Raw genomic sequence first — 57671 nt, 5'->3', positions numbered from 1 at the left:
CGGGTCGACGTCGGCGAGCACGGTGGGCGCGATGTACTTGGCGGCGCGGTCGGTGTCGCCGCCGACCACCACCCGGCCCGAGCCGAGCAGTGAACCGAGCCGGTCGAAGTGGCGCTCGTTGACGATCCGGCCGTACTCGCCGGACTCCTTCGGCTCGGCGCCGTACAGCGCCTGGACGGCCTTGGCCAGGGCGGGTTCGAGGGCGGCGGCCGTCCCGGGGTCGGTGAGGACGTAGTCGGGGGCCACGCAGGTCTGCCCCGCGTTCAGGAACTTGCCGCGCGCCAGCCGGTCGGCGACCACCGCGAGGTCGGTGTCGCGGTCGACGAACGCCGGGGACTTGCCGCCGAGTTCGAGGGCGACCGGGGTGAGGTGCTCGGCGGCGGCGCGCATCACGATACGGCCGACCACGCCGTTGCCGGTGTAGAAGATGTGGTCGAAGCGCTCGGCGAGCAGGGCCGTGGTCTCCGGGACCCCGCCCTCGACGACGGCGACCGCGTCCGGGTCGAGGTGGGCCGGGAGCAGCCGGGCCAGGGCGGCGGAGGTGGCCGGGGCCAGCTCGCTGGGCTTGGCGACGACCGCGTTGCCGGCCGCCAGGGCGCCGGCCAGCGGCGCGAGCAGCAGCTGGGCCGGGTAGTTCCAGGGGGCGATGACGAGGACGACGCCGAGCGGGTCGTACTGCGTCCAGGCGCTCGCGTCGCCGCCCAGGTGAGCCGGGACGGGGGCGGGCTCGGGGCGCAGCCACTCGGCCAGGTGGTCGAGGGTGTGGTCGATCTCCCGGATCGTGAAGTCGATCTCCGTGCGGTAGGCCTCGGCGGTGCTCTTGCCCAGGTCGGCGTGGAGGGCCGCGGCCAGGTCCGCACCGCCCTCGGTGAGCATGGCGCGCAGCCGGCGCAGCTGGTCGGTGCGCCACTCGACCGGCTTGGTGCGGCCGGTGCGGAAGGTGGCGCGCAGCCTGGCGACGACGTCGGCGGGCTGCTCGGGGAGGGACTGGTTCACGGATGCCTCGCTGGTGGTGCACGCGGGCCCGACGGCCCGGCTGGGGTCTCAACAGTCAGATGTATATTGCAACCATTCAGGGGCCGAAGTAAATTCCGGTGGCCCGAAACTCCCACGGTTGACGAAGGTCACACCTGCTCAGCCGGTGAGTTCGTCCCGCCGCCGCGCGAGGTGCACCCGTTCGGGCAGGCTGCCGGTGAGCGCGATCGCCGCGTCGTACGCCGCCACCGCCTCACCGGTCCTGCCGAGCCGGCGCAGCAGGTCGGCGCGGACCGCGTGCAGCACGTGATACCCGTCCAGGTCCAACGCGTCGACCAGCGCCAGCGCCTCGCCCGGGCTCTCCACCTCGGCCACCGCGACCGCCCGGTTGAGGGCGACGACCGGACTCGGGGCGACGGCCATGAGCCGGTCGTACAGCCGCAGGATCTGCCCCCAGTCGGTGGCCTCGGCCGTGGGCGCGTCGCTGTGCACGGCGTTGATCGCGGCCTGGATCTGGTACGGCCCCGGCCGGTTGCGCCGCAGGCACCGCCGGACCAGGTCCTGGCCCTCCCCGATCAGCTCCCGGTCCCACCGCCCGCGGTCCTGCTCGGGCAGCGGCACCAGCTCGCCGTCCGCCGGCTCCCGGGCGGGCCGCCGGGCCTCCACGAGCAGCATCAGCGCGAGCAGCCCGGCGGCCTCCGGCTCGTCCGGCATCAGCTCGTACAGCAGCCGCCCCAGGCGTACGGCTTCGGCGCACAGCGCGGGATCACCGCCGTACCCCTCGTTGAAGACGAGGTAGACGACGGCGAGCACCCCGTTCAGCCGGTCGGGCAGGTCGGCGTCCCTCGGCACCCGGTAGGGGATGCCCGCGTCGCGGATCTTGGCCTTGGCGCGCACCAGGCGCTGGGCCAGGGTGGGCTCAGGGACCAGGAAGGCGCGGGCGATCCGGGCGGTGCTCAGTCCGCCCAGCAGGCGCAGGGTCAGGGCGACCCGGGACCGGAGGGCGAGGGCGGGGTGGCAGCAGGTGAAGATCAGCCGGAGCCGTTCGTCGCGCACGGGGCCCTCCTCGGCCGGTGCGTCGGGGGCGAGCAGCCGGGCGGCCTCGGTGTGCCGGGCGTCCCGGGAGGACTCGCGGCGCAGCCGGTCGAGCGCGCGATTGCGGGCGGTGGTGATGATCCAGCCGGCCGGGCTCGGCGGCACCCCTTTCTCCGGCCAGCTGTCGAGCGCCGTGGTGAAGGCGTCCTGGACCGCTTCCTCGGCGAGATCGATGTCGCCGAGGAAGCGGACGAGGACCGAGACCGCGCGCCCGTACTCGGCACGGAAGGCGGCCTCGACATCGGCGGCGTCCGCCATCAGTGCCGGCCCATGAAGGGCCGCACCTCGATGGGGAGGGTGGTGGCGAGGGCGCACTTGCGGCCCCACTCCAGGGCGGAGTCCAGGTCCTCCGCGCGGATCAGGCAGATCCCGCCCAGGTACTCCTTGCCCTCGGCGTAGGGGCCGTCGGTGATCAGCACGTCGCCGTCCTCGGGCCGCAGCACGGTGGCGGTCTCCGGGCCGTGCAGGCCGTCCGCGAAGACCCAGGCGCCGGCGGCGCGCAGCTCGTCGTTGAACGCCTCGACGTCACGCATGATCGCGGCGAGCGCGTCGGGCGAGGGCGGGGTGCCGTCGGCCGGCTGGACCACGCTGAGCAGGTAGTGCTTCATGGGGTTCTCCCAGGTCGTTTCGGGATGTTCTCGCCTTCTACACGAACGGCAGTCCCCCGGATCGACACCTCACGCCGGGAAACCGAAAGAATCTTGTCCATGACCGTCGCCGCACATCCGCTCGTCGTCCGCGCCCGGGAACTCGCCGACGGCCTGCTGGCCCCCGCGGCGGAGCGGGTCGACCAGGAGGGCGTCCCCGCGAGCCACATCGAGGCGATCAGGCGCTCGGGCCTGCTCGGGGTGAGCGCGCCGGTGGCCTACGGCGGTTCGGCGGCGCCGGCGGCCGTGGTCCGCGAGACGGCGGAGATCCTGGCCGGGGCGTGCTGCTCGACCTGGTTCGTGCAGACGCAGCACCACACGCCGGTGCTGACCCTGGCGAAGACCGCACTGCCGGTGCGGGACCGCCTGTTGGGCCCGCTGGCCCGCGGTGAGCTGCTGTCGGGGGTGGCGTACGCGCATCTGCGGTCGTACCCGCGGGTTCCCGTGCGGGTCCGGCGCGAGGCCGACGGCCGGCGCTTCTCCGGCACCGTGCCCTGGTACACCGGCTGGGGTCTGAACGACGTGATGCTGCTGGCCGGGGTGACCGAGGACGACGAGGCCCTGTTCGCCTTCGTCGAGGCCAGGGAGCAGCCGGGGCTGCGCCCCTCGGAGCCGATGCGGCTGGCGGCGCTCACCGCGTCCAGGACGGTGTCCCTGGGCCTGGACGGCCTGTGGGTGCCCGAGGCGGACGTGGCGCTCCGGCTGCCGTACGCGGACTGGGCGGCTCCGGACCGCCTCAAGACCCTCAACGCCAATCCGGCGGTCTTCGGGATCACGACGGCCGCACTGGCCCTGGTGGCGGAGGAGTACGCGGCCGGCCTGCGGACCCGGCTGGAGGAGATCCGGCGCCGCGCCTACGCCCTGGCCGACCACCCGGTGCCGCACGAGCACGCGGAGGAGCGGCTGGCGCTGCGGGCGGAGGCCTTCACGCTGATGCGTACGGCGACCACGGCGGCCGTGGTGTCGGGAGGCGGCCGGGCGATGTCCCTGGACCACCGCGCCCAACGCCTGGCCAGGGAGGGCCTGTTCCTGCTGGTCCAGGGACAGACGGCCGAATCCCGCACGGCACACCTGAGCCGACTCGCCGACCCCCGCCACCCGGGCCGCTGACAAGGCCGCCTTCCCGGAGGGCCACCCCCCTTGTTGCGTATCGCACAAAACGATGCGTCAAGAAGAACACTCCCTCTTGACCCGCGAGCCGACTTGGCTGGACCATGTTGCGCATCACTCATATCGTTGCGCGATGCGCATCCTGGAGGGTGTCATGTCTCCTCGACCGCAGCCCGGCCGCGAGTTCGTCCTCACCCTTTCGTGTCCCGACCGGGCCGGTCTGGTCCACGCCGTCACCGGCTTCCTGGTCGAGCACTCCGGCAACATCCTGGAGAGCCAGCAGTTCGACGACCGGCCGCAGGACCGCTTCTTCATGCGGGTGCACTTCGACGTCCCCGACGGCGCGGTCTCGCTGGAGGACCTGCGCACCGGCTTCCTGCCGGTCGCCGAGGCGCACGGGATCACCTGGCGACTCAACGACGCGTCGACCCCGACCCGCACCCTGATCATGGTGTCGAAGTTCGGCCACTGCCTCAACGACCTGCTCTTCCGCAGGTCCACGGGCGCGCTCAACATCGAGATCCCGGCGATCGTCTCCAACCACCGCGACTTCGAGTCACTGGCCCGGACCTACGGCATCCCCTTCCACCACATCCCGGTGACCCCCGACACCAAGGCGGACGCGGAGGCCCGGCTGCTGCGGCTGGTCGACGAACTCGACGTCGACCTGGTGGTGCTCGCCCGGTACATGCAGATCCTCTCCGACGACCTGTGCAAACAGCTCGACGGCCGGGCCATCAACATCCACCACTCCTTCCTGCCGAGCTTCAAGGGCGCCCGGCCCTACGTCCAGGCACACCGGCGTGGCGTCAAACTGGTCGGCGCCACCGCGCACTACGTGACGCCCGACCTCGACGAGGGCCCGATCATCGAACAGGACGTCGTCCGCGTGACCCACTCGCACGCGCCCGACGAACTGGTCGCCCTGGGACGTGACGTGGAGGCCCAGGTGCTCGCCCGCGCCGTGCGCTGGCACAGCGAGAGCCGGGTGCTGGTCAACGGCCGCTGCACGGTCGTCTTCCGCTGACCGCACGAACAGCGGGCCGGCACCCTGGTGGGTGCCGGCCCGCTGTGTCCTACGCGCTCAGACGGGGCCCGCGTTCCGCTCCGCGGCCTCGACGACGTTGGCGAGCAGCATCGCCCGCGTCATGGGCCCCACTCCCCCGGGCATCGGCGCGAGCCACCCGGCGACCTGGGCGGCCTCCGGGTGGACGTCACCCGCGAGGCCGTGCTCGGTACGGGTGATACCGACGTCCAGGACGGCCGCCCCGGGCCGCAGCATGTCCTTGGTGATCAGCCCGGGCGAACCGGCCGCCGCGACCACGATGTCCGCCTCCCGCACGTGCCAGGCCAGCCCCTTGGTCCCGGTGTGGCACAGGGTGACGGTCGCGTTCTCGGAGCGCCGGGTGAGCAGCAGCCCGATCGGCCGCCCCACGGTGATACCGCGCCCGATCACACAGACCCGCGCCCCGGCGATCGGCACCTCGTGCCGACGGAGCAGTTCGACGATGCCGCGCGGGGTGCAGGGCAGGGGCGCCTCGACGCCCAGGACCAGCCGGCCGAGGTTGACGGGGTGCAGTCCGTCGGCGTCCTTGGCCGGGTCCATCCGCTCCAGCACGGCGTTGGCGTCCAGGTGGCGCGGGAGCGGCAGTTGGACGATGTAGCCGGTGCAGGCCGGGTCCGCGTTGAGCTCGTCGACGACTTCCTCGACCTGCTGTTGCGAGGCATCGGCGGGCAGTTCCCGACGCAAGGAGGCGATACCGACCTGCGCGCAGTCCCGATGCTTGCCCGCGACGTAGGCATGGCTGCCCGGGTCGTCCCCTACAAGCACGGTACCGAGCCCCGGCGCACGACCGCCGGAAGCAGTCAACTTGGCCACCCGCTCAGCAAGTTCACGCCGAATGGCGGCAGCAGTGACCTTCCCGTCCAGCACTTGTGCACTCACCGACGGCCCTCCTTCCAAGAGACCGAGCCACAGCGCCCCGTCGGGGGCGCGGGGAACTGCGCGACCAGCCACACCCCACCCGCACCCGACAACTCACCCCCGCAGCCGGGACATCGACGGATCGAACAAAGGCTCCTCAGCGACAACCGCCTCCACCCGCTGATCGAAGTAACCGATCTGCACCACCGTCCCCGGCACCGCCGACTCCACCGGCAACCACGCGTACGCGATGCCCTTCCCAACCGTGTAGCCGTACGCGGCGCTCGTGACGTACCCGACCGCCCGCTCCCCGTCGTACACCGGTTCCTTGCCCATCACGACGGCCGCCGGGTCCTCGATCGTCAGGCAGCTCAACCGCCGCCGCACCTCCCCCTTGCGCCGCTCCAGTGCCGTCTTCCCGACGAAGTCGCCCTTGTCGAGCTTGACGGCGAAGCCGACGCCGGCCTCGTAGGGATCGTGCTCGTAGGTCATGTCGGTGCCGAAGGAGCGGTAACCCTTCTCCAGGCGGAGGCTGTTGAAGGCGCCGCGTCCGGCGACGATGCCGCCGAGCGGCTCCACCGCCTGCCACAGCGTGTCCCAGAGTTTCGCGCCCTGGTCGGCGGTCGTGTACAGCTCCCAGCCGAGTTCACCGACGTACGACAGCCGCATCGCGGTGACCGGCACCGAGCCGATGTAGGCGCGCTTGGCGCGGAAGTACTTGAGTCCCTCGTTGGAGAAGTCCTCGTCGGTGAGCGGCTGGAGGACCTCGCGGGCGAGGGGCCCCCACAGGCCGATGCAGCAGGTGCCCGGGGTGATGTCGCGGACCTGGACCGTGCCGTCGGCGGGCAGGCGCCGCGCGAACCAGTCGAGGTCGAGGTTGCCGTTGGCGCCGACCTGGAAGAGGTCGCGGGCGAGGCGGGCGACGGTGATGTCGCTGCGAATGCCGCCGTCGTGGTCGAGGAGCAGCGTGTAGGTCACCGAGCCGACGGACTTGGCGACCTTGCCGGTGACCAGGCCCTCCAGGAAGTCGGCGGCGCCGGGGCCGCTCACCTCCAGGCGCTTGAGGGCGGTCATGTCGTACATCGCGACGGTCTCGCGGGTGACCTGGGCCTCGGCGCCGACGATCGGGGACCAGTAGCGGGCGGCCCAGTCGTTGGGGGTGGGGATCGAACGGCCTTCGAGCAGGCCCGCGTTGGCCTCGTACCACTGGGGCCGCTCCCAGCCGTTCGCCTCCAGGAAGAACGCACCGTGTTCCTGCTGGCGGGCGTGGAAGGGGCTGGTGCGGATCGGGCGCGGCTTCCCGGACGGCTGGAGGGGGTGGAGGATGTCGTAGACCTCGACGAAGTTCTGGCAGTCGCGGGCGAGGACGTACTCCGGGGCCAGCTGGTGCGGTTCGAAGCGGTTGACGTCGCACTCGTGCAGGTCGAAGGACGAGCAGTGGCCGTCGACCAGCCATTCGGCGACCGCGCGGCCGACGCCCGCGGAGTGCGTGACCCAGACGGCCTCGGCGACCCAGAAGCCCTGGACGTCCGGGGACTCGCCGAGCAGCGGGTAGCCGTCGGTGGTGAAGGAGAAGAGGCCGTTGATGCCCTCCTCGACCTTGGCCTCGCGGGTGGCGGGTAGGAGGGACCGGGTCTCGGTCCAGGCGTCCTCGAAGTCCTCCTCGGTGAACTTGAGGACGGAGGGCATCTGGTCGGCCTCGTCGACGGAGAGGATGTCGTCGGCGGAGATCGGCATGGGACGGTGGCCGTAGTAGCCGATGCCGAGGCCGTCGAAGCGGTCGCGGTAGTAGAGGTCGGCGTCCTGGTGGCGCAGGATCGGGCGGACGGCCTCCTCGGTCTGCCCGGCGAGCGCGGGGACCGGGCCGGTCCAGGCGAGCTGGTGGCCGAGCGGGGTGAGCGGGAGGTTCATGCCGACCATGCGGGCGATCCTCGGGCCCCAGATGCCGGCGCAGCACACGACGATGTCGGCTGCCAGGTCGCCCTGGTCGGTGCGGACGCCCGTCACCCTGCCGTCGGCCTGGAGCACGTCCAGTACCTCGTGGCGGGGCAGGAAGGCGACTCCGCGCTCGGTGGCCCGGCGGATCTGGGCCTCGACGGCGAGGACGGCCTTGGCGAGGCCGTCGGTGGGGACCAGGAGGCCGCCGAGGACCCGGTCGCGGTTGACCAGCGGGTGCTGCTCGACGCACTCGTCGGGGGTCAGCAGGCGTGCCTCGATGCCCCAGGCGGTGATCCAGCCGTGCCGGCGGTGGAGTTCGGCGAGGCGTTCGGGGGTGGTGGCCACTTCGAGGCCGCCGACCTGGAGGAAGCAGGGCTTGCCGTCGACGTCGAGGGAGCAGAACTTCTCGACGGTGTAGCGGGCCAGCTCCGTCATGGTCTTCGAGGGGTTCGTCTGGAACACCAGGCCCGGCGCGTGCGAGGAGGAGCCCCCGGTCGCCGGGAGGGGGCCCTGGTCCACCACGGTCACCTCGGTCCAGCCGCGTGCGGAGATCTCGTCCGCGAGGGCCGCCCCCACGACGCCCGCTCCGATGATGACCACTCGGGGTCCCGCCATCGCCCAACCTCCGAACTTGAGACCGGTGCAGTTGCTTTGTGCGCAACGTGATTCAGGTTGCGCAACTCAATGTGCCCGTCGCCGAGGAGGGGTGTCAAGGGGTCCGGTGACGTCGGGGAACGGGCCGCCGAGCAGCCCGGAAAACGGCAACGCCCGGCGGGCGGCGCGCACAGCTGCGCACCGCCCGCCGGGCGTCCCGGACCGGCCTTCCCGCGACCTGCGACCCCGCTACTTCAGCCAGGCCTTGACCTTGTCGGGGTTGGCGTCGACCCACTTCTTGGCCGCCGCGTCGTCCGACATCTTGTCCACCGCGATGTACTTGGCCACGGTGTTCTGGTCGTCGTTGGTCCAGTTGAACTTCTTCACCAGGTCGTAGGCCGGGCTGCCCGACTTGGCGAAGCTCGCGCTGACGATCTTGTCGAGGTCGTATACGGGGTAGTCGCAGGCGACCTTGGCCGCGTCGGCGTCGCAGCCCGTCGTGTACGCCGGCAGGGAGACCTTCTTCAGGGGCACCTCGGACAGGAACCACTGCGGTTCGTAGAAGTAGCCGATGAGCCACTGCTTGTTCTTCTCGGCCGTTCTGAAGGCCTGGATGAGCGCGGTCTCACTGCCCGCGTACACCACCTTGAAGTCCAGCTTCAGGTTCTTCACCAGGGCCGCGTCATTGGTGACGTACGACGGGTCGCCGTCGAGGAGCTGGCCCTTGCCGCCCGACTCGGACGTCTTGAACTCGGACGCGTACTTGTTGAGGTTCTTCCAGTCGAGGATGTCGGGGTGCGCCTTGGCCAGCCACGGCGGCACGTACCAGCCGATGATGCCCTTGTTGCCGGTCGAACCGGCCTCGACGGCCGTCTTCTGCCCGGTGATGTACTTCTTCTTCAGGTCGTCGTGGCCCCAGTTCTCCAGGACGGCGTCGACCTCGCCGGTCCCGAAGCCCTGCCAGGCGATCTCCTCCTTGAGGTCCTTCTTGGTGACCGTACAGCCGAGTTCGTGCTGCGCCACGTACGCGACGACCGCCGCGTCCGCCTCGTAGCCCACCCAGGGGTTGACGGCCAGGTTGAAGGTGCCGCACTTGCCGTCCGAGGACTTCGAGCCGGCGGAACTGCTGTCGCCGACCTTCGCCCCGCCGCAGGCGGTGAGGGTGAGGCCGAGGACGGCCAGGCCGGCCGCGCCGGCTCGCCAGTGTTGTGCCATGGTGTCGAGCTCCTTATGCCCTGGTGCGTCGTGCCGCAGCCTGAGTGATCCGGTCGAACATGACTCCGAGCAGTACGATGGCGAGCCCTGCCGCCAGCCCCTTGCCGTACAGCTCGCTCTGCGAGAAACCGGCCACGACGTCGTAGCCGAGGGCGCCCGCCCCTACCAGGCCGCCCAGCACAACCATCGACAGCACGTAGATCAGGCCCTGGTTGGTCGCGAGGGTCAGGGCGCCGCGTGCCATCGGCAGTTGGACCTTGGTGATGATCTGCCAGGTGTTGCACCCGGCCGAGGTGGCCGCCTCCACGGTGGACTCGGACACGTTCCGCACCCCGTCCGCGATGATCTTGATCGCCACGGGTGCCGCGTAGACGACGCCCGCGATGATCGCCGTGAAGCGGGTGGCACCGAAGAGCGCCAGGAACGGTACGAGGTAGACGAACGGCGGCATGACCTGCGCGGCGTCCAGGGTGGGCCGGATCAGCCGGTCCGCCAGCGTGCTGCGGCCCATCCACACGCCGAAGACGACACCGGCCAGCATCGTCAGGAGGGTGGCCACGACGGTCGAGGCGAGGGTGGTCATGCTGTCCGACCAGAGTCCGGTGCCGACCAGCAGCCCGACGCAGGCGCCCGCCGTCACCCCGGCCCGCCAGCCGCCGAGGACCGCGCCGAGCGCGACCAGGACGGCGCCGACCAGCCACCACGGGGAGTCGGTGAGCAGGGTCTGGAAGGGGTTGAGCAGGCCGTTGGTGACGGCGTCCCGCAGGGCGTTGGTGAGGCCGTAGAGATGGTCCTGCAGCCAGGTGGACGTGGTGTCGGCGGCGCTCGCGATGTGGCTGCCGACGGTGCCGTCGCCGGGGAACTCGGCCGCCCAGACGTAGGTGTGGGAGAGGTAGACCAGGACGGCGGCGGCGACTCCGCCCGCTCCCAGCAGCGGGCGGCGCCACTTGAGGAACCGTCCGTCCGTGCGGCGGGTCTCGGTCCGGACGGCCGCCGCGGTGGTCACCCGGTCGAGCACGATGGCCATGACGACGATGGCGAGGCCGGCGTTGAAGGCGGTGCCGACGTCGAGCGACTGGAGCGCCTGCACGACGGTCTTGCCGAGGCCCGGCGCGTCGATCAGGGCCGCGATGGTGACCATGGCCAGGGCGGCCATGATGGTCTGGTTGACGCCCACCACGACCGTGCGCCTCGACATCGGCAGCAGCACCTTCACCAGTTGCTGCGCGCGGGTGGCGCCGAGTGAGTCGGCCGCCTCGACGGTGGTCTCGGGGACCGACCGGATGGCGTACGCGGTGATGCGGATGGCGGGCGGGGCCGCGTAGATGACCGTGGTGATCACGGCGGAGGCGCCGCCGATCAGGAAGATCAGGGTCAGCGGGGCGAGGTAGACGAAGGTCGGCATCGTCTGCATGAAGTCCAGGAAGGGCGTCATGATCCGGTTGACCCGGTCGGAGAGCCCCGCCCACACGCCGAGCGGGATGCCGATGAGCAGGGCCACCAGGACCGCCGACAGGGTCAGCGCCAGGGTGTCCATGCTCTCCTGCCACAGGCCCTGGAGCCCGAAGAAGGTGAAACCGGCGACGGCCAGCAGGGCGACCCGCCAGTTGCCCACGGCCCAGGAGACGTAGCCGGTGATGCCGACGACGCCGAGCCAGCCGATCTGCGGGACCGGGCGGCCGTCGGTGGGCTGGGAGATCAGCGACTGGACGAAGGTGACCAGGTTGTCGATGACCAGCCGGATCTCGTTGAAGAAGTACAGGAAGACCGGGTTGGAGTTGCGGTTGGCGCCGATGCTGTCGTTGACGTCGTTCAGCCAGCGGTGCAGACCGGTGAGGTCGGCGGCGGCCAGTGTCAGGGTCTGCCGGCCGCGCAGCGCGGCGAAGAGCACCAGCCAGACGAGCACGATCGCCGCCACCGCCATCGGGCGGCTGACCTTCTTGCGCAGCGTCGCGACCGGCGCGGTCGCGTCGGCGACGGCGGCCATCAGGCGCCGCCCTCCTGCCCGGCGACCACGGCGAGGATCTCCTCGTCGCCGACGATGCCGAGCAGCTTGCCGTTCTCGACGACCTTGACCGGTTTCTCGGCCGCGAGCACCGCCCGGGTGGCCTCGCGGACCACGACGTCCGGGCCCAGCTCGGGGCCGTCCAGCTCGTCGCCGTCGGCGGGCGGGCGCATGATCCAGCGCAGGGTGAGGACGTCCCCGCGCGGCACGTCCTTCACGAAGTCCCGTACGTAGTCGTCGGCCGGGGCGCCGACCAGTTCGTCACCGGTGCCGCACTGGACCATCTTGCCGTCCCGCATGATCAGGATGCGGTCGCCCAGCTTGAGGGCCTCGGAGAGGTCGTGGGTGATGAAGACCATGGTCTTGCCGACCTCGTGGTGCAGGCGGATGACCTCGCTCTGCATGTCCCGGCGGATCAGCGGGTCGAGCGCGGAGAACGGCTCGTCGAAGAAGAGGACGTCGGGGTCGCCGGCGAGGGCGCGGGCGAGGCCGACGCGCTGCTGCATACCGCCGGAGAGCTGGTCGGGGTAGGAGTTCTCGTAGCCCGCGAGGCCCACGAGTTCGACGGTCTCCATCGCGCGTTTCATCCGGTCGGCCCGGCTCATGCCGCGGATCTCCAGGCCGAACGCCACGTTGTCGACGACCTTGCGGTGCGGCAGCAGCCCGAAGTGCTGGAAGACCATGGAGAACTTGCTGCGCCGCAGCTCCCGCAGCCGCCGGGCGTCGGCGCCGCGGATGTCCTCGCCCTCGAAGACGATCTCGCCGGCGGTGGGTTCGATCAGCCGGGTCAGACATCGCACCAGGGTGGACTTGCCGGAGCCGGACAGGCCCATGACGACGAAGACCTCGCCGTTGGACACCTCGAAGTTCACATCGCGGACGGCGGCGGTGCAGCCGGTGCGGTCCATCAGCTCGCGGCGGGTGAGCCCGCACAACTCCTCGGAGCCCGGCACCTCGTCGGCCTTCGGCCCGAACACCTTCCACAGCCGGCGCACGGAGATGACCGGGGTCCGATCCTCGGGGTCCTGGGACGTGCCGCGCCGCTGCGACACCTCGGTCTGGGCTGGGGTCATGATCGGCCTCTCTTCGGCGTCAGCCGCGGAACCAGTGCTGCGGCCCGGGTTGGATGTTCTGCCAGACATGCTTGGGCTCTCGGTACTCGTCCAGGCCGGTCGGTCCCAGCTCACGGCCCACACCCGAGTGCCCGAAACCACCCCATTCCGCTTGCGGCACATAGGGGTGGTAGTCGTTGATCCACACGGTGCCGTGGCGCAGCCCGCGCGCGACCCGCTGGGCCCTGCCGGCGTCCTGGGTCCAGACGGCTCCGGCGAGGCCGTACTCCGTGTCGTTGGCGATGCGGACGGCGGCGTCCTCGTCCCGGAAGCGCTCGACGGTGAGCACGGGCCCGAAGGACTCCTCGTGCACCACGCGCATGTCCTGCCGGCACTCGTCGAGGACGGTGGGCGGGTAGTAGAAGCCGTTCGCCAGCGCGGGGTCCTCGGGGCGCGCACCGCCGCAGCGCAGCACGGCCCCCTCGGCGATCCCGGCGGCCACGTAGGCCTCGATCTTCTCGCGGTGCTGTGCGGAGATCAGCGCGCCGGTCTCGGCCTCGGGGTCGAAGGGACCGCCGAGGCGGATGAGGCGCGCCCGGCGGACCACCTCGTCGACGAAGGCGTCGTGGATGGAGTCCTCGACGATCAGCCGGGCGCCGGCCGAGCAGACCTGCCCGGAGTGCAGGAAGACGGCGGTGAGCGCGAAGTCGACGGCGGTCTCGAAGTCGGCGTCGGCGAAGACCACGTTGGGGTTCTTGCCGCCGAGTTCGAGGGCGACCTTCTTCACGGTGGCGGCGGCGGTGGCCATGATCCGCTTGCCGGTCTCCAGGCCACCGGTGAAGGACACCAGGTCGACGGCGGGATCCTCGGAGAGCGCGGCACCGGCCTCGGGTCCGGCGCCGAGCACGAGGTTGCCGACCCCGGGCGGCAGTCCCGCCTCCTCCAGCGCCTTCAGCAACAGGATCGAAGTGGAGGGGGTGAGCTCGCTGGGCTTCAGGACGAACGTGTTGCCCGCGACCAGGGCGGGCGCGACCTTCCAACTCGCCTGCAGCAGCGGGTAGTTCCACGGCGTGATCAGTCCGCACACGCCGACCGGCTCGTACACGACACGGCTGACGGCGTCCGCACGGCCGGTGTCGATCACCCGGCCGGCGTCGGTGCCGGCGATACCGCCGTAGTAGCGGAAGCAGGAGACGACGTCGGCGATGTCGTACTCGCTCTCCACCAGGCGCTTGCCGGTGTCGAGGGACTCGGCGCGGGCGAACTCCTTGGCGTCGCGCTCGATGATGTCGGCGGTGCGCAGGAGCAGGGCGCCGCGCTCGCGTTCGGGGGTGTGCGGCCAGGGGCCCTCGTCGAAGGCGCGCCGGGCCGCGGTGATCGCCGCCTCGGTGTCCGCGCGGGTCGCCTCGCTGACCGTCGCGACGAGGGTGCCGTCCGCCGGACAGCGGATCTCGCGGTGGCCGCCGGCCACCGCCGCGCGCCATTTTCCATCCACATACAGATCTGCCACGGCCGCGCCCTTCGAGCCCGAAATCGTTGCGCATTGTGCATTGGATTGCTTTTGGTGGAACACCCTGACCGAATGTACGGACAGCCGTCAAGGGCTCCGCGTATCCCGATTCGGCCGCGAAAAGCGGCGCCCCCGGGGCGGGTCAGCCGGCCTGCTGCCGCGCGTCGCCGTGCCGGTAGTAGACGGCCTTGGAGGGCTCCAGCGGCTCCTTGCCGAGGATCAGGTCGGCGGCCTTCTCGGCGATCATCATCACCGGTGCGTAGATGTTGCCGTTGGTGACGTACGGCATCACCGAGGCGTCCACCACCCGCAGGCCCTCCACCCCGTGCACCCGCATGGTCGCCGGGTCGACGACGGACATCTCGTCGGTGCCCATCCTGCAGGTGCAGGAGGGGTGCAGGGCGGTCTCGCCGTCCTTGGCGACCCAGTCGAGGATCTCCTCGTCCGTCGCCACGGACGGCCCGGGCGAGATCTCGCCGTCGTTGTAGGGGGCGAGCGCGGGCTGGTTGAGCAGCTCGCGGGCGACCCTGATCGCCTCGACCCACTCGCGGCGGTCCTGCTCGGTGGAGAGGTAGTTGAAGCGCAGGGCCGGGTGTTCGCTCGGGTCCTTGCTCTTGATCTTGACCGAGCCGAGGGCGTCCGAGTACATGGGGCCCACATGGACCTGGTAGCCGTGGCCGCCGGCGGGCACCGAGCCGTCGTAGCGGACCGCGATGGGCAGGAAGTGGAACATCAGGTTGGGGTAGGCCACGTCCTCGTTGCTGCGGCAGAAGCCGCCGGCCTCGAAGTGGTTCGTCGCGGCCGGTCCCTTGCGGAAGAGCCACTGCAGGCCGATGAAGGGGGCCCGCCACTTCGCCAGGTACGGCTGCATGGAGACGGGCTGCTTGCAGCCGTACTGGATGTACACCTCCAGGTGGTCCTGGAGGTTCTCGCCGACGCCCGGCAGGTCGTGGACGACGTCGATGCCGAGGGCCCGCAGTTCCCCGGCGTTGCCGACGCCGGAGAGCTGGAGCAGCTGCGGGGAGTTGATCGCGCCGCCGCAGAGGACAACCTCCTTGGCACGGACCTGCTGGAGGGCGCCCTTGCCGCGCCGGTACTCGACGCCGACGGCCTTCTTGCCCTCGAAGAGGACGCGGGTGACCAGGGCGCGGGTCTTCACGGTGAGGTTGGGGCGCTTGCGGGCGGGCTTGAGGTACGCCTTGGACGCCGACAGGCGCCGGCCGCGGTGGACGTTGCGGTCGAACTTGGCGAAGCCCTCCTGCCGGTAGCCGTTGACGTCGTCGGTGGGCGCGTGGCCCGCCTCCTCGGTGGCCTTCAGGAAGGCGGAGAAGAGCGGGTTGGTGGCCGGGCCGCGCTCCAGCACCAGGGGGCCGTCATGGCCGCGGAACTCGTCGTCCGGGTCGGCCGCGAGGCAGTTCTCCATCCGGCGGAAGTACGGCAGGCAGTGGGCGTAGTCCCAGGTCTCCATGCCGGGGTCGGCGGCCCAGCGCTCGTAGTCCATGGGGTTGCCGCGCTGGAAGATCATGCCGTTGATGCTGCTGGAGCCGCCGAGCACCTTGCCGCGGGCGTGGTAGACACGGCGGCCGCCCATGTGCGGCTCGGGTTCGGACTCGTACTTCCAGTCGTAGAAGCGGCTGCCGATGGGGTAGGTCAGCGCCGCGGGCATGTGGATGAAGACGTCCCAGGGATAGTCGGGGCGGCCCGCCTCCAGGACGAGCACCCGGTTGCCGGGGTCGGCCGAGAGCCGGTTCGCCAGTGCGCTGCCGGCCGAGCCGCCGCCGACGATGACGAAGTCGTACTGCAAGGGAGCCATGGTGCCTCGTCTCGCTCGCGCCGTCGATTGCGCGGAATGCTAGTACGGGTATCGCTATACGCACCAGGTTGCGAACAACGCAACTTGTAAGATCTTTGTTCACACCGCGTTACTTGGAGGGTGTTGTTTACTGCGCGTATAGTTTCGCTATGAGCAACTACAGTCCGGATTCCGAAACGAACGGCTCATCTTCTGGCGGCGTGCAGTCCGTCGACCGCGCCATCAGCGTCCTGGAGATCCTGGCCCAGCGCGGCGAGGCGGGGGTCAGCGAGGTGGCCGCCGAGATCGATGTTCACAAGTCGACCGCGTTCCGGCTGCTCGGCGCCCTGGAGGCGCGCGGCCTTGTGGAGCAGGCGGGCGAGCGGGGCAAGTACGCGCTCGGTTTCGGCATCGTACGCCTGGCGGGCGCGGTGACGGGACGCATCGACGTCACCCAGCAGGGCCGGCAGGTGTGCGAGCGGCTGGCCGAGGAGATCGGCGAGACGGTCAACATCGCGGTGATGCAGGAGCACTACGCGATCAACCTCTACCAGGTGCGCGGCACGGCCGCCGTCACCGCGCACAACTGGGTCGGCCAGCTGACCCCGCTGCACGCGACCTCCAGCGGCAAGATCATGCTGGCCCACCTGCCCGCCAAGGAGCGGGCCGCGCTGATCGCGGACGGCGGCCTGAAGAAGCTCACCCCGCACACCATCTCCGCGAAGGCGAAGCTGGAGAAGAACCTCGCCGAGGCCCGGGAGCGCGGGTACGCCTGGACGCTGGAGGAGCTGGAGATCGGGCTGCATGCCATGGCCGCGCCGATCCGGGACCGGGAGGGCCGGGTCGTCGCGTCGATCAGCGCCTCCGGGCCCTCCTACCGGTTCACCGAGGAGCGCATGCACGAGCTGGCTCCGGTGCTGGTCAAGGGCGCGGAGGAGATCAGCCACCGGATGGGGTACCTGGGCTGAGCGCCCGCGGGACGAGCGCCGTCGGGCCCGCGTTCAGCCGCTCGCGCGGGCCACGGGCGTCACTCCGGCTGCCGGGTGCCGAGCCGTTCGTGCACCCAGTCGTGGAAGGCGCCGATGTGGTGCTCGCTGGGCACCAGCACCCCGCCCTTGGCGTACAGCCGTGAGCTCATCCCCGGCTGGGTGCGCTCGCAGGCGTCGAAGTCCTGGCGGTTGACCCGGTCGAAGAGCTCCACGGACCGGCTGACGTCCTTGCCGCTCTCCACGACGTGCGGAAGGTAGAGCCAGTCGCACTCGACGATCGTGCGGTCGACGGCGACCGGGTACATCCGGTGGAATATGACATGGTCCGGAACCAGGTTGATGAACACCTGCGGTTTGACGGTGATCGCGTAGTACCGCCGGTCCTGGTCCTCGGAGACGCCGGGGATGCGGTCGAGGCCCTCGGAGCCGTCCACGGTGAAGCCCCGCACGCCGTCGCCGAACTCCGCGCCGTGGCCGACGTAGTACTGGGCCGCGTAGCCGTCGGCGAACTCGGGGAGCACCTCGGTGAGTTCGGGGTGGATGGTGGCGCAGTGGTAGCACTCCATGAAGTTCTCGATGATGAGCTTCCAGTTCGCCCGCACGTCGTACACGATCCGCCGGCCGACGGAGAGGTCGTCGACGCCGTAGCGCTCGATCGACGCCACATCGCCCAGCCGCTCGACCACGGCACCGATCACGTCCTCCTCGAAGGACGGCGGGTTCTCCGCGAGGCACACCCACACATAGCCGAGCCACTCGCGCACGGCCACGCCCACCAGGCCGTACTCGGTGCGGCCGACGTCGGGCATCTTGGTGAGGTTGGGGGCCGCGACCAGCTTGCCGTCCAGGTCGTAGGTCCAGGCGTGGTACGGGCACTGGAAGGCGCGCCTGACCTCGCCGGTCTCCTCGGTGCAGAGCTTGGCGCCGCGGTGCCGGCAGACGTTGAAGTAGGCGCGGATCGACCGGTCCCGGGCCCGGGTGACGAGGATGGACTCGCGGCCCACGTCGACGGTGCGGAAGGCGCCGGGCTTCGGCAGGTCCGAGGCGCGGGCGACGCAGAACCACATCGTCTCGAAGATGCGCTCCTGCTCCTGGGCGAAGATCCCGGGATCCGTGTAGGCGGACCCGGGGAGGGTGGCGATCAGGCTGTCCGGCAGGCTGGTCGAGGTCACGGTGCACTCCTCGGAGAACGTCGTGGATCGGTGGGGTGGCGCGGGCGCCGGGTCAGGACGCGGCGGCGGTGAACTGCTTGCGCGCGCGGGTGAACAGCCGCGGCTGGTCCATGCCGAGCACGGCGACCTGCCGGCCGGCCTGCCGGTAGACGGCGAGGAAGCTGCGCTCCTCGGTGGAGCCGGCCTCGACCGTCACGCTGTCGGCCCCGGCCGCGCTGCCGACGAACTGGATCTTCACGCCGTACTGGTCGGACCAGAAGTACGGGGCCCGGGGGACGCCGGGTTCCGTCGCGCCGTGCGCGAGCAGCGTGGCCACGGCGGCGTCCGGCCGTTCCAGCGCGCCGGTCCAGTGCTCGACCCGGCGGTGGGTGCCGGTGTGCGGGTCGTACCAGTTGGCGCAGTCGCCGACCGCGACCACCCCGGCCAGGCCGGTGCGTCCGTCGGCGCCGCACTTCACCCCGTTGTCGAGCGTGATGCCGGAGCCCTCCAGCCAGTCGACATTGGGGCGCGCGCCGACGCCGACGACGACGGTGTCGGCGGGCACGCTGCGGCCGTCCTCCAGCAGTACGGCCGCCACCCGGCGCTCGCCGCTCAGTCCCTTGACCCCCACCCCGCACAGCAGCCGCACCCCGTGGTCGGCGTGCAGGCCGGAGACGACGGCGCCCATGGTCTCGCCGAGCGGCCCGGCCAGCGGGGTCGGCGCCGCCTCGATCACGGTGACGTCGAGACCGAGCGCGTACGCGGTGGCAGCGACCTCGGCGCCGACGAACCCGCCGCCGATCACCACCAGTCGGCCGCCCCGGGCGAGGTCGTCGCGCAGGGCGCGGGCGTCGTCGAGGGTGCGCAGCACATGGACCCCGGCGAGGCCCTCGGTGCCGGGCAGGGTGCGGGCGGCGGCACCGGTCGCGAGGACCACTCCGTCGGCGCGGACCTCCCGGCCGTCGGCGAGCCGGATCGCCCGCGCGGTGCGGTCGAGCCCGGTGGCCCGGGCTCCGAGCAGCCACTCCGCGTGGAGTTCCTCGTCGTCCCGCTCCAGCGCGAGGTCCGCCTCGCCGAGGGTGCCGGCCAGGAACTCCTTGGACAACGGCGGCCTGTCGTACGGGCGATGGGTCTCGTCGCCGATGACGACCAGCCGGCCGTCGTACCCCCGCCGCCGCAGCGAGCGCGCGGCCGACAGCCCGGCCAGCGAGGCGCCCACCACGGCCACGGTCCTCACGCGGGGCCTCCGGCGAGGCGGGCGCTGACGCACGGCGGCAAGTTGGGGGCGTCGGTGGAGAGCCGGACGTAGACCGTGCCGTCCTCGACGACGACCTCGTGGGTGCGGACCGGGAGCTTGGCCGGGGGTGCGTCCACGGCGCCGGTCCTGAGGTCGAACGTGGAGGCGTGCAGGGGGCATTCCACCTCACAGCCCTCCAGCCAGCCGTCGGCGAGCGAGGCGTCCTGGTGGGTGCAGGTGTCGTCGATGGCGAAGAGCTCGCCGTCGTCGGTGTGGAACACCGACACGGGCGGCTCGATGTCGAGCCGGTGGGCCTCGCCTCGCGGCAGATCCGCGAGACGGCACGCGGGAATCTTCATGACACCTCGGTGCGTATAGCGAAACGGATTGCGATGAGCGCAACGTCAGTTTGGGGGCGGTTCCGAAGCGTTGTCAAGGAGTTCACCCGTCGGCTTGGGCGGGCCTCCACGACGGTCGCGCGGGCACGCCGAAGCATCCTCGAAACCATGGTTGAACAGGGGAAACAGTCTCCCCTCCAAGTGCCGCGACGGCCCTGCCCCGGGGCCGGCCGAAGGGGTCGGCCGCCGGGGCAGGGCCGCTGCGTCGCGGCGCGGTCAGAAACCGCGGTCGATCCACTCCTGGAGATGCGGTGCCTCGGCACCGACGGTCGTACCGTCCCCGTGCCCGGTGTATACGACCGTGTCGCCGGGGAGGGTGAGGAGCCGCTCCCGGATCGACCCGACGAGGGTGGGGAAGTCGCTGTACGACCGCCCCGTGGCCCCCGGCCCGCCGGCGAACAGGGTGTCGCCGCTGAAGAGGGCGGACAGCCCCGGTGCGTACAGGCAGACCGCGCCCGGCGCATGGCCCGGGGTGTGCAGCACGGTCAGTTCGGTGCGGGCCGCCTGGAGGCGCTGCCCGTCGGCGAGTTCGGCGTCGGGCAGCCGCTCGGGGTGGGTCTGCTTCCACAGCGGCAGGTCGTCGGGGTGCAGCAGGACCGGGGCGCCGGTCCGGGCGGCGAGGGCGGGCGCGGCGCCGATGTGGTCGTCGTGCGCGTGGGTGCAGACGATCGCGCGCAGGGTGCGCCCGCCGAGGGCCCCGAGGATCGCGTCGGCGTCATGGGCGGCGTCGACGACGATCACCTCGTGGTCGTCGCCGACGAGCCACACGTTGTTGTCGACGTCCCAGGTTCCGCCGTCCAGCGAGAAGGTGCCCGAGGTGACGAGGCGCTCGATGCGGGCCCCACCCGTCACAGGACCACCACCGAGCGCAGGACGTCACCGTGGTGCATGCGCTCGAAGGCCTTCTCCACCTCGTCCAGGGCGATGGTCTCGGTGACGAAGGCATCCAGGTCGAGGCGGCCCTGCAGATACAGGTCGATGAGCATCGGGAAGTCGCGGGAGGGCAGACAGTCCCCGTACCAGGACGACTTGAGCGACCCGCCGCGGCCGAACACGTCGAGGAGCGGCAGCTCCAGCTTCATCTCCGGGGTGGGCACGCCGACCAGCACCACGGTGCCGGCGAGGTCACGGGCGTAGAAGGCCTGCCGGTAGGTCTCCGGGCGGCCCACGGCCTCGATGACGACGTCGGCGCCGAAGCCGCCGGTCAGCTCGCGCACCGCGTCGACGGCGTCGGTCTCCTTGGAGTTGACCGTGTGGGTGGCGCCGAGCGTGCGCGCCGTCTCCAGCTTGCGGTCGTCGATGTCCACCGCGACGACCTTCGCCGCGCCGGCCAGGTTCGCGCCGAGGATCGCGGCGGCACCCACGCCTCCGCAGCCGATCACGGCGACGCTGTCCCCGCGCCCGACGTTGCCGGTGTTGAGGGCGGCGCCGAGGCCGGCCATCACCCCGCAGCCCAGCAGCCCGGCGGCCGCCGCCGACGCGCGCCGGTCGACCTTGGTGCACTGCCCGGCCGCCACCAGCGTCTTCTCGGCGAAGGCACCGATGCCGAGCGCGGGCGAGAGCTCCCTACCGTCGGTCAGGGTCATCCTCTGCTTGGCGTTGTGGGTGTTGAAGCAGTACCACGGCCGCCCGCGCAGACAGGCCCGGCACTGGCCGCACACGGCACGCCAGTTGAGGATCACGAAGTCCCCGGGTGCCACGTCGGTGACCCCGGCGCCGACCTCCTCGACGACCCCGGCCGCCTCGTGTCCCAGCAGGAACGGGAAGTCGTCACTGATCCCGCCCTCGCGGTAGTGCAGATCGGTGTGGCAGACCCCGCAGGCCTCGATCCTGACCACCGCCTCACCCGGGCCGGGATCGGGCACCACGATGGTTTCCAGGCTGACGGGGGCGCCCTTGCTCCGCGCGACGACGGCACGGACCTGCTGAGACATGGCCACTCCTCGGCTGACAGAGGTGGCGAGATGTTGCCCAATGCGGCACGCATCTCGTGTTTCGCAACACAGCATCGCGGAGGCCGCAGCGGCGGTCAAGAATTCGTCCGGCCGCATCCGACCGGGAACGAGCGCCCCGGCGAAGGGGGGCCCGGTATCATCAATTGCACAATTACCTCAAAACACCCATGTCCCTAGTCCGGCACGGATGTGCCCGAGGTGAGGATGCACGACATCACCTTCGACGGCCGCGGTGAGCTCCCGGAGCCCGGGGGCGAGGCGGAGGTCCTGCTGGACGCCCGCGCCCGGGTGGCGGCCTGGGGGCCGGGAGCCGAGCGGCTGCTCGGCCACCCGGCGCGGGAGGTGCTCGGCCGTCGCGCGGACGAACTGCTCCACGACCCCGCGGACGCGGCGGACCTCGCCCGCCGGTGGGAGGAGGGCCTGCGCCGGGGGACGGTGGCGCTGCGGCGGCGCGACGGACAGCCCCTTGGGGCAGAGGTCTGGGCACGCCCCCTCACCTCCGCCGACGGTGAGCGGCAGTGGCTGGTGCAGGCGGTCGGCACGGAGACGTTCCGCATCTACGAGTACGGGCGCGCCCTGTTGAAGGGGCTGTTCACCGACACCCCCTTCCATATCGACCTCTTCGACACCCGGCTCCGGTTCATCGGCCAGAACCTCACGGAGCGTCGCGCCGGGGTGTTCCGGGAGAGCGAGTACTCCGGGCACACGATGCGCGAGATGGCACCGCCCGGACTGCTGGACTTCGACGCCCTGGAGCTCCGGCAGCGGCAGGTGCTGGAGAGCGGCGAGGCCCTCATCGACACCGAGGTCGAGGGCCACCCGGTGCCCGGTTCGCCGCGCGAGTACGTGTGGTCGGAGTCGATCCTGCCGCTCAGGGACCCCTCCGGAGCGGTGATCGCGCTGGGCCATGTGGTCTCCGACGTGACCCAGCAGGTCCGCGCCCGCGAGCGGCTGATGCTGGCGAACGAGGCGGGCACCCGGATCGGCACCTCCCTGGACCTCTGGCAGACGGCCCGGGAGCTGACCGAGGTCGCGGTGGACCGCTTCGCCGACGTCTGCCAGGTGGACCTGCTGGACTCCGTCTTCGCCGAGGACGAGCCGGCCGAGGACGAGCAGCCGCGCGCCCCGCGGCTGCGTCGGGCCGCGTCCGGCGGGACCCCGGAGGAGCCGGGTCCGGACGGCGGGACCGGGGACGGGACGGTGCGGGTGGGCGATCTCGACACGGCGGCGACCGCGCCCGGCTCACCGTTCCTGGACGCCCTGACGAAGGGCACGTCCGTTCTCCTCACCGATGACGACGAGCGGCTGCGCACCCGCCCGGGCGTCGTGTGTCCGCCGCCGTCCCCGGACGGCGGGCCCGAGGTGCACTCCTGGCTGCTGGTCCCCATGCTCGCCCGGGGGGTGGCACTCGGCACCGCCGTCTTCATGCGCTCCCGCAGCCCCCGCCGGTTCGAGCCCGACGACGTGCTGCTGGCCGAGCAGATCGTGACCCGTACGGCGGTGTGCGTCGACAACGCCAGCCGCTACCACCGGGAGCGCACCACGGCCCGGACCCTGCGGCGCAGCCTGCTCCCCCAGCGGCTGCCGTCGCCGTCGGCGGTGCGGACCGCGTCGCGCTATCTGCCGGCCAGCGAGCACACCGGGCTTGGCGGGGACTGGTTCGACGTGATCCCGGTGTCCGGCGCCCGGGTGGCGCTCGTGGTGGGCGACGTGGTCGGCCACGGTCTGCAGTCGGCCGTGACCATGGGGCGGCTGCGCGGCGCCGTCCGCACGCTCGCCGATCTCGACCTGTCGCCGGTCGAGGTGCTCACCCATCTGGACGACCAGCTGAACCGCTTCCTCGACGAGCGCGGTGACGAGGTGTCCCTGGTGACCGGGGCGACCTGTCTGTACGCCGTGTACGACCCGGTGTCGCGCCGCTGCCAGCTCGCCCGCGCGGGCCATCCGCCCCCGGCGGTGGTGTCGGCGGACGGCGGGGTCTCCTTCGTCGACCTGCCCGGCGGGCCGCCCCTGGGGCTGGGCGGTGTCGTGTTCGAGGAGCGGGAGATCACCCTGGGCGACGGGGATCTGCTGGTCCTCTACACCGACGGGCTGCTGGAGTCGCGGTCCCAGGACTTCGAGACCGGGCTGCGCCGGATGCGCGAGGTGCTGGCCCGCACGTCCGCGTCGGCCGCGCCGCAGGAGGTGTGCGACACGCTGGTCCGCGAGCTGCTGCCGCCGGGCCACCAGGACGACGTGGCCGTCCTGGTGGCCCGGATGACCGGGCTCGCGCCGGACTCCCATGTCACCTGGGAGATCGAGGCGCGGGACCTGATGGTGGGCCGGGCACGGGAGCTGACCGCACGTCAGATGGCGGTGTGGGGGCTGGCGGAGGAGTCGTTCACCACCGAGCTGATCGTCAGCGAGCTGCTGACGAACGCGCTGCGCTACGGCGGCGAGCCGATCACCCTGCGCCTGATCCGGGACCAGAGCCTGATCTGCGAGGTGTCGGACGGCAGCAGCACCTCGCCGCACGTGCGGCGGGCCCAGGAGACGGACGAGGGCGGACGCGGCCTCTACCTGATCACCCGGCTCACCCAGAACTGGGGGACGCGCTACGGCGAGCGCGGCAAGACCATCTGGGCCGAGCAGCCGCTTCCCCGGTGACGGTCAGTCCTCGTCCGGGCCGGGGACCACGACCAGGAAGGCGTCCGTCCTCAGGTCCATGACCACGGTCGCCGGCTCGCCCAGGGCCCGGCACTCGGCCGCGTACTCCTCGGCCGGCCATGATCCCCGGGGAGCCCCGGCGGGAAATCGCTGCAACACCCTCGCGCCCATACCGGCCCTCACCTCCGCGGTCGACGTCGCCGTACCCGTTCGGCTGCCCCGGATCGACGCGGACATGCCGGAAACGCCGGAGGGGCGCGGCCACCGGTCCGCCGCCGGGGCGCGGAGAGGTGAAAGCCTGGGGGTTTCGCCCCCGTTCCCGGAGTCGCACCATGAACGTCTCGGTCGTCCTGTTCACCGCGGATCTGCGTCTGCACGACCACCCGCCGCTGCGGGCGGCCCTCGAAGGGTCCCGCGCGATCGTGCCCCTGTTCGTGCGGGACCGGGCGGTGGAGCGGGCCGGGTTCGCGGTCCCGAACCGGCTGGCCTTCCTGGCCGACTGTCTGCGCGACCTGGACGCGGGGCTGCGCGAGCGCGGGGGCCGGCTGGTGGTGCGCTCCGGCGACCTGGTCGAGGAGGTGTGCAAGGCCGCCGCCGAGGCGGACGCCGGGGAGGTGCACCTGGCGGCCGACGTCAGCGGGTACGCGCAGCGCCGGGAGGAGCGGCTGCGGCGGGCCCTGGCGGCGGACGGCCGGCGGCTGCACGTCCACGACGCGGTGACGGCGGCGGTCCCGGCCGGCGCGGTGACACCGGCCGGCCGGGACCACTACGCGGTGTTCACGCCGTACTTCCGGCAGTGGTCGCGGCAGCCGCTGCGGGACGCCCTGGCCGCGCCCCGCACGGTCCGGGTCCCGGAGGGCGTCGGATCCGAACCGCTGCCGGACCGCGCCGCGCTGTCCGGGGTGTCGCGAAACCTGGCCCCCGGCGGCGAGACGGCGGGCCGCGCCCGGCTGACCGCCTGGCTCCGCTCGGACCTCGCCACGTACGAGGACCGCCACGACGACCTGACCGGCGACGCCACCTCCCGGTTCTCGCCGCACCTGCACTTCGGCACCCTCTCCCCCGTCGAACTGGTCCACCGGTCCCGGCGGGCGGGCGGCCCGGGCGCCGAGGCGTTCGTACGGCAGCTCGCCTGGCGCGAGTTCCACCGCCAGGTGCTGGCCGCGCGACCGACGGCGGCCACGGCCGACTACCGCACCCGGCAGGACCGTTGGCGCACCGGGACCGCCGCCGGCGCGGACGTCGAGGCGTGGCGTACGGGACGCACCGGGTACCCCGTCGTCGACGCGGCGATGCGCCAGCTGGCGGCGGAGGGCTGGATGCACAACCGCGGCCGGCTGCTCACCGCGAGCTTCCTCGCCAAGACGCTGTACGTCGACTGGCGGGTGGGCGCCCGGCACTTCCTGGACCTGCTGGTCGACGGGGACGTGGCGAACAACCAGCTCAACTGGCAGTGGGTGGCGGGCACCGGCACGGACACCCGCCCCAACCGCGTCCTCAGCCCGGTGGCCCAGGCGAGGCGTTACGACCCGGACGGCGCGTACGTCCGGCGCTGGGTGCCGGAGCTGGCCGGCCTGCCGGGCGCGAGGGTGCACGAGCCGTGGAAGCTGCGCGGAGCCGAGCGGGCGGCGCTCGACTACCCGGACCCGGTCGTCGACCTCGCGGAGGGCCTCGACCGGTTCCGCCGGGCCCGCGAGCGCGGCTGACCGCGCCGAGAGCTACACATAAAGAAGAAATAAGAGCAGAATGATAGTAAGCGGCGTATACCGCACGCTTCAGACGCGGTCAGGCCTGCAAGTCAAAGGAGACGAGTCATGGCCAACGTCTCGCACGGCAGAAGTGACATAACCAGCCACCCCGACGTCTCCGAGATGCGGGAGCGCTACGCCCGCATGCTCGGCGGTCGTGATGTGGCACTCGTGGACGGACCGGTGTTCCTGCTCGGTCTGTACTGCGCGGCGTCCCCGTGGATCCTCCACTACTCGGCGAGCCAGCCCGCGCTCATGACGCACAACCTGATCATGGGCATAGCGATAGGACTGCTGGCACTCGGATTCACCCGGGCCCCGGAGCGCATGTACGGCCTGAGCTGGGCCATGTGCGCCATGGGCATCTGGATGATCATCGCGCCCTGGGTGGTCGGCAGCAGCCCGGACACGGGCGTCATCATCAACAACGTCATCATCGGCGCGCTGGCCCTCTGCCTCGGGCTGGTGTGCGCCGCGGCGGCCAGGCGGACGCCCGCGACGTAGGCGCCATCGAGCACCTCCTCGGAAAGGAGGATGCGGGGCCGGTCCGGTGACGGCGGACCGGCCCCGCCGCCCGCTCACCGGCCGGGCACCAGCCAGGGCTCCTGCGGGAGCGGGCCGCCGGTCTCGATGAGGGACTTCAGGTTGGACAGGACGGCCGGCCAGCCGGACGAGACGGCCCGCAGCTCGTCCTCGTCGTTCAGTTCCTCGTGGGTGACGGTGAGCCTGACGATGCCGGCGTGCGGCTCGATGTCGAAGGTGACCCGGGAGTGGCGGTCCGGCTCCCCCTCGTGCTCGGGCGCGGCCCAGGTGGTGACCAGCCGGGTCGGGCGCTCGCTCACGACGACGGTGCCCACCACGTCGGCGATGCCGGAGCCGTCGGTGCGGACGTGCTCCCAGCGGGATCCGGGGCGCCAGTCGGAGACGTTGGAGTGCCCCCAGTAGGCGGCGGTCAGGTCGGCGTCCGTGAGGGCGTCCCAGACCTTCTCCGGGGTGCCGGCGATGTAGGTGACGTATACATAGCTGGGCTTGTCGCTCATGGCTTCCTCGGCTCGTCGCTTCAGGTCGCCGAGCGCGCGCAGGCGCGGGCGCTCGAACTTGTCGATCCACCGCTCCTGGATCTCGTGGAGCGGCACGGGGTTGAGGTAGTGCAGCTTCTCCCGCCCCCGCCGCACCGTGCTGATCAGGTTCGCGGCCTCCAGGACGGCCAGATGCTGGGTCACCGACTGCCGGGTCATCGCGATGTGCCCGCACAGCTCGCCCAGTGTCTGGCCGTTCTGCTCGTGCAGCCGGTCGAGCAACCGTCTGCGCGTGTCGTCGGCCAGCGCCCTGAAGACCTTGTCCATCGCACTGTCGTCCTCTGATCGCACACCCAACGTTATGCAGGCAATCACCTGCATGTCAATCTGGGCGCCCGGCGCCAGGCGCTCGGCCCCGCACGCCGAACGAGATCCACACGTCCGGCGGCAGCTCCGGCCGGCCGGGCACCGGGCGGGGCTCCTCCGCCCAGGCGTCCCCGGCGGCCTGGGCCGCGACCCGCCGCCAGAAGGCGACGGCACCGGGGTTCTCGTACTGGAAGGCGACCTCCCAGCTGCCCGGATGCCGGGTGAGCACCTCGTGGACGGCGCGCAGGCCGATCCCGGTCCGGCGGGCGCCGCGCACCACGAAGAAGCTGTTGAGGACCCGCACGGGCGCGCCCAGTCCGCGCACGAACGCGAAGCCGACCGGGTGCTCGCCCCGGACGAACAGGTAGGGCGCCCAGTCGGGCGAGGAGAAGGCGTCCTCGACGCGTTCGTCGCGGAACGTGCCGTCGGGGCGGGGCAGCAGCCGGCGGAACCCGGACAGGTCGTGGCGGAACATCAGCCACAGCCGTCCGACGGTGGCGCGGTCGGCGGGGGCGGCGGTGCGGACGGCGACGTCCGTATCGGTGGTGTCGGTCATGAAAAAAGCCTCACCCGGCGGGAGTTGCCCGCGCCGGGTGAGGCTGACGTCTGCCGGGGAGACTACACCACGACCGCTTCGTCCTCGTCGGGTGCCAGGTAGTCCTCGGCGATGTCCTTCGGGCCGAACGGCCACACCTTCTCGAACCGCGCCCACAGCACGAACGCCACACAGCCGAGGGCGAGCCAGGCCAGCGACCATTCGATGGGGTGACGGCCCGGGGAGTTCTTGTCGGCGTAGCCGTAGATCACGCACCAGCCGACGAAGGCGACGATGCTCGGCACCGGGTAGAGCCACATCCGGTACGGCCGTTTCAGCGCCGGCTGCCGGCGGCGCAGCACCGTGAGCGCCACGATCTGGGCCAGCGCCTGGACGATCACCATCACCGTGGTGAGGAGCTGGATGAGGGTGGCCAGGTCGGTGTGGCGGCCGATCAGGAAGCCGATCGCGGTGATCACGCCCATGGTGGCGAGGCCCAGCATCGGGAAGCGGTGCCTGGGATGGAGCTTCGCGTACGGCCGGAAGAAGACCCGGTCGCGGGCGGCGTCGTAGGGCACCCGGGAGCCGCCGAGCAGCCCGGTGAAGACCGAGGCGAAGGCCGTGATGAGGATCAGGACGGTGACCGTGTCGGCGGCCCCCTTGCCCCAGGTCTTCTCCAGGACCGCCGAGGCCACCGACGTGGAGGCGATGTCGTCGGGGTTCGTCATGCGGTGCCAGTCGATGACGCCGAGCGTGCCGATCTGCAGCAGCAGGTAGATCGCCATGATGCCGACGATGGAGAACAGGATGGAGCGCGGCAGGGCGCGGCCGGGGTCCTTGATCTCGGCGCCCATGTACGCGGTGGTGTTGTAGCCGAGGTAGTCGTAGATGCCGATGGTCAGGCCCGCGGCGAAGCCGAGCCAGAAGTGGTCACTGGTCAGGTCGAAGGCGCCCGACGGGTAGGTGAAGGCCAGGTGCGGGCTGAAGTCGCTGGCCGCGGCGGCGATCACCAGCACCACCGAGGCGATCATCACCGCCCACATGACGGCGGTGATCCGGGCGATGTGCTCGATGCCCCGCCAGAGCAGGAACACCACCAGGGCGATGATGCCGAGCCCGACCAGGTCGCCCGAGGTCTTTCCGAGGTCGGGGGCGAGATAGCCCAGGTACTGGACGAAGCCGACCACGCCGGTGGACATGATCAGCGGGATGAAGAGCATCGCCGTCCACACGAACAGGAACGGCATCAGGCGTCCGGTGCGGTACTGGAAGGCCTGGCGCAGATAGACGTAACTGCCGCCGGAGCCGGGCATCGCGGCGCCGAGCTCGGCCCACACCAGGCCGTCGCAGAGGGCGAGCACCGCGCCCGCGACGAAGCCGATCACGGCCTGGGGGCCGCCGAACGCGGCCACCATCAGCGGGATGGTCACGAACGGGCCGATGCCGCACATCTGGCTCATGTTGATGGCGGTGGCCTGGAACAGGCCGACGCGCCGGACGAAGCCACCCGTGGGTGGCGCGGTGCCGGGACTACCGGGACTACCGGACATGGCGGGGCTCCTGGGGCGGGGCGGAAGGGGCACGGAGAGGACACGGAGAGGACTTCGGCCGAGAGGGCGGGATGGCCGATAAAGTTAAGGAGCCTTACTAGATGCGTCAAGTATGCGTCGGGAATCGGTGAGAATGGTGTGATGGCCGCCAGCGACGTCGTAGAGCAGCAGGAACAGCCCTGGAGCCGGCAGCGACTGCGCAGCACCAACGAGCGGCTGCTGCTGGACCGGCTGCGTGCGCTCGGTTCCGCCTCCCGGGCCCAACTGGCCCGCGAGACCGGCCTGTCCAAGCCGACGGTCTCCAGCGCCCTGGCCGCCCTGGAGTCGGCGGGCCTGGTCCACGAGGTCGGCACCCACGCCCCCGAGCGCGGCCGCACGGCCGTGCTGTACGCCCCCGACCCGGCGGCCGGGTACGCGCTCGGCATCGACGTCGGGCGTAGTTGGCTGCGGGTGGCGGTCGCCGATCTCGACGGCACCCTGGTCGCCCGCTCGGAGGTGCGCAACCGGGCCCGCGGCTCGGGCGCGATGGCGGACCTGCTGGTCGCCACCGCCCGACAGGTCGTCGCCAACTCGGGGGTGGACCCGGCCGAGGTGGTGCACGGGGTGGTGGGCACGCCGGGGGTGTACGACGAGCGGCAGCGGCGGGTGCGGTACGCGATGCATCTGCCGGGCTGGGGGCGCGCCGGGCTGTTCGACCGGATGCGCGAGGAGCTGGGCGTGCCGCTGGAGGTGCACAACGACGCCAACCTCGCGGCGCTGGGCGAGTACACCTACGGGGTCGGGGCGGGCAGCCGGCTCTTCGCGTACATCATGATCGGCACCGGCCTCGGGATGGGCGTGGTCAGCGAGGGGCGGCTGTTCACGGGGGCGCACGGCCTCGCCGGGGAGATCGGCTTCCTGCCCTGGCCCGGGCAGCAGCGGGGGCCCGAGCGGCTGGAGGACGCCGTGTCGGGGGTGGCCGTGGTGGAGACGGCGCGGCGGCTGGGGATGAGCGGGCAGCTCACCGCGAAGTCCGTGTTCGACGCGGCCCGCCAGGGCGACCGGGCGGCCGTGGAGGCGGTACGTCTCGAAGGCGAGCGGATCGCGCACACGGTGGCGGCCGCGGCGGCCGTGCTCGACCCGGACCTGGTGGTGCTGGGCGGCGGGGTCGGCCACAGCGTCGACCTCCTGCTGCGTCCCGTGCGGGAGCATCTGCGCACGCTCACACCGCTGCGCCCGAAGCTCGCGCCCAGCCGGCTCGGCGAGGACGCGGTGCTGCTGGGCGCGGTGGCCACGGCCCTCGGGACCGCCCGTGACCTGGTCTTCGAGCGCAGGTCGGCGACTTCCTGAGACTGCGGGTCGGCCACGCCCCGAGAGCGCGGGCCGGCCGCGTCCCGAGCGCACAGGTCGGCGGCCTCCGGAAACCGGCGGCGCCAACTCGCGCGGACGCCACGGTGATTGACATGCCCCTCTCGGGACCCTAGCTTGAGCCGGGTTAGTAAAGTTTCCTAACTTTACGAGCCTGGAGACCATCGTGTTCCCTCGCCCCGCCCCCGGACACCGCCTCGCCACCGCCGCCGTGGCCCTGGGCCTGCTCTGTTCACTCAACACGAGCGCCTGGGCCGGCGCCAGGAACCCGGCCGGGGCCACCTCCGATTCCCGCTCGCACGGCCACCCCGGGGTCACCCGGGTGCCGTCCGCCGCGGGCTCCGCCACCCCCCTGTCGGGCTACGCGATCCGGTCGACGGCCGAGGTGGGCGACTCCGCCACAGCGGTCTCCTCCCCCGGCTACCCGGCGAAGGGCTGGTATCCGGCGGGCCCCCGCTCCACGGTGCTGGCCGCGCTGCTCGCCGACGGCGTGTACGACGACCCGTTCGTCTCCACCAACCTCCAGAAGATCCCCAAGTCGCCCTTCCAGGTGCCGTGGTGGTACCGCAGCGACTTCACGGTCACGGACCCCTCCCACCGCACCTACCTGGACTTCAGCGGCGTGATCTCGGCGGCCGACGTGTACGTCAACGGCCACCGGGTCGCCACCACCGACGAGGTCACCGGCGCCTACACCCACCACGAACTGGACGTCACCTCCCTGGTCACGTCCGGCACGAACACGGTCGCCTTCCGCGTCCAGCCCAACAACCCGAACAAGAACCTCACCATGGGCTGGCTCGACTGGCTCCAGCCCCCGCCCGACCAGAACATGGGCATCGTCCGTGACGTCCTGGTCCGGCGCGGCGGCCCGGTCGCGCTGCGCGACGCGCACGTGGTCACGAAGCTCGCGGTGCCGTCCCTCGCGACGGCCGACCTGACGGTGAAGGCCGAGGCCCGCAACGACTCGGACACGCCGGTCACCGCCGAGGTCTCCGGCACCGTCGCCGGGGTCACCCTCACCCGGTCGGTCGAACTCGCCGCCCACCAGACCAGGACCGTCACCTTCACCCCCGCCGACACCCCCGGCCTGCACCTGACCTCCCCGAAGGTGTGGTGGCCCGCGGGCATGGGCGGCCAGCCGCTCTACGACCTCGACCTCACCGCGTCCGTCACCGGCACGGCCTCGGACAACGCCCACGAGAGCTTCGGCATCCGGGACGTGCGGGCCCCGCTCAACTCCGACGGCGCCCGCCAGTACTCGATCAACGGCCGCCGGCTGCTGATCAAGGGCGGCGGCTGGTCACCGGACGAGTTCCTGCGCTGGGACCGCACCTATGTCGAGGACCGTCTGAAGTACGCCCTGGACCTGGGCCTGAACACCATCCGGCTGGAAGGCCACATCGAGCCCGACGAGTTCTTCGGCCTCGCCGACCGCCTCGGCGTCCTCACCCTCCCCGGCTGGGAGTGCTGCGACAAGTGGGAGGGGCAGACCAACCCCGGCGAGAGCGGCGAGAAGTGGACCGCCGCCGACTACTCGGTCGCCCAGGCCTCGATGGCAGCCGAGGCCGCCCGGCTGCGTGACCACCCGAGCGTGGTCTCCTTCCTGATCGGCAGCGACGCCGCGCCCGACGCGAAGATCGAGAAGAACTATCTGGACGCTCTCGACGCCGCCGACTGGGCCACCCCGGTGGTGCCCGCCGCCTCCGCCAAGTCGGCTCCCCAGCTGGGCGGTTCGGGCATGAAGATGACCGGCCCCTACGACTGGGTCCCGCCGGGCTACTGGTACGCCAAGCGCGAGGGCGGCGCCACCGGCTTCAACTCCGAGACCAGCGCGGGCCCGGACATCCCCACCCTCGACACCCTGCGCCGGATGATGACCCCGGCCGAACTCGACACCCTCTGGAAGAACCCGGGCGCCAAGCAATACCACCGCTCGCCGTCCGCGACCTTCGGCACCCTGAAGATCTACGACGCCGCCCTCACCGGCCGCTACGGCGCCCCGAAGAGCCTCACCGACTACGTCAGGAAGGCCCAGCTCGCCCAGTACGAGAACGTCCGCGCCCAGTACGAGGCGTACGGACGCAACCAGACCGACGCCTCGAAGCCGTCCACCGGGGTCGTGTACTGGATGTTCAACAGCGGCTGGACATCGCTGCACTGGCAGCTGATGGACCGTTACCTCGACCAGGGCGGCGCCTACTTCGGCGCGAAGAAGGCCAACGAGCCCCTGCACGTCCAGTACTCCTACGACGACCGCTCGGTCGTGGTGGTCGGCAACCGGCCCGCCCCGGCCTCCCGGCTCACGGTTCGGGCCACCCTCTTCAACCCCGACGGCACCCAGAAGTACGACCAGACCGTCAGCGGTGTCTCGGTCGGGGGCGACGGGGCGCGCACCACCGCGCTCACCCTGCCGGCGTCGGTGAGCGGACTGTCGTCCACCTATCTGGCCCGGCTGACCCTCACGGATGCCGACGGCAGGGAGGTGAGCCGCAACGTCTACTGGCTCTCGACCAAGCCGGACACCCTCGACTGGGCGAAGACCGACTGGTACTACACCCCCACGACGAGCTACGCGGACCTCACGGGGCTGTCGTCCATGGCCCAGGTCCCGGTCACGGCCACGGCGTCGACGACGGAGGCCGACGGCACCTCGACCACCACGGTCACCGTCCGCAACGCGGGCACCGGCAGGACGCCGGCCCTGCTGACGGACGTCCATCTGGTCGATGCGAACGGCAAGCCCGTACTGCCGGTCCGGTGGTCGGACAACGAGGTCAGCCTCTGGCCGGGCGAGACGGCAACCCTGACGGCCACCTACCGCAATGCCGACCTGCACGGCTCGGCGCCGCAGGTGCGGGTGTCCGGCTGGAACGCGGTGGAGCGGACGGTTCCGGCAGGCCTGCCGGAACCGTCCGTCCCGCTCAGCTCACGTTGAGCGCGGTGTCGTCGATGACGAAGGACGTCTGGAGGGTCGAACCCTCGACACCGGAGAACTTGATGGTGGCCGTAGTGCCGGCCAGGGAGGAGACGTCGAAGCTCTTGAGGACGTATCCGGAGGCCGCGTTGAGGTTGGAGTACGTGGCCAGGGTGGTGGATCCGGCGGTGACCGTCAGCTTGTCGTAGGCGGTGCTGGTGGTGGTCTCCGCGGTGTCGATGTGCAGATAGAAGCTGAGCGTCGCGGAGCAGCCGGACGGAATGGTCACCGACTGGGACAGCGTGTCGGTGTGCGCGGATCCGTAGCCGTCGAGCCAGGCCTTGTAGGAGCCGGTGCGGGCCGCCTCGCTGCTGGAGCTGGTGATGACCCCGCTGGTGGCGGTCCAGGTGGTATTGCCGGACTCGAAGCCGGGGTTGCCGAGGAGCTGCGCGGAGGTGCAGGTGCCGCCGCCACCCCCTCCGCCGCCGCTGCTGCCGCTGCTCGCGCCGGTCAGCCAGGCGGTGGCGTTCAGGGCGAGGGCGGCGTTGGTGGCGCCGGAGTCGTTCCAGCCGTCGTACAGCGTGTTGCCGGACTGGCCGGTGCCGTCGTCGATCGGGGAGCTGTCGCCCCAGAAGGCGACCCGCCCGCTGCCGAAGGTGCTGGTGGCGAAGAAGGCGCCGGTGTTGCCGGAGTAACCGCTGCGGTACACCAGGCCCTTGACCGACGAGTTGTCGGCGGGCTTGAGGGTGGCGGTCGTGCCGTCGGCGATCAGGCTCTTGGTGACGGTGCCGTAGGTGCCGTTCAGGACCGGGTCGCTGCTGTCGCTGATCGCGGCCGGGTAGCCGGAGCTGATGTCGAGGGTGTCGATCGAGAAGCCGAACGGGTCGGTCGAGTCGACGCTGTTGTTGGTCATCAGGTCGTTGAGGATCTCGACCGCGTCGTAGCCGTCGCTGTTGCGGTCGGCCCCGGTGTGGTCGGAGATCATGAACAGACCGCCGCCGTTGTTCACGAAGTTCATGATCGCCGTCTTCTCGGCGGTCGTGAACAGCGTGTTGGGCTCGGGCAGCACCAGCGCGTCGAAGTTCGACAGGTCGGTCGTCGACGAACCGCCGTACGTCAGCGCGCTGGTGGCGGTCTTCATGCTGTAGCTGCCGGTCTGCTGGAGGTCGACGCCCCACGAGGAGAGCGCGCCGGTCCAGTCGGTCTCCGAGGACGGGGAGGAGTCCTGGGAGAGCGGGTCGGGCTTGCTGGTGGAGATGATCCAGTCCGCGTTGCCCGCCTCCTCGGCATGGCCGTCGTCGAACAGGACCCGGTAGGTGGTGGCCGCGTGGGCGGGGGTGGCGGCGGTGCCGACCTGGAGGGCGGCTCCGGTGACGAGCAGGGCGAACCCGGCCAGGGCGGTGGTGAGTCTGTGGCGGGATCTGCTGGATCCAAGCATCCGGCGAACCTCCATGAGGGGTGGGGTAGAGGCGGTGCGGGCGCCAACTCTGCGCGCGTAGAACCTGCTTGAGATTTCTACACGCGTCGACTCATTGAAAGGTACATGGCATGTCCGACCGATGAACAGAAAACCGCTGTAACAACCGGACGGGACTGGGTCCCGGATGAGCGGGCAGATTGGACTTCAGCGGGGTACCGACGAAGAGGGGCGGACATGGAGATCTCGGGCATCATCAGTGCCATCATCATCGGCGCCATCATCGGTGTACTGGGGCGCCTGGTCGTCCCCGGTCGCCAGCACATCGGCCTGCTGTGGACCATCGTCGTCGGCATCGTGGCGGCGCTGCTGGGCTCGGCCATCGCGGCCGGCTTCGGCGTGGCCGACACCAAGGGCCCCGACTGGATCGAGTGGTTCATCCAGATCGCCCTGGCCGCATTCGGCGTATCGGCCCTCGACCGAGCCAAATCACGCCGGTAGGCGGCACACCCGGCCCGTACCCGGCCTACGGCGCGAAGACGTACGGCGTAGTCGTACTCAGCACATGAAACCCGAGCCGTTCGAGAATCGGCCGGCTCATCGCGGACGCATCCACCTGCAGATACCGATATCCGTGGTCCGCGGCGACACGGGCGCGGTGAGCGACCAGGGCGCGGTACACCCCCCGCCCCCGCCACCCCTCCACCGTGCCGCCGCCCCACAGCCCGGCGAACCGCGTGCCCGGCACCAGCTCCATCCGCGCGGCGCTCACCGGCTCGTCCCCGGCCAGCGCCACGACGGCGACGACGTTGTCGGGCTGCTCGGCCAGCTGCGCCAGCAACCGGTGCCGCAGCCGGGATCCGTCCGTGCCGAAGGCCTTCTCGTGCACGTCGATCACGAGATCGACGCCCGCCGCGTCCACCGCGGGCACCACCCGTACGCCCTCCGGGAGTTCGGCGTCGAGGCCCAGCCCGGCGACCTCGGCGACCATCAGCGCCTCCTCCGGCTCCGGTCGGAACCCGGCCGCGACGAGCCGGGCGCCGAGGTCCCCCGGGAGGTCGTGCCCGTAGAGCTTCCACTCGAACTCGTGGCCGAGGCGCCGGAAGAAGTCGATCTGCTCGGCGATCGCACGGTCCGCGGTCGTCTCGTCCAGCGCCGACCAGAGGACCCCGTTCCAGCCTTCGGCGTCCGCGGCCTGTCGCACCACTGCGCCGACGCGTTCGACGCGCGCGCCGGGGCCGTCGGGCCGGGCGCCCTCGCGGATGTCACGGTCGTAGCGGGCGAGCACTGCTTGAAGATCCATCCGAGTACTTCAGCATCCGTGCCCGGCGGCGGCAACGCATTTACCCGCGCTCGGCCCGGCACGTCCGCCCGGCGGCGGGTCAGCCGAGTTCGAGCGTCGTCACCCCGAAGACCCGCTCGCGGGCGTGGTCGCGGACCGGGCCCGTGTACATGCGGGCGGTCTCGAAGGAGGGGGTGAGACCGGCCGCCTCGGCGAGGGCGACGGCCGCCGCGTTGGTCTCGGGGACGTCTATGGCGACGGGGGCGCCGGCCGCCTCGGCGGTGAGCGCGGCGAACAGGGCGCGGGCGTCGTCGGCGGTGTCGGCGAAGAGGGGGCCGATGCGCAGGGTGTCGCGGCCGGGGCGGAGCACGCCGTAGCCGGTTATGCGGTCGCCGTCGTGGCGGACGACCGCGTGGCGGCCCGCGCCGGTCAGCCAGGCGGCGAGGAAGCGCGGCCGGTCGGCCGGGTAGCAGGCGCTGTCGTACGCCGTGAGGGCCGCCAGGTCGGCGGTGCGGGCGGGGCGGACGCCGGCCGCGGCCTCGGGGGCGGGAGCCTCGCCCACGAACCGGACGGTGCGGTGGGCGAGTTCGAAGCCGGACTGGCGGTAGTTGTCCTGCTGGGCCACCACGCCGTCCAGGCCGACCGTGCGGGTGCCCGCGTGGGCCAGCGCGGTCTTCCAGGTGGTGAGGCCGTGGCCGTGGCCGCGCAGGTCGGGGCGGACCAGGTAGCAGCCGAGGAAGGCGTAGTCGGCGCCGTAGGTGACCACGGATATGGCCGACACCGGTTCCCCGTCGATCCGGCCGATGAAGAACCCCTCGGGGTCCTGGGCGAAGAAGGCGGGGCCGTCCGAGAGACCGGGGTTCCAGCCCTCGTCCGCCGCCCAGCCGCCGATCACCGGCCAGTCGTCGAGCGTGGCCTGGGTGACGACGAGGTCCTGGGGGGCCGGGGAGGTCATCGGCGCGGTCCATTCCGTGGCGGGTCGGGCGGGCGGGCGGCGCGGTGACCGGCACCGCGTCCGCACCATCCTTTCCGATCACCGGGCGCCGCGTCACGCCGGGATCAAGCCGCCGACGTGCCCAACACACGTTTCCGGCGCGTGCGTTGGGCACTCGGCCAGGAGGGGGCGATGCGTCCCGGCACGACGCAGGCCCCACCGGTCGGGTCCGGTGGGGCCTGCGGATGCGCGGCGCGTCGGCCCGCCCCGCTGTCCGGGGCGGACGGTCAGTCCGTCCGGCCGGGGCGGAACCGCCGGTGCAGCGCGGTGCCGGCGAGCAGCAGCGCCGCGCTGCCCGCGACGGCCGCAGCCGTCAGGTCCGTACCGGTGTGGGCGAGGGTGCCCGCCGGGGCCGGCGGGACGGCGAGGTGGTCCGTCCTGGGGCCGGGGTGGTGCTTGACCGGCGGCGGCGCGGTCGGCGGCTCCGGGGCGGGCGGCTGGGTCTTCGGCGGCTCCGGGGCGGGGGGCTCCGGCGGGCTCGGGTGGTCGCCGGAGGTGTTCACGGAGGTGTTGCCGATGGCCGGGTTGAGGACGCCGACCACGTTGACGCTGTTGCCGCTGACGTTCACCGGGAGATCGACCGGCAACTGGATGCCGTTGCCGGAGATCACCCCGGGCGAGTCCTTCTCCGTGCCCTGCGCGGACGCACCGCCGGACGTGGCCGAGCCGCCGGGCGCGCCATGGCCGCCGCCCTCGTTGGCGCAGGTGTTGCCCGCCGCCGGGTTGAGCAGCCCCACCACGTTCACGGTGTTCCCGCACACGTTGACCGGGAGGTGGACCGGCAACTGGATGCCGTTGCCGGAGATCACCCCCGGCGAGCCGGCCGCGGTGCCGTTCGCGCCCGAGTCGGCCCAGGAGGGGACCGCCACGGCCATCGCACCGGAGGCGGCGGCGACGGCGATCACACCGTTTCGGGTAACCCGTTTCATAGGTTCCCTGCCTTCCAGACATGATTGCGGGCGCTCGCCCGCAACGGTTAAAACGCAGACGAACCATCCGAGTTATGGCTTATCCCTCTTTCACCCCATTGAGTGACACTGGTATCGAACCAGTGGCAAAAATATGCAAGGGGCCCGGAAGCGGGTGATCGCGCGGAGAATACGGCCTCCCGGCCCGCCCCGCCCGCCGGGAGGCGTGGCCTCCGGAGCCCGCTTATGGTGAGCGAAAGCCCTGTTTCCGGTCCGTCACGGAGCGTCCCTGGAGGCTCTCGATGCCTGCCGTGCCCCGTACCCGGCCCGCCCTGCGGCGCTGCGCCGGCGCCGGAGCCGTCGCGCTGGCGCTGCTCGGCGCGGGGCTCCCCGTGCCCGCGGCGGCCGAGGCGGCGGGGAGCAAGGAGCCCGACCTGACCCGGTTCTACGGGCAGAAGGTCCGGTGGACGGCGTGCAAGGACCAGGAGCTGCCCAAGGACATGCAGTGTGCCAGGGTCACCGTCCCCCTCGACTACGCGCGGCCGGCCGCGGGCACCCTCGATCTGGCGCTCTCCCGCTACCGGGCGACCGGAAAGTCCCGGGGTTCGGTGCTGCTGAACTTCGGCGGCCCGGGCGGCTCGGGCGTCAGCCAGCTCGGCATCGCCGGCAAGGACTACATGGACCTGACCAACGGCTACGACGTGGTCGGCTTCGATCCGCGCGGGGTGGGCCGCTCCTCCCCCGTGAGCTGCGGCGACGACACAGGCGGGCCCTCGGACGGGGACAGCTCGGACAAGCCCCCGGACGTCGCCCATCCGCAGGCCCTGATGAACGCGCTGAAGCGGCTGACGGTCCGGTGCACCGAGCACTCCGGGCCCGTGCTGTCCCACATAGGCACCGTGAACGCCTCCCGGGACCTGGACGTCATCCGGCAGGCGCTCGGCGACGACAAGCTGAACTACCTAGGCTTCTCCTACGGCACCAAGCTGGGCGCGGTGTACGCGGCGCAGTTCCCGCACAAGGTGGGCCGGATGGCCCTGGACGGCGTGGACACGCTGACCGAGTCGCTGGCCGAGCAGGGGGTGGCCGGTGCCCGGGGGCAGCAGACGGCGCTGGACGACTTCCTGGACTGGTGCGTCACCGACCTGGGGTGTCCGTTCGGGCAGGACCGGCGCAAGGCCGGGGACGCGGTCGTCCGGCTGATCCGCTCGCTGGACGAGAACCCGGTGCCGTCCGACTTCGGCGGCTCGTTCTCCGGTCAGGACCTGGTGGACGCCCTCGGGGAGGGGCTGTACAGCAGGGACCTGTGGTCGCGGCTGGCGCGGGCGCTGGCCTCGCTCACCGATGACGGGGACACCCGGGGGGTGCAGAACTTCGCGTCCGGCGGTTATGCCGTCCCGTCCGGGACGCGGCGGGGCGGCGGGCTGGTCGACAGCGCGGACATCCCCAGCGACAACCTGTCGGCGGCCCTGATGGCGATCAACTGCGCCGACGACCCCGACCGGCCGAGCGCCGCGCGGCTCACCGCGGACGTCGCCCGGCTGAAGAAGGAGTACGAGCAGGCGTCCCCGGTGTTCGGCCGGTTCCGGCTCACCCAGGTGCTGCTCTGCTACGGCCGGCCGCGCGGCACGGACTTCATCCGTGAGCAGGTCAAGGACGTGCCCTCCGCGCCGATCCTGCTGGTGGGCACCCGCGGCGACCCGGCGACACCGTACAGCTGGGCGGTCGAGACGGCGAAGCGGCTCGGGCCGTCGGCCGTGGTCCTGGACAACCGGGGTGACGGCCACACCGGGTACACGTCCTCCCGGTGCGTGCACGGCAAGGTCGACGACTATCTGCTGTACGGCACGCTGCCGCCCGACGGCAGCTCGTGCCCGGCGGACGACGACGGCCGCGGGGCCGTCGCCGAGGCGTCGGACGCGGGCTGAGCGGGCTCAGGAGAGGGTGAGTTCCGGGGCGTAGAGGTCGATCCACCGGGCCAGGTCGAGGGTGCGTTCGAGTCCGCGCCGGGCGGCCTGGGTGGTCAGCTCGGGCCGGTTCGCGGCCCGCTCCGCCTTCTCGTGGTCCACGAGGTCGAAGACCCGGTGGCCGGGACGGGCCAGCAGATCCTTGACCTGCTCCTGGAGGGCCTTGCCGTAGGCCGGGTCCTGGGTGGACGGGTAGGGGCTCTTGACCCGGTCGTACACCGACTGCGGCAGGACGTCCCGGGTCGCCTCGCGCAGCAGGGTCTTCTCACGGCCGTCGAAGGACTTCAGGGCCCAGGGCGCGTTGTAGACGTACTCGACGAGCCGGTGGTCGCAGAACGGCACCCGGACCTCCAGGCCGACGGCCATGCTCATCCGGTCCTTGCGGTCGAGCAGGGCGCGCACGAAGCGGGTGAGGTGCAGATGGCTCATCCGGCGCATGCGGAACTCGAAGTCGCTCTCGCCGGTGAGGCGCTGGATGCCGGTGACGGCGGAGTGGTAGGAGTCGGCGACGTAGGTCTCCAGGTCGAGGGACTTGGCGAGGTCGGCGCGCAGGACGTCGGAGTCGTCGCCGAAGTGCCGGGCGAACTGGAAAAGCCAGGGGAAGGTGTCGGCGGTGCGGGCGCCCTCGTCGAAGAACTGCAGGTAGCCGCCGAACACCTCGTCGGCGGACTCCCCGGACAGCGCGACGGTGGACTGGTCGCGGACGGCCTTGAACAGCAGCAGGAGCGAGGCGTCCATGTCGCCGAACCCGGCCGGCAGGTCGCGGGCCCGGATCACGCGTTCGCGGACGGCGGGGTCGGCGAGGCTGCCCGCGTCGAGGACGATGTCCTGGTGGTCGGTGCGGGCGAGCCGGGCCACGTCGTGCACGAAGGGGGTGTCCGGGGTGCCCCGCAGCTCGTCGGCGACGAAGTTCTCGGTCTGGCCGACGAAGTCGACGGCGAAGCTGCGGACCTTCTCGCCCTGGGCGGCGAGTTGCCGGGCGGCGAGCGCGGTCATCGCGGAGGAGTCGAGGCCGCCGGAGAGCAGGGTGCAGCGGGGCACGTCGGCGACCAGCTGGCGGCGCACGATGTCGTCGAGCAGCTCGCGGACCCTGGCGACGGTGGTGTCGCGGTCGTCGGGGTGCGGGCGGGTCTCCAGCCGCCAGTAGACCCGGGTGCGCAGGCCGTGGCGGTCGACGGTGACGACGGTGCCGGGCTCGACCTCGCGCATGCCCTCCCACACGGCGTGGCCGGGGGTCTTGACCATGGTGAACAGCTCGCGCAGGCCGTCCAGGCCGACCCGCGGGCGGACCAGCGGGTTGGCCAGGATCGCCTTGGGTTCGGAGCCGAACAGGACGCCGTCGGGGGTCGGATACAGGTAGAAGGGCTTGATGCCCATGCGGTCGCGGATCATCACGAGCTTGTCGTGGCGGCCGTCCCAGACGGCGAAGGCGTACATGCCGTTGAGCCGCTCGGCGATCGTGTCGCCCCACTCCACATAGCCGCGGAGCACCACCTCGGTGTCCGAGTCGGTGGTGAACTCGTGGCCGCGGTCGGTGAGTTCACGGCGCAGTTCGGTGAAGTTGTAGGCCTCGCCGGAGTAGACCATGGCGACGGTGCCGTCCGGGGTGCGGACCGACATGGGCTGGCGGCCGCCGGGCAGGTCGATGATCGCGAGCCGGCGGTGGCCGAGGGCCGCGGGGCCCTCGCTCCAGGTGCCCCGGTCGTCGGGACCGCGGCAGGCCATGGTCTCCGTCATTGCATCCAATGCGCGCGTCTCGGTGGTGAGGTCACGGTCGAAGGAGACCCAGCCGGTGATGCCACACATGCGTTACCTCCTGCTGCCGGTCAGCCGGGCACGCCGCGCCACCTGCGGTTCCACGGCGGAGGCGATTGCCCGAGCGAACCACTTGTATTCAGCACCTATATAACGAGCGTGCGCCCGGGACCCCGGCCGGTCAACCTGGCCGTAACACGGACGGCCGGACCGGCTCCCTCTTTCGGCCGCGCTTTGCCCGCGCGAGGGCCGCGAACCCGCCCCACGGCGGGCCCGGCCCACCCGGAACAGGCCAAGCGCAAAAAGTTCCCCAAGCGGACCGGCGCCGGGCTCCTCGCCCGACGCCGGTCACCTGGTGCTGTCGCCGCCTCGCGCTACGGCTTCACGCCCACGAACCGCTCCACCGCCGCCGTCAGCTCTGCGGGCCGCTCCACCGGCAGCTCATGACCCGCGTCGATGATCCGGACCTCCGCGTCCTGGTAGGCCTTGGCCATCCGCAGCATCTGCCGCACCGGCAGCTGGATGTCGTGGTAGCCGTGCACCATCAGGGTGGGCGCGGCGATCTCGCCGGCCCGGTCGAGGACGTCGAAGGCCCGCATGGCGCCGTAGAGCGTCATCACGACCTCGCGCGGGGTGCCGGCGGAGGACCGGACGTGCTCACGGATCTCCTCCTTGGGGTACCCCGGGGCGAAGGCCCGCTGGATGTTGGTGGCGACGAAGAGCTTGTAAGGCACCAGGGTGGAGGCCGCCATCAGCAGTCCCCGGCCGCGGCTGTACGTCATCCGGCCGATGGAGTTGACCAGGACCATCCGCTCGACCCGCGCGGGGTGGGTGAGCGCGAGGGTCTGGGAGATCATGCCGCCCATGGAGTGGCCGACGGGGACGAAACGGTCCACCTCCAGGTGGTCGAGGAGGGCGACGACGTCCTGGGCCAGCTCGGCGACGGTCTTCACCCCGGCTCCGGTGCTCTCGCCGTGGCCGCGCAGGTCGAGGCGGATCACCCGGCGGTCCGCGGCGAAGTGGGCCAGCTGGTGGTCCCAGCGGTGCCGGTTCGCGGTCCAGCCGTGGATGAACACCAGGGGCGCGGCGGCGCCGTCGCGGGGGCCCTCGTCGTCGTACGCCAGCGTCGCTCCGGCGACTTCGAGCTGCGGCATGGGGGCCTCCTGGGGCGTGATCCGGTTACTGCCGGGTACGGTAACCGGCGCCCTGGTCCGGCGTCATCGGGAAGTCGGCCTCAACACGGTTACAGCGTGCGCCTGATGGCCCGCACGGCGGACTCGGCGTCGTCCGCGTCGCCGGCCGAGACCGCGAGGCGCGCGAAGGGCGCGGACCTCGCCAGGTCGACCAGGACGACCGGGCCGTGTTCGTGGACGGCGACGAAGTCCCGTCCACCCGGGTACTCCCACGCGCCCACGCAGAACCGGTCCGGGAGCCAGTGGCCGTGGTGGTGCGCCTCTCCGCGCAGCACCCGCCACCAGTCGGGCTCCACCGAGGCCCCGCGCACCTGCGCGAGCGGCACCCGGATCCGGATCCGGCGGGCCAGGAGCCGCTCCGGGCCGCTCAGGCGGACGACGACCTCGTCCCCGTCGACGGTCAGCCGGGCCATCGCGCTCACCTCCTCCATTCAGGGGAGGTTTACCCCAAATGCCGCAATCGCGAATCCGCCCTATGGTGCTGATATGGAGCACGCACTCAGTCCCACGACCCTCGCCGAGCTGCGCCGCCCGCGTCCCTACCCCGCCGTCTCCGTGCTGACGCCGACGCACCGCCGCGAGCCCGACAACGCCCAGGATTCCGTCCGGCTGCGCAATGTCGTGGCCGAGGCGAAGAAACAGCTGGAGAACGATCCCTCGGTCACCCGGGAGCGGCGTTCCGACGTGTTCAGGCAGCTCGACCAGGCGCTCGCCGAGGTCGATCTGACCTACACCGAGGACGGTCTGGTGATCTTCGCCGCGCCCGGCGAGCACCAGGTGTGGTCCCTGGCCCGCAGTGTCCCGGAGCGCGTGGTGCTCGCGGACACCTTCCTGACCCGCAACCTGGTCTCGGCGCACGCCGCCGAGCGCCCGTTCTGGGTGCTGTCGCTCTCGGCCGACCGCGTCACGCTGTGGAACGGCGGCGTCGACCGGGTGGCCGAGAGCCGGGCCGCCGGTTTCCCGCAGACCCGCAGTCGGCAGAACTTCGACGCCGAGCGCCGGGAGCAGATCGGCGACATACCGAGCACCTTCCGCGACGAGGACACCAAGCACTTCCTGCGGGACGCGAACACCGCGATGGCCGCGCTGCTGCGCGAGGATCCGCGACCGCTGTACGTCACCGGCGAACAGGCCGCCCTCTCCCTGTGGGAGGAGCTCGGCAACGTCGCCCGGCAGAGCATCCCGGTGCAGCACGGCGGGCTCTCGCACGCCGGTCCGGAGGCCGTGTGGCAGGCGATCCGGCCGCTGCTGGCCGCGGAGTCGCGCCGCAGCACCGCGTCGGTGACCCGGGAGCTGGAGTCGGCGCGCGGCCACAAGACGTTCGCGGCCGGTGTCGACGAGGTCTGGCAGAACGCCCGTGAGGGCCGGGTCCGGCTCCTCGCCGTCGAGGAGAACTACCGCACCACGGTCCGCGACGACGGCGACCACCTGATCCCGGCGGCCGGCGGCGACCTCGACTCCCGCGACGACATCGTGGACGAGATCGTCGAGCAGTGCCTGGAGACCGGCGCCGAGGTCCGCTTCGTCCCGGACGGCACCCTCGGCGACGAGAGCGGCATCGCCGGCGTGCTGCGGTACTGACGAGCCCTCTCTCCCGGCCGACGACTAGGCTCGATGCCGGTGATCGTCGGCCGAGAGGGAGTGTGGGCGTGGCAGAGCTGCTGGGCGTCGCGGTACTGGGTGCCGGACACATGGGGGCCGACCACATACGACGGCTCGCCCAGGTGGTGAGCGGTGCGCGGGTGGCGGCCGTCGCCGACCCCGACCTGGACCGCGCCAAGGAGGCGGTGGGCGGTCTGGACGACGTCTCCGTCCACGCGGATCCGCTGGCCGCCCTGGCCGCGCCCGGTGTGGAGGCCGTGCTGATCGCCTCCCCCGGCCCAGCGCACGAGGAGCCGTTGCTCGCGGCCTTCGAGCGCGGGCTGCCGGTCATGTGCGAGAAGCCCATGGTGCCGGACTCCACCGGGGCCCTCCGGGTGGTGGAGGCCGAAGCCAGGCAGGGACGCAGACTGGCGCAGATCGGGTTCATGCGCCGCTACGACGTCGAGTACCGGCGTCTGAAGACCCTGCTGGACGGCGGCGGTCTGGGCCGGCCGCTGATGCTGCACTGCACGCACCGCAACGTCTCCTCGCCGCCCGGCTTCACCAGCGCCATGCTCATCGACAGCTCGGTGTCGCACGAGATCGACGCGGCCCGCTGGCTGCTCGGCCAGGAGCTGACCGCGGTGACCGTGCTGCGGCCGCTGCCCTCCTCGGGCGCGCCCGAGGGGCTGATCGACCCGCAGCTGGTGCTCTTCGAGACCGACGGCGGTGCCCTCGTCGACGTCGAGGTCTTCGTCAACAGCGGCTTCGGCTACCAGGTGCGGTGCGAGGCCGTGTGCGAGAAGGGCAGCGCCCGGATCGGCGAGGACCGCACCATGCTGGTCACCACGGCCGACGGCGCCCGCGAGGAGGTGGCCCAGGACTATCTGGTGCGGTTCGCCGACGCCTACGACCGCGAGGTGCAGGCCTGGGTGGACGCCACCCGGCAGGGCCGGGTCACCGGAGCGAGCGCCTGGGACGGCTACGCCTCCTCCGTGGTGGCCGAGGCCGGGGTCCGGGCGCTGGAGTCCGGCGGCCGTACGACCGTCGGACTCGCCCCACGCCCGGACCTGTACGCCGAGGTCAGCCGCTGACGCTCGCGGCGCCCGTCTCCAGGTGTCCGGTGAACCGGCGCGACCAGGTCGCGTCGGAGTCCACCGTGATCGTGAAGTCGTACCAGCCGTTCTGGTACGCGACGGCGTTGAAGTAGTCCTCGGTCGAGGCACCGGCGGCGACCGTGTACGTCCAGGGGCCGTCGGTGCGGTAGTTGTTCGAGGTGATGGTGAACTTCACCGACGCGGAGCCGGTGTTGGTCATCTTGAACCAGACGGCTGGCTTGCCGGTGCCGGGTTCCACGGCGTAACGGACGCTCACCTCGGCCGACTTGCCGGCCTTGGTGGCGTCGCCCTGGAAGCGGCGCAGGAAGCGGTTGGGGCCGGTCATCGTGAGGTCGTACTTGCCGGCGCCGTATCCGGTGCCGATGTTGAAGTAGTCCGAGGCCGTGCCGCCCGCGTCGACCGTGTACTGCCAGGGGGTGGTGTCCCGGTAGGCGTTCGGGTGGATGGAGAAGTGGGCGGACCGGGCCGCCGGGGTGCCCTGGTTGGCCATGGTGAACCAGGCGAGGATCTTGCCGGCGCTCCCGAACTCCAGGTGGTCCAGGTAGCCGTTGGGCTGGTAGGGCAGCGCCCGGGCCGGGCGGGTGCCGGACTCCTGGGCGGGCAGGGCGTTGTCCGTGGGGACCGGGTTGGGCAGCGGGCCGCAGGTGGAGTAGCCGATGACGCCGGTCGCGGGCAGGGAGACGGCGCCGTGGACCGGGTGGGCGAAGTCGAAGACACCGGTCAGGTCGCCGCTCACCGCGCGCCGCCAGGCGCTGATGTTGGGGCAGTTGGCGGGCTTGCCGAGGGCCGCGGTCCAGGTCTCCAGGAAGCGCAGCACCGAGGTGTGCTCGAAGACCTCCGAGGAGACCCAGCCGCCGCGCGTCCAGGGGGAGATGACGATCATCGGGACGCGGAAGCCGAAGCCGTACGGCACGCCGTTCAGGAACTCACCGGCCGTGCCGGCGGGCGGGACCGGCGGCGGGACGTGGTCGAAGTAGCCGTCGTTCTCGTCGTAGTTGAGGAACAGGACGGTGGAGTCGAAGACGTCCTCGTCGGCGGCGAGGGCCTGGTAGACCAGGTTGACGAAGTGGGCGCCGTCGCCGGGCGGGGCGTAGGGGTGCTCGGAGAAGGCCTGGTTGGCGACCACCCAGGAGACCTGCGGGAGGGTGCCGGCGACCACGTCGGCCCGGATGGCGGCGGCGATGTCGTCGGGGGTCGAGCCGGTCACCGCGGGGACGGAGGACATGCCCCGGTCGTAGAGGGGGTTGCCGGCCTTGGCGCCCGCGAAGTTCTTGAAGTAGGCGCAGCCGTTGTCCCCGTAGTTGTCCTGGGCGTTCTGGTAGACCTTCCAGGTCACTCCGGCGTTCTGCAGCGCCTCGGCGTAGTTCTGCCAGGTCAGGCCGGACTCGTCGCCGCCGTCGTAGCTGCTGGAGTCGACCTTGCCGCTCCACAGATAGGTGCGGTTGGGGCCGGTGGCGCTGAGGGTGGAGCAGAAGTAGGCGTCGCAGATCGTGTAGTTGTCGGCGAGCGCGTAGTGGAAGGGGATGTCCGAGCGGTCCAGGTAGCCGAGGGAGCGGACGTTGCCGACGCCCGCGACCCAGTTGTCGAGGCGGCCCTTGTTCCAGGCGGAGTGCTGGGAGGACCAGGAGTGCGGGAGGTCGCCGTTGCACTGGGCGAGGGTCTCGCCGTCCTTGCCGCCCGCGTCGGGGGTGGCGCTGAGTTTCCAGGGGTACTGGCGGCCCGAGCCGTTCGGCTGGTCGAAGACCGGATAGCCGCCGCTCAGAGTGATGCCGCTGCGGTCCGCGAAGCCCCGGACGCCCTTGAGGCGCCCGAAGTAGTGGTCGAAGCTGCGGTTCTCCTGCATGAGGATCACCACGTGCTTGACGTCCGAGATCGTGCCGGTCGCCGTGCTCTGGGCCGCGGCCGCGGCCGCGGTCCGTGGGCCGGCGGCGCCCACCGCCATGCCCGCCGCCACGGAAGCGCCCAGTCCCACGAAGCCTCTTCGGCTGATCGGTGTCATTCGCCCCGTCCTCGTCACGGGTGTGCCCGTGCGGCACACCGCGCGCAAGGGTGCACGGGACGTCCGTCCGGGTCCAGACCGGAGCGGTGAGGCGGGAGTGAACAAAAGTCAAAGTGCGGGCCGGCCGGGCCCGCGGGGCCTCACACGCCGCCGAACAGCGCGCTCAGGCCCCGCTCCACCACGGCTTCGACGTCCTCCTCCCCCGGGCTCACCACCTCGTGGGTGCGCTGCAGGAAGCGGAACAGCGCCTGGGTGTCGAACTGGAGCAGCGCGAGTCCGTGCGGCGAGTGGAACTCCACGGCCGTACGGCCCCGGCCGCAGGGCCAGATGTGGACGTCACCGTGCCCGGCCGGAGTGCTGAGACCCTGGTCGAGCAGCGAGCGGGCGAAGGTCCAGGTGACCTCCTCGCCGCCGAGGGTGACCTCGGCCGGGAAGTCGACGAACACGGCCAGCGGATCACCGGACGTGTAGCGCAGCGTGGCGGGCACCGGGACCTCCTGGTCCTCGGCGGTGATCAGCCGGGCACGGGCGGGCTGCTCGAAAGTGATGTCCATGCCTGTAGGACTCCGTTCGGCCCCTTCGCATGACGCGAAATCCGGACAGAGTTGCCGCGCGTGGCCGAGACCGCGACACTGTGAACACACGCGCGTCGAACAGTCGCCCGAGCGCGACACGAACGCCCCGGTAAGGGGGCCAAGTCACGTAGTCCGCCTACGCCTTCCCCCATCGGGACGCGTACGTCTTTCATAGCGGTCGACCAGCCCGTGAAGACTCTGGCATATGCCAGAAGCACCACCGTATCGTGTGTTGCCAAATCCCTTACAGGGCGTCGCAGGCTGTGCAACAGTCGTAACCGGTCCCCCGCCCGTACTGACCGTACCGTCCCCGCATCGGAGTGCGTCATGCCGTCCCATGTCTCCGCGGACCGCCCCGCCGCCCAGCCGCCCGGGCGCGGCTCGGTCGAGGCGTTGATATCGCAGACACGGCGGCTCAAGGGGGACGTGGACGCCGTACGACGGGACACCCAGAGCGACGGCTGCGATCCCCGGGACCGGTGGCAGCGGGCGCTGTACGACCTGGCGCTGCACCAACTCAACGACCTGGACGCGCACTTGGCCCAGCTGCGGGACGGCCCCGCACGGCTGCCGGCCGTGCCGGACGGCTGCGAGGCGCTCCCGGAGCCGCGCCCGGCGCCGGCCGGGCCGCCGCACGGTTCGCTGCTCAGCCGGGTCGGCAGCGCCGAGTGGAACCTCCTGACGGACGAGGCCAGTTGGTCCGCCGAGCTCTACCAGATCCTGGGCCGCGACCCCGCCACGCCCGCGCTCACCCTCGACGAACTGCCGTCCGTGGTCCTGGACGAGGACCGGCCCTGGCTGACCTCGATGGTCACCTCCTGCCTGGTCGACGCCAAGCCGATCGACGGCGAGTTCCGGGTCCTGCGGGCCGACGGGAACGTGCGGACCGTGCACATGATGGGCGAGCCCGTGCTCGGCGGCGACGGCAGCACCGCCTCGATGTGGGCCGTGCTGCGGGACGTCAGCGAACTGCGGCGCAGCCAGCGGACGGTGCGCGAGACCCGGGACTCGATGCGGAGCCTCCAGCAGCGGGCCCGGACCGAGCAGCGGCTCGCGGTCGAACTGCAGGAGGCCGTGCTGCCACCGGGGCGCGGTGCGCTGCGGCCGCCCCGCCGGGGTCCGGGCACCCTGGAGGTCGCCGCCCGGTATCTGCCCTCCGGGACCGACACCCCGCTCGGCGGCGACTGGTACGACGCGCTGGAGCTGTCCGACGGCGACACCCTGCTCAGCGTCGGCGATCTCACCGGGCACGGCGTCGGCGTCACCTCGGGCATGACGATGCTGCTCGGCGCCATACGCGGGATGGCGATGGCCGGTGCCCAGCCGGGGCATCTCATGGCCCTGCTCAACCAGTTACTCGACGCCACCGTGCAACCCGCCCTGGGCAGCGCCGTCTGCTGCCGCTACCGGCCGGCGACCCGCACCCTGACCTGGGCCCAGGCAGGACACCCCGCCCCGTTGCTCTACCGCGACGGGACGGGGTGCGTGCTGAGCGCGCCGGACGGCGTACTGCTCGGTGCCACCTCGGGAGCCGGTTACGGGCAGGCCGAAGTGACCCTGGAACCGGGCGATCTGCTCCTGCTGCACACCGACGGGCTGGTACCCGGGCACAGCGGAACGGACGCCCTGGACCGTCTCCTCGGCCTGGCCCCGCGGTTCGCGGCGGTGCGTACCGCCCAGGACTGTGTCCGGGCAGTGGTCGAGGAGTTCGGCGAGACCGAGCGCGGGGACGAGGCCTGCGTGCTCATCGCCAAGGTGAGTGAATAAACAAGGGCAGGAAGGACGGCGCGCCGGCCCCTATGCCGGTGCGCTGTTGTCGCTCCCCCTGCTCTTGGGCTTGGGCAGGGCGAGCTCGATCTCCTCCCGGAGTTCCTGGATCCTCGGGTAGCTGGAGTACTCGGCGGTCAGCCGGTACATCTGGCGCAGCCGGTCCCAGGTGCGGTGGGAGGAGTTCTGTCCCATCGACATCAGGGCCAGCCGCGCGTACCGGTCCGCCTGTTCGGGGTCGTCCGCGATGAAGCAGGCGGACGCCATGGACAGGAAGTCGAAGATCTTCGACCGCTGCCGGCCGTCGACCCTGAGCGACAAGGCCTTCTCCGCGTAGTGCTGGGCGTGCGCGGCCGCGCTCGGATCGTGCTCGGCCAGCGTGCGGTAGGCCAGGGCCTGCATGCCGTACAGATCCTCTTCCTTGAACATCTGCATCCAGCTCGGCGGTGGCACGTCGCCCCGGTCGGAGACGAAGAGGTCCTCCGCCTGACCGAGGGTGCGGCGCATCGCCTGGCCCTTGCCCATCGACGCCTGTGCCCAGGCCTCGATGGTGTACAGCATCGCCCTGGTGCGCGGCAGCACCTCTTCGCCCGAACCGGACTTGGCGAGCTTCATCAGGTCGAGTGCGTCGTCGGGCCGGCCGAGGTGCACCATCTGGCGAGCCGCTCTGGAGAGCGCCTCCCCGGCGCGCGGCCGGTCGCCGCCCTCACGGGCCGCGTGGGCGGCGATGACGAAGTACTTCTGGGCCGTGGGCTCCAGGCCGACGTCGTGCGACATCCAGCCCGCGAGGACGGCGAGGTTGGCGGCGACGCCCCACAGGCGCCGCTGGAGATGGTCGGGGTGACGGTAGGCGAGCATGCCGCCCACCTCGTTGAGCTGCCCCACCACGGCCTTGCGTTGCAGCCCGCCGCCGCGGGCCGCGTCCCAGGCGCGGAACACCTCGACGGAACGCTCCAGTTCCTCGATCTCCTCGGACCCGATGGGGGCGGCCTCGTAGCGGTCGAACCCAGCGGGGTCGGCGTGCAGAGGGTCGTCGAGGACGGGGGCGTCGGCCCTGAGTGTGGGGTCGGTGTGCAGCCAGTCGTACATGGCGCTGCTGAGTACGGATCCCGCGGTGAGCGCGGCACCCGCACCCACCAAGCCGCGTCGGTTGAGCATGAGGTCCATTCCCGTGAATTCGGTGAGGACCGCGGCGGTTCGTTCGGGCGCCCACGGCATGCCGTCGGGATGTTCCACGTTCCCGTCGTCCGGCCGTTTTCCCGTACGCCCGTGCCGTACCAGACCGAGGTCCTCGATGGTCACGACACGGCCGAGACGCTCGGTGAACAGGGCCGCCAGCACCCGCGGCACCGGATCGCGCGGGATCTCTCCCGTATCGATCCAACGCCGCACCCGGGAGGTGTCGGTCGACAGCTGGGGGTGGCCCATGGCCGCCGCCTGCCGGTTGACCAGCCTCGCGAGTTCGCCCTTGGACCAGCCGGCCAGGCCGAACAGGTCCGAGAGACGGGTGTTGGGTTGTCCGCTCACGTCAAGCCCCCAGGTTCTCGGCTGAGTTGACAGTAGCCCCGTGACGATTGCCGGGCGACTATTCGCCACGGTTCGCCAGGGTGCGCCAGATGGTGTGCCACTGGGCATCCGGTGTCAGGTAGAAGTGCGCCACCCCGACCCGGTCGCCGCCAGCGAGATTCGGAGACTCTCCCCAGGGTGGATCCGGGTGACCGGGCCGGGTGGGCGTCGAGGATTTCTCACAGGACTTCTCAGGCAGGCACCGCAGGTACACGAAGGGATCTGTATCGCCCATGTACGCAGCATCGTCCTCCGTGTCCGCCCCGCTCCGGCCGCTGCGCCCCCGACCGGCGGGCAGCGGCCCCTATCTCGACCCCGCGCGCACCGGGGCCGCCGCACCGGTCGTGGGCCGGCAGCGGCGCGCCCCGGGTCTGGGCACCCAGCCCCTCAGCGGGAGACTCGACTTGTCCGGCCCCCAGGGCGCGCAGCTGCGCACCGCGATCGCGGCGGTGCACCGGATCTGCCCGGAGTTCGCTCCGGTGCAGGTGCTGCGCCGCTCCGGGCGGTCCGTGATCCTCGTCGGGACGACGGGGCGCAGCACGGCCGTAGCGAAGTGTCTGCTGGACCACTCCCCCGCGTGGGCGGAGCGGATCCGGCACGAAATAGCCGCTTACCGCTCGTTCGTCCGGCACCGGCCGCCGATCCGGGTACCGAGACTGATCGCGGCGGACCCGGACAACTGCACGCTGGTGATCGAGCGGATGCCCGGCCGGGTGGCGGCGATCCAGCGCCACCCGGCGGAGGCTCCGCCCCGGGCGGACATCCGGGCCGCCCTGGGTGCGATCTGCCGGCTGAACGCGTGGCGCCCCCCGGCCGGGACGTTCGACGCCCCGGTGGACTACGCGGCCCGTATCTCCCGGTACCACGAACTGGGTCTGCTCACCGACCGGGACATGGGGGACCTGCAGAAGCTGCTGCACGGCATCGCGATCGCGGCGGGCCGTCAGGGGATGGGCCAGTTCTGCCACGGCGACGCCCTGCTCTCGAACATCCTGCTGTCCCCGGCCGGTCCAGTGCTGGTGGACTGGGAGCACGCGGGCTGGTACCTGCCGGGGTACGACCTGGCGACGCTCTGGTCGGTCCTCGGCGACGCCCCGGTGGCCCGCCGTCAGATCAGCCAGATCGCCCAGTCGGCGGGGCCCGCCTCCCGTGACGCCTTCCTGGTGAATCTGATGCTGGTCCTCACCCGGGAGATCAGGACCTACGAGACCGCCGTGCAGCGTTCGATGCACGACGCGACCCCGGCGGCACCGGGTACGGCCCACCCGGGCGCCGCGCCGACCGGCGAGGAACAGCGGCTGCTGCTCCGGCGGCTGCACGACGACTGCCAGCTGGCCCGCCGGGCCGTGCGCGCGGCGGTCGGCACTCGCTGACGGGGACGAGGATCCGCGGTGCGCTCAGGGCAGCTGCGCACCGCGGATTTCTCGTGTCCGGGGCCCCGCACAGGTGTACGCCACTGACGCCGTGCAGGCCCGAAGCCGCCATCGCGAAACTCCCACGATCATCGCATGACATGGGAAATCACCTCCCTCTGGGCATGATTGACGGACCGTCGGCAAGCCGGTACCACTGAGCCACGCTCAGCCCCGCACGCCCCGCCGCGCTCGAACGCCCCAGGAGGCTGCTTTGCGAGGACCCGTCACCGAGCCAGCGCCCGCCCACCGCCGCAGACGTATGCGCAGGACGGCCGGGGCCGTCGGCTCCGCCGCGCTGCTGCTGCCGCTGCTGGGCGTGGCTCCGCCCCCGAGCACCACCGCATCGTCCACCGGACTGCTGCAGCGGGCGTTCGCGTCCGCGTCCGCCGAGTACCACGTGCCGCAGAGCGTGCTGCTGGCCGTCTCCTACCTCCAGTCCCGCTGGGACACCCACGGCGGCGCGCCGAGCGTGACCGGCGGGTACGGCCCGATGCACCTCACCGACGCGCGCACCGCGCTGGCCACCGATACCGAGCACTTCGCCGACGGCACCGAGGACCCCCGCGGCGACACCGCCCGCCCCGCCCTGCACCCCAAGGTGAAGGTGCCGGCGGACTCCGCGCTCCCGGCCCGCCTCAAGACCCTCACCAAGGCCGCCGAGCTGACCGGCATCCCGGCCGCCGAGCTGCGCACCGACCCGGCGGCGAACGTGGCCGGCGGTGCCGCCCTGCTCGCGGCCGCGCAGCGGAGCCTCGGCGCGCCCCTCGGCGCCGATCCGGCCGGCTGGTACGGCGCGATCGCCCGGTTCTCCGGCGCCGACGACAAGGCGACCGCGGCGGCCTACGCGAACGACGTGTTCGACGTCCTCCACACGGGCGAGGAGCGCACCACGGACGAGGGACAGCTCGTCGCGCTCGCCGCCCAGCCGCGCCTGAGGGCCGACACCACGCAGCTGCGGCGGACGGGGTTGCGCACGGTGGCGGCGCGCGACACGGAGTGCCCGACAACGGTGTCGTGCGAGTCGATCCCGGCGCCGTACTCCCAGTTCGGGGACAACGACTACGGCAACCACGATGTCAGCGACCGGCCGGTCTCGCAGAGCATCAAGTTCATCGTCATCCATGACACCGAGGGCTCCTGGGACACGACGATCAAGCTGGTCCAGGACCCGACCTATGTGTCCTGGAACTACACGATCCGCTCGACCGACGGTCTGATCGCCCAGCACGTCAAGGCGAAGGACGTGGCCTGGCACGCCGGCAACTGGTACATCAACGCCAAGTCGATCGGCATCGAGCACGAGGGCTTCCTCGCCGCGCCGGACGCCTGGTACACGGAGGCGATGTACCTCTCCTCGGCGCGGCTGGTGAAGTACCTGTCCGAGAAGTACGGCATTCCGCTGGACCGGCAGCACATCCTCGGCCATGACACCGTGCCCGGCCCGGTCACCTCGTCGATCCCCGGCATGCACACCGACCCGGGCCCGTTCTGGGACTGGCGGCACTACTTCGAGCTGCTGGAGCACCCCTTCAAGCGGACCGCCGGCAAGAAGGGCGGCCTGGTGACGATCCTGCCGGACTACGCCGCGAACCAGCCGGCGTACACCGGCTGCGTCACCAAGGGGCAGCCCTGCGCCGCGCACGGCTCCAGCGCGGTACGGCTGTACTCCGACCACGACGAGACCTCGGCCCTGATCAAGGACATCGGCCTCGGTACGACGCCGACGACCGACGTCAACGACCTGTCCTCCCGGGTCGCCACCGGTCAGCAGTACGCGGTGGCGGACACCTGGGGCGACTGGACGGCGATCTGGTTCCTCGGGCAGAAGGCCTGGTTCAAGAACCCGGCCGCCCAGCCGACGGCGGTGACTGCGGCCGGGCGGGTAGTGACGCCGAAGGCGGGCCGGACCAGCATCCCGGTGTACGGCCGCGCCTATCCCGAGGCGTCCGCGTACCCCTCGGGGGTGCCGGCCCAGTCGATCTCTCCGCTGTCGTACACGATCCCGGCGGGCCAGGAGTACGTGGTCGGTGACGAGGTGCCGGGCGAGTACTACTACGCGGTCACCTTCACCACCGACTCGCACAAGGTCGTGGTCGGCAAGGACGTGTACTACGAGATCCAGTACGGCCACCGGGTCGCCTTCGTCCGCGCGGCCGACGTCGACGTGACGTCGTCCCGCAGGTGGGGCGGGCGGTAGCCGCTGTCAGCCCTGCTGGAAAAGCTCCGCCGGGAGCGGCTTCAGCAGGGCGTACAGGTCGTCGGTGATGGGGCGGTCCCAGGCGGCGATGGTCACCAGGACGCCGTCGCTGCGGTCGAACTGGACGCAGGAGATCCGGCTCTCGGAGAGCTTGAGCCGGCGCACGATCAGCAGGTTGTCGCCCTGCAGCACCGGCATGTCCTCGGTGCCCACGACGGTGACGTCCTCGTCGTTCTCCAGCGCGAGGAGGAGCTGGCCCACCTCGAACGGGATCTCGTCGTCGGCGACCTCGCGGGCCGGGGAGCCCTCGGGGAGGTTGCCGATGATCATCGCGGGGCCGCGGCCGCCGAAGAGGTCGTAGCGCAGGAAGACGCCCTGGCAGGTGCCGTCGGGGGCGGGCAGCAGCCCGGCACCGAGGTTGCCGGGCCAGTCGCCCGGGTCCATGGCCAGTACGTCGAAGTCGGGGCCGGCGGGGGTGGCGCTGCGGCGGCGGAGGAACGACATGCGGTCCATGGTACGGGGGGCTGCGCGGGCTCGGGCCGTGTGGGGTGCTTGCGGTACGTCGTCTGGCGCGGCGACGTGGGGGCTGGTCGCGCCCACGCGGCGGAGCCGCATATCGGGTACAGCCCCGCGCCCCTGGGATGTCGGCGCTCGGGCTCGCTACAAGGGCGCCCTTTCCAGCGCCGCCCGCGCCTGGTCGGCCAGGCCGTCCGCTCCGCACTGTTCGGCGGTCTTGAGGCCCCTGCGGAGGTGGTCGGCGTCGTGGAGTTCCGTGCCCAGGGCGACCAGGGCGCAGGCCAGTTCGTAGGCGGCCGGGGAGCGGTCCAGGTAGGTCACCGCTTCTCGCAAATACGTCACGCGTGCCGACCCGGTCGTGACCTCGGCCGCTGTACGCAACGCCTGGCCGATCGCCGACGGAGCGCCGAACTGACGGGCGCGGGTCACCGCTTCCAGGGCCGTCGTCAGGGCTCGGTCGGGCGTGTCGCAGGCTTCCGCGCGGGCCAGGTGGAGTTGCCAGGGGCACCAGGCGGGGTTGCGGATGCCGCGGGGTTCGAGGCGGCGGCCGGCCGCGGAGAGCTCGGCGGCGGCGGCCTCGGTGAGGCCGCGGGCGAGGAGCAGTTCGCCGTGGACCGTCTGGGCGTCGGGGAAGACCACGGCCGCCGGGAAGGGCTCCCGGAAGGAGTGGTCCTCGGCGACCCGGGTGGCCTCCTCGGTGCGGCCGCGGGCGATGAGGGTCTGGATGAGGGTGCCGAGGGCGTACCAGTGGGCGGGGGTGCCGGGGCCGACGCGTTCGGCGAGGCGCAGGCCGGAGCGGACCAGGTCCTCCGCCTCGGCGAGCCGGCCGCGCCGGTAGCGGACGTAGCCGAGGAGGGTGTACGCGAAGGAGAGGTGGGCGCCGCGCCAGCCCTGGCGTTCGAAGTCGGCGGTGCCGGCGGCGAAGAGTTCCTCGGTGCGGTCGGGCCGGTCGGCGTACATGAACGCGAGGGAGACCAGGACGGGCACCTCGAAGCCGCGGTCGGCCTCGGCCCAGCCGAGCCCGCCGGCGAGGGCGCGTTCGGCGTGGTGGAGGGCGATGTCGGCGGGTTCGCCGCGCTGGATCGCGTCCCAGGTGCGCAGGCCGATGATGTACCGCTCGGTGAGGTCGCGGCCCTGGAGCCGGTCGGCGAGCCGGGCCAGCCGGCGGGAGCGGGAGGGGTGGTCGGGTTCGTCGGCGCGGAAGGCGTCCCACATGAACTGTTCGGAGAGCATGCGGAGCCGGACCCGGGCGTCGCCGGTCACCCGGATCTCCCGGGCGAGGGTCTCGGAGGCCTCGGCGAGGTGGTCGCTGTGGGCGAGGACCTGGGAGAGGCGGTAGACGATGTGGTGGCGCAGGGCGGGCTCGGCGATGGGTTCCTGGAGGGCCGCGCGGAGGTGGTTGACGGTGGTGGCGGGTTCGGTGAGCAGGGAGGCGCTGCCGAGTTCGTGGAGGACGGCGGCGCGCAGCGTGGCGGGCGGGGGTTCGCGCAGGGCGCGGGCGAGATAGCGGCGGGCCGCGTCCGGGGCGCCGGCCCGGAGGTTCTCCCCGGCGGCGGCGCGCAGCTGCCGCACGACCCAGACATCGCCCTCGGGGTGGGTTTCGAGGAGGTGGCGGGCGGCGGCGGTGGCGCCCTGGCCGTCGTCGGTCACGCACCAGGCGGCCTGGCCGTGCAGGGCGACGCGGGTGGCGGGCGGGATGGCCCGGT

Annotated in this window: 45 protein-coding genes and 1 pseudogene (2 of these 46 running past the window's edge); 15 read left to right on the top strand and 31 right to left on the bottom strand. The window is 71.8% G+C overall.

What is annotated here, in order from left to right; all coding sequences use genetic code 11:
- The 3 genes and pseudogenes from ACGFZS_RS19510 to ACGFZS_RS19500 all read right to left on the bottom strand — a co-directional run.
- A pseudogene (locus ACGFZS_RS19510) lies at positions 1-1011 on the bottom strand (aldehyde dehydrogenase family protein); its annotated part reaches 327 nt to the left of the window's first position; the annotation flags it as partial.
- 123 nt (positions 1012-1134) lie between these two features.
- Complete coding sequence (locus ACGFZS_RS19505; protein ID WP_393796149.1) at positions 1135-2328, bottom strand: RNA polymerase sigma factor; 1194 nt, start codon at positions 2326-2328, stop codon at positions 1135-1137.
- The gene (locus tag ACGFZS_RS19500; protein ID WP_393796148.1) at positions 2328-2678 is read right to left on the bottom strand and encodes a YciI family protein; all 351 of its coding nucleotides are present in this window, start codon (positions 2676-2678) and stop codon (positions 2328-2330) included. Before ACGFZS_RS19500 ends, ACGFZS_RS19505 begins: the two co-directional genes overlap by 1 nt.
- Positions 2679-2777: 99 nt before the next feature.
- Here ACGFZS_RS19500 and ACGFZS_RS19495 point away from each other — a divergent pair, with 99 nt between their 5' ends.
- Positions 2778-3827: an acyl-CoA dehydrogenase family protein gene (locus ACGFZS_RS19495; protein ID WP_393796147.1), complete on the top strand. Its 1050-nt coding sequence runs from the start codon at positions 2778-2780 to the stop codon at positions 3825-3827.
- 154 nt (positions 3828-3981) lie between these two features.
- Positions 3982-4854, top strand: coding sequence for a formyltetrahydrofolate deformylase (gene purU / locus ACGFZS_RS19490; RefSeq protein WP_393796568.1), 873 nt, complete (start codon positions 3982-3984; stop codon positions 4852-4854).
- A gap of 57 nt (positions 4855-4911) precedes the next feature.
- On the opposite strand, the gene ACGFZS_RS19485 is transcribed toward purU, so the two are convergent.
- The 7 genes from ACGFZS_RS19485 to betA form a co-directional block, all read right to left on the bottom strand.
- Positions 4912-5772: a bifunctional methylenetetrahydrofolate dehydrogenase/methenyltetrahydrofolate cyclohydrolase gene (locus ACGFZS_RS19485; protein ID WP_393796146.1), complete on the bottom strand. Its 861-nt coding sequence runs from the start codon at positions 5770-5772 to the stop codon at positions 4912-4914.
- 93 nt (positions 5773-5865) lie between these two features.
- The gene (locus tag ACGFZS_RS19480) at positions 5866-8304 is read right to left on the bottom strand and encodes an FAD-dependent oxidoreductase (protein ID WP_393796145.1); all 2439 of its coding nucleotides are present in this window, start codon (positions 8302-8304) and stop codon (positions 5866-5868) included.
- 228 nt (positions 8305-8532) lie between these two features.
- Positions 8533-9498 carry an ABC transporter substrate-binding protein gene (locus ACGFZS_RS19475; protein WP_393796144.1) on the bottom strand — a complete coding sequence of 322 codons (966 nt, stop codon included), beginning with the start codon at positions 9496-9498 and terminating at the stop codon, positions 8533-8535.
- A gap of 13 nt (positions 9499-9511) precedes the next feature.
- Complete coding sequence (locus ACGFZS_RS19470) at positions 9512-11485, bottom strand: ABC transporter permease (protein ID WP_393796143.1); 1974 nt, start codon at positions 11483-11485, stop codon at positions 9512-9514.
- Entirely contained in the window at positions 11485-12576 is a 1092-nt protein-coding gene (locus ACGFZS_RS19465) for a glycine betaine/L-proline ABC transporter ATP-binding protein (RefSeq protein ID WP_355728466.1), read from the bottom strand. The genes ACGFZS_RS19470 and ACGFZS_RS19465 overlap by 1 nt, the downstream gene beginning before the upstream one ends.
- 19 nt (positions 12577-12595) lie before the next feature.
- Positions 12596-14065: an aldehyde dehydrogenase family protein gene (locus tag ACGFZS_RS19460; protein WP_393796142.1), complete on the bottom strand. Its 1470-nt coding sequence runs from the start codon at positions 14063-14065 to the stop codon at positions 12596-12598.
- A gap of 142 nt (positions 14066-14207) precedes the next feature.
- Entirely contained in the window at positions 14208-15878 is a 1671-nt protein-coding gene (gene betA / locus ACGFZS_RS19455; protein ID WP_393796141.1) for a choline dehydrogenase, read from the bottom strand.
- 149 nt (positions 15879-16027) lie between these two features.
- On the opposite strand from betA, the gene ACGFZS_RS19450 reads away from it, so the two are divergent.
- Entirely contained in the window at positions 16028-16825 is a 798-nt protein-coding gene (locus tag ACGFZS_RS19450; RefSeq protein ID WP_355728474.1) for an IclR family transcriptional regulator, read from the top strand.
- A gap of 59 nt (positions 16826-16884) precedes the next feature.
- Here the strand turns inward: ACGFZS_RS19450 and ACGFZS_RS19445 are convergent, their stop codons facing one another.
- From ACGFZS_RS19445 to ACGFZS_RS19425, 5 genes are all read right to left on the bottom strand, one after another.
- Positions 16885-18018, bottom strand: a complete 1134-nt coding sequence (locus ACGFZS_RS19445; RefSeq protein ID WP_393796140.1) for an aromatic ring-hydroxylating dioxygenase subunit alpha — start codon at positions 18016-18018, stop codon at positions 16885-16887.
- A gap of 52 nt (positions 18019-18070) precedes the next feature.
- Positions 18071-19234, bottom strand: a complete 1164-nt coding sequence (locus tag ACGFZS_RS19440) for an NAD(P)/FAD-dependent oxidoreductase (protein ID WP_393796139.1) — start codon at positions 19232-19234, stop codon at positions 18071-18073.
- Entirely contained in the window at positions 19231-19593 is a 363-nt protein-coding gene (locus tag ACGFZS_RS19435; RefSeq protein ID WP_393796138.1) for a bifunctional 3-phenylpropionate/cinnamic acid dioxygenase ferredoxin subunit, read from the bottom strand. Before ACGFZS_RS19435 ends, ACGFZS_RS19440 begins: the two co-directional genes overlap by 4 nt.
- 255 nt (positions 19594-19848) lie before the next feature.
- On the bottom strand, positions 19849-20484 hold the full coding sequence (locus ACGFZS_RS19430) for an MBL fold metallo-hydrolase (protein ID WP_393796137.1): 636 nt from the start codon (positions 20482-20484) through the stop codon (positions 19849-19851).
- Entirely contained in the window at positions 20481-21566 is a 1086-nt protein-coding gene (locus ACGFZS_RS19425) for an S-(hydroxymethyl)mycothiol dehydrogenase (RefSeq protein WP_393796136.1), read from the bottom strand. The genes ACGFZS_RS19430 and ACGFZS_RS19425 overlap by 4 nt, the downstream gene beginning before the upstream one ends.
- 225 nt (positions 21567-21791) lie before the next feature.
- Here ACGFZS_RS19425 and ACGFZS_RS19420 point away from each other — a divergent pair, with 225 nt between their 5' ends.
- Positions 21792-24233: a SpoIIE family protein phosphatase gene (locus tag ACGFZS_RS19420; protein WP_393796135.1), complete on the top strand. Its 2442-nt coding sequence runs from the start codon at positions 21792-21794 to the stop codon at positions 24231-24233.
- Positions 24234-24236: 3 nt separating this feature from the next.
- Here the strand turns inward: ACGFZS_RS19420 and ACGFZS_RS19415 are convergent, their stop codons facing one another.
- Complete coding sequence (locus ACGFZS_RS19415; protein WP_365690747.1) at positions 24237-24404, bottom strand: hypothetical protein; 168 nt, start codon at positions 24402-24404, stop codon at positions 24237-24239.
- A 161-nt stretch (positions 24405-24565) separates the two neighbouring features.
- On the opposite strand from ACGFZS_RS19415, the gene ACGFZS_RS19410 reads away from it, so the two are divergent.
- Both ACGFZS_RS19410 and ACGFZS_RS19405 read left to right on the top strand, forming a co-directional pair.
- A complete protein-coding gene (locus ACGFZS_RS19410) occupies positions 24566-25939 on the top strand; it encodes a cryptochrome/photolyase family protein (protein ID WP_393796134.1) in 1374 nt (457 codons plus the stop codon).
- 108 nt (positions 25940-26047) lie between these two features.
- Positions 26048-26485, top strand: coding sequence for an SPW repeat protein (locus tag ACGFZS_RS19405; RefSeq protein WP_359213359.1), 438 nt, complete (start codon positions 26048-26050; stop codon positions 26483-26485).
- A gap of 74 nt (positions 26486-26559) precedes the next feature.
- Here ACGFZS_RS19405 and ACGFZS_RS19400 read toward each other — a convergent pair whose 3' ends face one another.
- The 3 genes from ACGFZS_RS19400 to ACGFZS_RS19390 all read right to left on the bottom strand — a co-directional run bounded on the left by ACGFZS_RS19400 (position 26560) and on the right by ACGFZS_RS19390 (position 29451).
- Positions 26560-27327 (bottom strand): ArsR/SmtB family transcription factor, encoded by a 768-nt coding sequence (locus ACGFZS_RS19400; protein WP_393796133.1) that lies wholly within the window; start codon positions 27325-27327, stop codon positions 26560-26562.
- 55 nt (positions 27328-27382) lie between these two features.
- Complete coding sequence (locus tag ACGFZS_RS19395) at positions 27383-27922, bottom strand: GNAT family N-acetyltransferase (protein WP_393796132.1); 540 nt, start codon at positions 27920-27922, stop codon at positions 27383-27385.
- Positions 27923-27984: 62 nt separating this feature from the next.
- On the bottom strand, positions 27985-29451 hold the full coding sequence (locus tag ACGFZS_RS19390) for an APC family permease (protein WP_393796131.1): 1467 nt from the start codon (positions 29449-29451) through the stop codon (positions 27985-27987).
- Between the two features lie 141 nt (positions 29452-29592).
- Between ACGFZS_RS19390 and ACGFZS_RS19385 the strand changes: the two genes are divergently transcribed.
- The gene (locus ACGFZS_RS19385; protein WP_393796130.1) at positions 29593-30780 is read left to right on the top strand and encodes an ROK family protein; all 1188 of its coding nucleotides are present in this window, start codon (positions 29593-29595) and stop codon (positions 30778-30780) included.
- Positions 30781-30964: 184 nt separating this feature from the next.
- On the top strand, positions 30965-33736 hold the full coding sequence (locus tag ACGFZS_RS19380) for an exo-beta-D-glucosaminidase (RefSeq protein WP_393796129.1): 2772 nt from the start codon (positions 30965-30967) through the stop codon (positions 33734-33736).
- Here ACGFZS_RS19380 and ACGFZS_RS19375 read toward each other — a convergent pair.
- A complete protein-coding gene (locus tag ACGFZS_RS19375) occupies positions 33723-35153 on the bottom strand; it encodes a hydrolase (RefSeq protein WP_393796128.1) in 1431 nt (476 codons plus the stop codon). The two genes, ACGFZS_RS19380 and ACGFZS_RS19375, sit on opposite strands and share 14 nt — an antisense overlap.
- 216 nt (positions 35154-35369) lie before the next feature.
- On the opposite strand from ACGFZS_RS19375, the gene ACGFZS_RS19370 reads away from it, so the two are divergent.
- Positions 35370-35633, top strand: a complete 264-nt coding sequence (locus ACGFZS_RS19370; RefSeq protein WP_355728530.1) for a GlsB/YeaQ/YmgE family stress response membrane protein — start codon at positions 35370-35372, stop codon at positions 35631-35633.
- Between the two features lie 25 nt (positions 35634-35658).
- Here the strand turns inward: ACGFZS_RS19370 and ACGFZS_RS19365 are convergent, their stop codons facing one another.
- The 3 genes from ACGFZS_RS19365 to ACGFZS_RS19355 all read right to left on the bottom strand — a co-directional run bounded on the left by ACGFZS_RS19365 (position 35659) and on the right by ACGFZS_RS19355 (position 38337).
- Positions 35659-36435 (bottom strand): GNAT family N-acetyltransferase, encoded by a 777-nt coding sequence (locus ACGFZS_RS19365; RefSeq protein ID WP_393796127.1) that lies wholly within the window; start codon positions 36433-36435, stop codon positions 35659-35661.
- A gap of 79 nt (positions 36436-36514) precedes the next feature.
- Positions 36515-37369: a GNAT family N-acetyltransferase gene (locus ACGFZS_RS19360; RefSeq protein WP_393796126.1), complete on the bottom strand. Its 855-nt coding sequence runs from the start codon at positions 37367-37369 to the stop codon at positions 36515-36517.
- Positions 37370-37635: 266 nt separating this feature from the next.
- Positions 37636-38337: a chaplin gene (locus ACGFZS_RS19355; protein ID WP_393796125.1), complete on the bottom strand. Its 702-nt coding sequence runs from the start codon at positions 38335-38337 to the stop codon at positions 37636-37638.
- A gap of 281 nt (positions 38338-38618) precedes the next feature.
- Between ACGFZS_RS19355 and ACGFZS_RS19350 the strand changes: the two genes are divergently transcribed.
- Positions 38619-40244, top strand: a complete 1626-nt coding sequence (locus ACGFZS_RS19350) for an alpha/beta hydrolase (RefSeq protein ID WP_393796124.1) — start codon at positions 38619-38621, stop codon at positions 40242-40244.
- Between the two features lie 6 nt (positions 40245-40250).
- On the opposite strand, the gene asnB is transcribed toward ACGFZS_RS19350, so the two are convergent.
- From asnB to ACGFZS_RS19335, 3 genes are all read right to left on the bottom strand, one after another.
- Positions 40251-42089: an asparagine synthase (glutamine-hydrolyzing) gene (gene asnB / locus ACGFZS_RS19345; protein WP_393796123.1), complete on the bottom strand. Its 1839-nt coding sequence runs from the start codon at positions 42087-42089 to the stop codon at positions 40251-40253.
- Between the two features lie 323 nt (positions 42090-42412).
- Positions 42413-43192, bottom strand: coding sequence for an alpha/beta fold hydrolase (locus ACGFZS_RS19340; RefSeq protein ID WP_393796122.1), 780 nt, complete (start codon positions 43190-43192; stop codon positions 42413-42415).
- Positions 43193-43281: 89 nt separating this feature from the next.
- Complete coding sequence (locus tag ACGFZS_RS19335; protein ID WP_393663458.1) at positions 43282-43662, bottom strand: hypothetical protein; 381 nt, start codon at positions 43660-43662, stop codon at positions 43282-43284.
- A 55-nt stretch (positions 43663-43717) separates the two neighbouring features.
- Here ACGFZS_RS19335 and ACGFZS_RS19330 point away from each other — a divergent pair, with 55 nt between their 5' ends.
- Positions 43718-44812: a chemotaxis protein gene (locus tag ACGFZS_RS19330; RefSeq protein ID WP_393796121.1), complete on the top strand. Its 1095-nt coding sequence runs from the start codon at positions 43718-43720 to the stop codon at positions 44810-44812.
- 68 nt (positions 44813-44880) lie between these two features.
- Entirely contained in the window at positions 44881-45906 is a 1026-nt protein-coding gene (locus ACGFZS_RS19325; protein WP_393796120.1) for a Gfo/Idh/MocA family protein, read from the top strand.
- Here the strand turns inward: ACGFZS_RS19325 and ACGFZS_RS19320 are convergent.
- On the bottom strand, positions 45896-47929 hold the full coding sequence (locus ACGFZS_RS19320) for a phosphocholine-specific phospholipase C (RefSeq protein WP_393796119.1): 2034 nt from the start codon (positions 47927-47929) through the stop codon (positions 45896-45898). The two genes, ACGFZS_RS19325 and ACGFZS_RS19320, sit on opposite strands and share 11 nt — an antisense overlap.
- 140 nt (positions 47930-48069) lie before the next feature.
- On the bottom strand, positions 48070-48483 hold the full coding sequence (locus ACGFZS_RS19315) for an SsgA family sporulation/cell division regulator (protein WP_393796118.1): 414 nt from the start codon (positions 48481-48483) through the stop codon (positions 48070-48072).
- A 348-nt stretch (positions 48484-48831) separates the two neighbouring features.
- On the opposite strand from ACGFZS_RS19315, the gene ACGFZS_RS19310 reads away from it, so the two are divergent.
- On the top strand, positions 48832-50271 hold the full coding sequence (locus ACGFZS_RS19310; protein WP_393796117.1) for a PP2C family protein-serine/threonine phosphatase: 1440 nt from the start codon (positions 48832-48834) through the stop codon (positions 50269-50271).
- A gap of 30 nt (positions 50272-50301) precedes the next feature.
- Here the strand turns inward: ACGFZS_RS19310 and ACGFZS_RS19305 are convergent, their stop codons facing one another.
- Positions 50302-51798 (bottom strand): hypothetical protein, encoded by a 1497-nt coding sequence (locus ACGFZS_RS19305; protein WP_393796116.1) that lies wholly within the window; start codon positions 51796-51798, stop codon positions 50302-50304.
- 272 nt (positions 51799-52070) lie between these two features.
- On the opposite strand from ACGFZS_RS19305, the gene ACGFZS_RS19300 reads away from it, so the two are divergent.
- Entirely contained in the window at positions 52071-53210 is a 1140-nt protein-coding gene (locus tag ACGFZS_RS19300) for an aminoglycoside phosphotransferase family protein (protein WP_365690708.1), read from the top strand.
- 301 nt (positions 53211-53511) lie between these two features.
- Positions 53512-55449: an N-acetylmuramoyl-L-alanine amidase gene (locus tag ACGFZS_RS19295; RefSeq protein WP_393796567.1), complete on the top strand. Its 1938-nt coding sequence runs from the start codon at positions 53512-53514 to the stop codon at positions 55447-55449.
- 6 nt (positions 55450-55455) lie between these two features.
- Here the strand turns inward: ACGFZS_RS19295 and ACGFZS_RS19290 are convergent, their stop codons facing one another.
- Both ACGFZS_RS19290 and ACGFZS_RS19285 read right to left on the bottom strand, forming a co-directional pair.
- Positions 55456-55953, bottom strand: coding sequence for a hypothetical protein (locus ACGFZS_RS19290; protein ID WP_355729563.1), 498 nt, complete (start codon positions 55951-55953; stop codon positions 55456-55458).
- 156 nt (positions 55954-56109) lie between these two features.
- A protein-coding gene (locus ACGFZS_RS19285; protein WP_393796115.1) for an ATP-binding protein crosses the window boundary here: on the bottom strand, positions 56110-57671 show its 3' portion. 1093 nt of this gene lie beyond the right edge of the window; the window shows 1562 of its 2655 coding nt (coding positions 1094-2655); the start codon falls outside the window, past its right edge — the gene reads right to left on this strand; its stop codon occupies positions 56110-56112.

Origin of the sequence: Streptomyces sp. NPDC048288, from assembly GCF_043201555.1 — a bacterium.
Lineage (GTDB): Bacteria > Actinomycetota > Actinomycetes > Streptomycetales > Streptomycetaceae > Streptomyces.
Note: the sequence above shows the minus strand (reverse complement) of the source record. Positions and strands in the feature narration are given on the sequence as shown.

Coding starts and splice junctions, on each gene's coding strand:
- ACGFZS_RS19505 (WP_393796149.1), bottom strand. CDS start 2,328: ATGGCGGACGCCGCCGATGTCGAGGCCGCCTTCCGTGCCGAGTACGGG.
- ACGFZS_RS19500 (WP_393796148.1), bottom strand. CDS start 2,678: ATGAAGCACTACCTGCTCAGCGTGGTCCAGCCGGCCGACGGCACCCCG.
- ACGFZS_RS19495 (WP_393796147.1), top strand. CDS start 2,778: ATGACCGTCGCCGCACATCCGCTCGTCGTCCGCGCCCGGGAACTCGCC.
- purU (WP_393796568.1), top strand. CDS start 3,982: ATGTCTCCTCGACCGCAGCCCGGCCGCGAGTTCGTCCTCACCCTTTCG.
- ACGFZS_RS19480 (WP_393796145.1), bottom strand. CDS start 8,304: ATGGCGGGACCCCGAGTGGTCATCATCGGAGCGGGCGTCGTGGGGGCG.
- ACGFZS_RS19475 (WP_393796144.1), bottom strand. CDS start 9,498: ATGGCACAACACTGGCGAGCCGGCGCGGCCGGCCTGGCCGTCCTCGGC.
- ACGFZS_RS19470 (WP_393796143.1), bottom strand. CDS start 11,485: ATGGCCGCCGTCGCCGACGCGACCGCGCCGGTCGCGACGCTGCGCAAG.
- ACGFZS_RS19465 (WP_355728466.1), bottom strand. CDS start 12,576: ATGACCCCAGCCCAGACCGAGGTGTCGCAGCGGCGCGGCACGTCCCAG.
- betA (WP_393796141.1), bottom strand. CDS start 15,878: ATGGCTCCCTTGCAGTACGACTTCGTCATCGTCGGCGGCGGCTCGGCC.
- ACGFZS_RS19450 (WP_355728474.1), top strand. CDS start 16,028: ATGAGCAACTACAGTCCGGATTCCGAAACGAACGGCTCATCTTCTGGC.
- ACGFZS_RS19435 (WP_393796138.1), bottom strand. CDS start 19,593: ATGAAGATTCCCGCGTGCCGTCTCGCGGATCTGCCGCGAGGCGAGGCC.
- ACGFZS_RS19425 (WP_393796136.1), bottom strand. CDS start 21,566: ATGTCTCAGCAGGTCCGTGCCGTCGTCGCGCGGAGCAAGGGCGCCCCC.
- ACGFZS_RS19420 (WP_393796135.1), top strand. CDS start 21,792: ATGCACGACATCACCTTCGACGGCCGCGGTGAGCTCCCGGAGCCCGGG.
- ACGFZS_RS19415 (WP_365690747.1), bottom strand. CDS start 24,404: ATGGGCGCGAGGGTGTTGCAGCGATTTCCCGCCGGGGCTCCCCGGGGA.
- ACGFZS_RS19410 (WP_393796134.1), top strand. CDS start 24,566: ATGAACGTCTCGGTCGTCCTGTTCACCGCGGATCTGCGTCTGCACGAC.
- ACGFZS_RS19405 (WP_359213359.1), top strand. CDS start 26,048: ATGGCCAACGTCTCGCACGGCAGAAGTGACATAACCAGCCACCCCGAC.
- ACGFZS_RS19400 (WP_393796133.1), bottom strand. CDS start 27,327: ATGGACAAGGTCTTCAGGGCGCTGGCCGACGACACGCGCAGACGGTTG.
- ACGFZS_RS19395 (WP_393796132.1), bottom strand. CDS start 27,922: ATGACCGACACCACCGATACGGACGTCGCCGTCCGCACCGCCGCCCCC.
- ACGFZS_RS19390 (WP_393796131.1), bottom strand. CDS start 29,451: ATGTCCGGTAGTCCCGGTAGTCCCGGCACCGCGCCACCCACGGGTGGC.
- ACGFZS_RS19385 (WP_393796130.1), top strand. CDS start 29,593: ATGGCCGCCAGCGACGTCGTAGAGCAGCAGGAACAGCCCTGGAGCCGG.
- ACGFZS_RS19375 (WP_393796128.1), bottom strand. CDS start 35,153: ATGCTTGGATCCAGCAGATCCCGCCACAGACTCACCACCGCCCTGGCC.
- ACGFZS_RS19370 (WP_355728530.1), top strand. CDS start 35,370: ATGGAGATCTCGGGCATCATCAGTGCCATCATCATCGGCGCCATCATC.
- ACGFZS_RS19365 (WP_393796127.1), bottom strand. CDS start 36,435: ATGGATCTTCAAGCAGTGCTCGCCCGCTACGACCGTGACATCCGCGAG.
- ACGFZS_RS19360 (WP_393796126.1), bottom strand. CDS start 37,369: ATGACCTCCCCGGCCCCCCAGGACCTCGTCGTCACCCAGGCCACGCTC.
- ACGFZS_RS19355 (WP_393796125.1), bottom strand. CDS start 38,337: ATGAAACGGGTTACCCGAAACGGTGTGATCGCCGTCGCCGCCGCCTCC.
- ACGFZS_RS19350 (WP_393796124.1), top strand. CDS start 38,619: ATGCCTGCCGTGCCCCGTACCCGGCCCGCCCTGCGGCGCTGCGCCGGC.
- asnB (WP_393796123.1), bottom strand. CDS start 42,089: ATGTGTGGCATCACCGGCTGGGTCTCCTTCGACCGTGACCTCACCACC.
- ACGFZS_RS19340 (WP_393796122.1), bottom strand. CDS start 43,192: ATGCCGCAGCTCGAAGTCGCCGGAGCGACGCTGGCGTACGACGACGAG.
- ACGFZS_RS19335 (WP_393663458.1), bottom strand. CDS start 43,662: ATGGAGGAGGTGAGCGCGATGGCCCGGCTGACCGTCGACGGGGACGAG.
- ACGFZS_RS19330 (WP_393796121.1), top strand. CDS start 43,718: ATGGAGCACGCACTCAGTCCCACGACCCTCGCCGAGCTGCGCCGCCCG.
- ACGFZS_RS19320 (WP_393796119.1), bottom strand. CDS start 47,929: ATGACACCGATCAGCCGAAGAGGCTTCGTGGGACTGGGCGCTTCCGTG.
- ACGFZS_RS19315 (WP_393796118.1), bottom strand. CDS start 48,483: ATGGACATCACTTTCGAGCAGCCCGCCCGTGCCCGGCTGATCACCGCC.
- ACGFZS_RS19310 (WP_393796117.1), top strand. CDS start 48,832: ATGCCGTCCCATGTCTCCGCGGACCGCCCCGCCGCCCAGCCGCCCGGG.
- ACGFZS_RS19300 (WP_365690708.1), top strand. CDS start 52,071: ATGTACGCAGCATCGTCCTCCGTGTCCGCCCCGCTCCGGCCGCTGCGC.
- ACGFZS_RS19295 (WP_393796567.1), top strand. CDS start 53,512: ATGCGCAGGACGGCCGGGGCCGTCGGCTCCGCCGCGCTGCTGCTGCCG.
- ACGFZS_RS19290 (WP_355729563.1), bottom strand. CDS start 55,953: ATGTCGTTCCTCCGCCGCCGCAGCGCCACCCCCGCCGGCCCCGACTTC.